The organism is Paraburkholderia sp. J41, assembly GCF_905220235.1.
GTDB lineage: Bacteria > Pseudomonadota > Gammaproteobacteria > Burkholderiales > Burkholderiaceae > Paraburkholderia.
This window is the reverse complement of record NZ_CAJMZE010000020.1, coordinates 57,672-114,411: the sequence shown is the minus strand read 5'-3', so window position 1 is coordinate 114,411 and position 56,740 is coordinate 57,672. Positions and strand designations below refer to the sequence as shown.

Annotated in this window: 54 protein-coding genes, 1 tRNA gene and 1 pseudogene (2 of these 56 only partly in view); 37 read left to right on the top strand and 19 right to left on the bottom strand. The window is 64.9% G+C overall.

Annotated features, from left to right (window positions below; genetic code table 11):
- Positions 1-264: the final stretch of a PepSY-associated TM helix domain-containing protein gene (locus tag U5805_RS20965; RefSeq protein ID WP_322105411.1), read on the top strand. The gene continues 447 nt to the left of window position 1, outside the view; the window shows 264 of its 711 coding nt (coding positions 448-711); its start codon lies off the left edge, out of view; the stop codon is at positions 262-264.
- Between the two features lie 63 nt (positions 265-327).
- Here U5805_RS20965 and cobF read toward each other — a convergent pair whose 3' ends face one another.
- Positions 328-1,101 carry a precorrin-6A synthase (deacetylating) gene (gene cobF, locus U5805_RS20960; protein ID WP_322105410.1) on the bottom strand — a complete coding sequence of 258 codons (774 nt, stop codon included), beginning with the start codon at positions 1,099-1,101 and terminating at the stop codon, positions 328-330.
- A gap of 222 nt (positions 1,102-1,323) precedes the next feature.
- Here cobF and U5805_RS20955 point away from each other — a divergent pair, with 222 nt between their 5' ends.
- The 6 genes from U5805_RS20955 (at position 1,324) to U5805_RS20930 (ending at position 7,171) form a co-directional block, all read left to right on the top strand.
- Positions 1,324-1,857: a GNAT family N-acetyltransferase gene (locus U5805_RS20955; protein WP_322105409.1), complete on the top strand. Its 534-nt coding sequence runs from the start codon at positions 1,324-1,326 to the stop codon at positions 1,855-1,857.
- A 201-nt stretch (positions 1,858-2,058) separates the two neighbouring features.
- Positions 2,059-4,419 (top strand): HAMP domain-containing protein, encoded by a 2,361-nt coding sequence (locus U5805_RS20950; RefSeq protein WP_322105408.1) that lies wholly within the window; start codon positions 2,059-2,061, stop codon positions 4,417-4,419.
- A gap of 63 nt (positions 4,420-4,482) precedes the next feature.
- Positions 4,483-5,184, top strand: coding sequence for a methyl-accepting chemotaxis protein (locus U5805_RS20945; RefSeq protein ID WP_322105407.1), 702 nt, complete (start codon positions 4,483-4,485; stop codon positions 5,182-5,184).
- Positions 5,181-5,711, top strand: a complete 531-nt coding sequence (locus U5805_RS20940) for a hypothetical protein (RefSeq protein ID WP_322105406.1) — start codon at positions 5,181-5,183, stop codon at positions 5,709-5,711. The genes U5805_RS20945 and U5805_RS20940 overlap by 4 nt, the downstream gene beginning before the upstream one ends.
- A gap of 37 nt (positions 5,712-5,748) precedes the next feature.
- Positions 5,749-6,735: a chemotaxis protein CheX gene (locus U5805_RS20935; RefSeq protein WP_322105405.1), complete on the top strand. Its 987-nt coding sequence runs from the start codon at positions 5,749-5,751 to the stop codon at positions 6,733-6,735.
- Between the two features lie 70 nt (positions 6,736-6,805).
- Entirely contained in the window at positions 6,806-7,171 is a 366-nt protein-coding gene (locus U5805_RS20930) for a response regulator (protein ID WP_322105404.1), read from the top strand.
- 69 nt (positions 7,172-7,240) lie between these two features.
- Here the strand turns inward: U5805_RS20930 and U5805_RS20925 are convergent, their stop codons facing one another.
- Positions 7,241-9,574, bottom strand: a complete 2,334-nt coding sequence (locus tag U5805_RS20925) for an FdhF/YdeP family oxidoreductase (RefSeq protein WP_322105403.1) — start codon at positions 9,572-9,574, stop codon at positions 7,241-7,243.
- 165 nt (positions 9,575-9,739) lie between these two features.
- On the opposite strand from U5805_RS20925, the gene U5805_RS20920 reads away from it, so the two are divergent.
- The 7 genes from U5805_RS20920 (at position 9,740) to U5805_RS20890 (ending at position 17,434) form a co-directional block, all read left to right on the top strand.
- On the top strand, positions 9,740-11,194 hold the full coding sequence (locus tag U5805_RS20920) for a PLP-dependent aminotransferase family protein (protein ID WP_322105402.1): 1,455 nt from the start codon (positions 9,740-9,742) through the stop codon (positions 11,192-11,194).
- An 11-nt stretch (positions 11,195-11,205) separates the two neighbouring features.
- Entirely contained in the window at positions 11,206-11,523 is a 318-nt protein-coding gene (locus U5805_RS20915) for an ArsR family transcriptional regulator (RefSeq protein WP_322105401.1), read from the top strand.
- A 66-nt stretch (positions 11,524-11,589) separates the two neighbouring features.
- Positions 11,590-12,567 (top strand): LysR family transcriptional regulator, encoded by a 978-nt coding sequence (locus tag U5805_RS20910; protein WP_322105400.1) that lies wholly within the window; start codon positions 11,590-11,592, stop codon positions 12,565-12,567.
- Positions 12,568-12,668: 101 nt separating this feature from the next.
- Positions 12,669-13,121 carry a MarR family winged helix-turn-helix transcriptional regulator gene (locus U5805_RS20905; protein ID WP_322105424.1) on the top strand — a complete coding sequence of 151 codons (453 nt, stop codon included), beginning with the start codon at positions 12,669-12,671 and terminating at the stop codon, positions 13,119-13,121.
- 96 nt (positions 13,122-13,217) lie between these two features.
- On the top strand, positions 13,218-14,309 hold the full coding sequence (locus tag U5805_RS20900; RefSeq protein WP_415914638.1) for an HlyD family secretion protein: 1,092 nt from the start codon (positions 13,218-13,220) through the stop codon (positions 14,307-14,309).
- Positions 14,310-14,321: 12 nt separating this feature from the next.
- Positions 14,322-15,941 carry a DHA2 family efflux MFS transporter permease subunit gene (locus U5805_RS20895; protein ID WP_322105399.1) on the top strand — a complete coding sequence of 540 codons (1,620 nt, stop codon included), beginning with the start codon at positions 14,322-14,324 and terminating at the stop codon, positions 15,939-15,941.
- Positions 15,942-16,003: 62 nt separating this feature from the next.
- Positions 16,004-17,434, top strand: a complete 1,431-nt coding sequence (locus U5805_RS20890; protein ID WP_322105422.1) for an efflux transporter outer membrane subunit — start codon at positions 16,004-16,006, stop codon at positions 17,432-17,434.
- Positions 17,435-17,468: 34 nt separating this feature from the next.
- On the opposite strand, the gene U5805_RS20885 is transcribed toward U5805_RS20890, so the two are convergent.
- The gene (locus U5805_RS20885) at positions 17,469-18,425 is read right to left on the bottom strand and encodes an AraC family transcriptional regulator (protein ID WP_322105398.1); all 957 of its coding nucleotides are present in this window, start codon (positions 18,423-18,425) and stop codon (positions 17,469-17,471) included.
- 131 nt (positions 18,426-18,556) lie between these two features.
- Between U5805_RS20885 and U5805_RS20880 the strand changes: the two genes are divergently transcribed.
- The 6 genes from U5805_RS20880 (at position 18,557) to U5805_RS20855 (ending at position 24,706) form a co-directional block, all read left to right on the top strand.
- On the top strand, positions 18,557-19,093 hold the full coding sequence (locus tag U5805_RS20880; protein WP_322105397.1) for a carboxymuconolactone decarboxylase family protein: 537 nt from the start codon (positions 18,557-18,559) through the stop codon (positions 19,091-19,093).
- 277 nt (positions 19,094-19,370) lie between these two features.
- Positions 19,371-19,802 (top strand): MarR family winged helix-turn-helix transcriptional regulator, encoded by a 432-nt coding sequence (locus U5805_RS20875; protein ID WP_322105396.1) that lies wholly within the window; start codon positions 19,371-19,373, stop codon positions 19,800-19,802.
- Positions 19,803-19,936: 134 nt separating this feature from the next.
- Positions 19,937-21,295, top strand: coding sequence for a TAXI family TRAP transporter solute-binding subunit (locus U5805_RS20870; protein ID WP_322105395.1), 1,359 nt, complete (start codon positions 19,937-19,939; stop codon positions 21,293-21,295).
- 237 nt (positions 21,296-21,532) lie between these two features.
- Entirely contained in the window at positions 21,533-22,948 is a 1,416-nt protein-coding gene (locus tag U5805_RS20865) for a DUF3300 domain-containing protein (RefSeq protein WP_415914637.1), read from the top strand.
- Between the two features lie 19 nt (positions 22,949-22,967).
- Positions 22,968-23,924: a DUF2950 domain-containing protein gene (locus U5805_RS20860; protein WP_322105394.1), complete on the top strand. Its 957-nt coding sequence runs from the start codon at positions 22,968-22,970 to the stop codon at positions 23,922-23,924.
- Positions 23,925-24,118: 194 nt separating this feature from the next.
- The gene (locus tag U5805_RS20855; RefSeq protein ID WP_322105393.1) at positions 24,119-24,706 is read left to right on the top strand and encodes a YSC84-related protein; all 588 of its coding nucleotides are present in this window, start codon (positions 24,119-24,121) and stop codon (positions 24,704-24,706) included.
- Positions 24,707-24,833: 127 nt separating this feature from the next.
- On the opposite strand, the gene U5805_RS20850 is transcribed toward U5805_RS20855, so the two are convergent.
- A complete protein-coding gene (locus U5805_RS20850; protein WP_322105392.1) occupies positions 24,834-26,060 on the bottom strand; it encodes a YeeE/YedE family protein in 1,227 nt (408 codons plus the stop codon).
- A gap of 215 nt (positions 26,061-26,275) precedes the next feature.
- Between U5805_RS20850 and U5805_RS20845 the strand changes: the two genes are divergently transcribed.
- The 3 genes from U5805_RS20845 to U5805_RS20835 are packed head-to-tail and all read left to right on the top strand — an operon-like array spanning position 26,276 to position 29,359.
- A complete protein-coding gene (locus U5805_RS20845; protein WP_322105391.1) occupies positions 26,276-27,901 on the top strand; it encodes a methyl-accepting chemotaxis protein in 1,626 nt (541 codons plus the stop codon).
- Positions 27,902-27,950: 49 nt separating this feature from the next.
- Complete coding sequence (locus U5805_RS20840; RefSeq protein ID WP_322105390.1) at positions 27,951-28,142, top strand: hypothetical protein; 192 nt, start codon at positions 27,951-27,953, stop codon at positions 28,140-28,142.
- Positions 28,112-29,359, top strand: a complete 1,248-nt coding sequence (locus U5805_RS20835; protein WP_322105389.1) for a D-amino acid dehydrogenase — start codon at positions 28,112-28,114, stop codon at positions 29,357-29,359. Before U5805_RS20840 ends, U5805_RS20835 begins: the two co-directional genes overlap by 31 nt.
- 65 nt (positions 29,360-29,424) lie before the next feature.
- Here the strand turns inward: U5805_RS20835 and U5805_RS20830 are convergent.
- The 3 genes and pseudogenes from U5805_RS20830 to U5805_RS20820 form a co-directional block, all read right to left on the bottom strand.
- Positions 29,425-29,701: pseudogene (locus U5805_RS20830) on the bottom strand (TauD/TfdA family dioxygenase); the annotation flags it as partial.
- 193 nt (positions 29,702-29,894) lie between these two features.
- Positions 29,895-29,971: transfer RNA gene (locus tag U5805_RS20825), tRNA-Val, on the bottom strand.
- A gap of 331 nt (positions 29,972-30,302) precedes the next feature.
- Positions 30,303-31,703, bottom strand: coding sequence for a GntP family permease (locus U5805_RS20820; RefSeq protein ID WP_322105388.1), 1,401 nt, complete (start codon positions 31,701-31,703; stop codon positions 30,303-30,305).
- 387 nt (positions 31,704-32,090) lie between these two features.
- Here U5805_RS20820 and U5805_RS20815 point away from each other — a divergent pair, with 387 nt between their 5' ends.
- Together U5805_RS20815 and U5805_RS20810 are read left to right on the top strand one after the other, a co-directional pair.
- Positions 32,091-32,510 (top strand): BON domain-containing protein, encoded by a 420-nt coding sequence (locus U5805_RS20815; RefSeq protein WP_322105387.1) that lies wholly within the window; start codon positions 32,091-32,093, stop codon positions 32,508-32,510.
- 77 nt (positions 32,511-32,587) lie between these two features.
- Complete coding sequence (locus U5805_RS20810; protein ID WP_322105386.1) at positions 32,588-32,863, top strand: hypothetical protein; 276 nt, start codon at positions 32,588-32,590, stop codon at positions 32,861-32,863.
- 4 nt (positions 32,864-32,867) lie between these two features.
- Here U5805_RS20810 and U5805_RS20805 read toward each other — a convergent pair whose 3' ends face one another.
- On the bottom strand, positions 32,868-34,085 hold the full coding sequence (locus U5805_RS20805) for a LuxR C-terminal-related transcriptional regulator (RefSeq protein WP_322105385.1): 1,218 nt from the start codon (positions 34,083-34,085) through the stop codon (positions 32,868-32,870).
- A gap of 402 nt (positions 34,086-34,487) precedes the next feature.
- On the opposite strand from U5805_RS20805, the gene U5805_RS20800 reads away from it, so the two are divergent.
- From U5805_RS20800 to U5805_RS20790, 3 genes are all read left to right on the top strand, one after another.
- Entirely contained in the window at positions 34,488-34,715 is a 228-nt protein-coding gene (locus U5805_RS20800; protein WP_322105384.1) for a hypothetical protein, read from the top strand.
- Between the two features lie 105 nt (positions 34,716-34,820).
- Positions 34,821-35,114, top strand: coding sequence for an H-NS histone family protein (locus tag U5805_RS20795; RefSeq protein ID WP_322105383.1), 294 nt, complete (start codon positions 34,821-34,823; stop codon positions 35,112-35,114).
- Between the two features lie 559 nt (positions 35,115-35,673).
- On the top strand, positions 35,674-37,275 hold the full coding sequence (locus tag U5805_RS20790; protein ID WP_322105382.1) for a peptide chain release factor 3: 1,602 nt from the start codon (positions 35,674-35,676) through the stop codon (positions 37,273-37,275).
- Positions 37,276-37,562: 287 nt separating this feature from the next.
- On the opposite strand, the gene U5805_RS20785 is transcribed toward U5805_RS20790, so the two are convergent.
- The 10 genes from U5805_RS20785 to phnG form a co-directional block, all read right to left on the bottom strand.
- The gene (locus U5805_RS20785; protein WP_322105381.1) at positions 37,563-38,711 is read right to left on the bottom strand and encodes a porin; all 1,149 of its coding nucleotides are present in this window, start codon (positions 38,709-38,711) and stop codon (positions 37,563-37,565) included.
- A gap of 522 nt (positions 38,712-39,233) precedes the next feature.
- Positions 39,234-40,352, bottom strand: a complete 1,119-nt coding sequence (locus tag U5805_RS20780; RefSeq protein ID WP_322105380.1) for a succinylglutamate desuccinylase/aspartoacylase family protein — start codon at positions 40,350-40,352, stop codon at positions 39,234-39,236.
- 185 nt (positions 40,353-40,537) lie between these two features.
- Positions 40,538-41,308, bottom strand: coding sequence for an ABC transporter substrate-binding protein (locus U5805_RS20775; protein WP_322105379.1), 771 nt, complete (start codon positions 41,306-41,308; stop codon positions 40,538-40,540).
- Between the two features lie 432 nt (positions 41,309-41,740).
- On the bottom strand, positions 41,741-42,874 hold the full coding sequence (locus tag U5805_RS20770) for an alpha-D-ribose 1-methylphosphonate 5-triphosphate diphosphatase (protein ID WP_322105378.1): 1,134 nt from the start codon (positions 42,872-42,874) through the stop codon (positions 41,741-41,743).
- Positions 42,875-42,935: 61 nt separating this feature from the next.
- Positions 42,936-43,715, bottom strand: a complete 780-nt coding sequence (gene phnL, locus U5805_RS20765) for a phosphonate C-P lyase system protein PhnL (protein WP_322105377.1) — start codon at positions 43,713-43,715, stop codon at positions 42,936-42,938.
- 10 nt (positions 43,716-43,725) lie between these two features.
- Positions 43,726-44,496 (bottom strand): phosphonate C-P lyase system protein PhnK, encoded by a 771-nt coding sequence (gene phnK / locus U5805_RS20760; RefSeq protein ID WP_322105376.1) that lies wholly within the window; start codon positions 44,494-44,496, stop codon positions 43,726-43,728.
- Positions 44,493-45,419, bottom strand: a complete 927-nt coding sequence (locus U5805_RS20755; protein WP_322105375.1) for an alpha-D-ribose 1-methylphosphonate 5-phosphate C-P-lyase PhnJ — start codon at positions 45,417-45,419, stop codon at positions 44,493-44,495. The genes phnK and U5805_RS20755 overlap by 4 nt, the downstream gene beginning before the upstream one ends.
- A complete protein-coding gene (locus tag U5805_RS20750; protein ID WP_322105374.1) occupies positions 45,416-46,540 on the bottom strand; it encodes a carbon-phosphorus lyase complex subunit PhnI in 1,125 nt (374 codons plus the stop codon). Before U5805_RS20750 ends, U5805_RS20755 begins: the two co-directional genes overlap by 4 nt.
- Entirely contained in the window at positions 46,540-47,184 is a 645-nt protein-coding gene (gene phnH / locus U5805_RS20745) for a phosphonate C-P lyase system protein PhnH (RefSeq protein WP_322105373.1), read from the bottom strand. Before phnH ends, U5805_RS20750 begins: the two co-directional genes overlap by 1 nt.
- Entirely contained in the window at positions 47,181-47,675 is a 495-nt protein-coding gene (gene phnG, locus U5805_RS20740; protein ID WP_322105372.1) for a phosphonate C-P lyase system protein PhnG, read from the bottom strand. Before phnG ends, phnH begins: the two co-directional genes overlap by 4 nt.
- A 205-nt stretch (positions 47,676-47,880) precedes the next feature.
- Between phnG and phnF the strand changes: the two genes are divergently transcribed.
- From phnF to U5805_RS20720, 4 genes are all read left to right on the top strand, one after another.
- On the top strand, positions 47,881-48,636 hold the full coding sequence (gene phnF, locus U5805_RS20735) for a phosphonate metabolism transcriptional regulator PhnF (protein ID WP_322105371.1): 756 nt from the start codon (positions 47,881-47,883) through the stop codon (positions 48,634-48,636).
- Positions 48,633-49,382, top strand: coding sequence for a DUF1045 domain-containing protein (locus U5805_RS20730; protein ID WP_322105370.1), 750 nt, complete (start codon positions 48,633-48,635; stop codon positions 49,380-49,382). Before phnF ends, U5805_RS20730 begins: the two co-directional genes overlap by 4 nt.
- A complete protein-coding gene (gene phnN / locus U5805_RS20725) occupies positions 49,379-49,930 on the top strand; it encodes a phosphonate metabolism protein/1,5-bisphosphokinase (PRPP-forming) PhnN (protein WP_322105369.1) in 552 nt (183 codons plus the stop codon). The genes U5805_RS20730 and phnN overlap by 4 nt, the downstream gene beginning before the upstream one ends.
- Before the next feature lie 114 nt (positions 49,931-50,044).
- Positions 50,045-50,956, top strand: coding sequence for a LysR family transcriptional regulator (locus U5805_RS20720; protein WP_322105368.1), 912 nt, complete (start codon positions 50,045-50,047; stop codon positions 50,954-50,956).
- A gap of 31 nt (positions 50,957-50,987) precedes the next feature.
- On the opposite strand, the gene U5805_RS20715 is transcribed toward U5805_RS20720, so the two are convergent.
- Positions 50,988-51,812, bottom strand: coding sequence for an IclR family transcriptional regulator (locus tag U5805_RS20715; protein ID WP_322105367.1), 825 nt, complete (start codon positions 51,810-51,812; stop codon positions 50,988-50,990).
- Positions 51,813-52,419: 607 nt separating this feature from the next.
- On the opposite strand from U5805_RS20715, the gene cyoA reads away from it, so the two are divergent.
- The 5 genes from cyoA to pcaF form a co-directional block, all read left to right on the top strand.
- The gene (cyoA, locus tag U5805_RS20710; RefSeq protein WP_322105366.1) at positions 52,420-53,313 is read left to right on the top strand and encodes a ubiquinol oxidase subunit II; all 894 of its coding nucleotides are present in this window, start codon (positions 52,420-52,422) and stop codon (positions 53,311-53,313) included.
- Positions 53,314-53,316: 3 nt separating this feature from the next.
- Positions 53,317-55,326 carry a cytochrome o ubiquinol oxidase subunit I gene (cyoB, locus tag U5805_RS20705; protein ID WP_322105365.1) on the top strand — a complete coding sequence of 670 codons (2,010 nt, stop codon included), beginning with the start codon at positions 53,317-53,319 and terminating at the stop codon, positions 55,324-55,326.
- Positions 55,326-55,937, top strand: coding sequence for a cytochrome o ubiquinol oxidase subunit III (gene cyoC / locus U5805_RS20700; protein WP_322105364.1), 612 nt, complete (start codon positions 55,326-55,328; stop codon positions 55,935-55,937). The genes cyoB and cyoC overlap by 1 nt, the downstream gene beginning before the upstream one ends.
- Positions 55,938-56,258, top strand: a complete 321-nt coding sequence (cyoD, locus tag U5805_RS20695) for a cytochrome o ubiquinol oxidase subunit IV (RefSeq protein ID WP_322105363.1) — start codon at positions 55,938-55,940, stop codon at positions 56,256-56,258. It begins immediately after the preceding gene.
- A gap of 345 nt (positions 56,259-56,603) precedes the next feature.
- Positions 56,604-56,740: the 5' portion of a 3-oxoadipyl-CoA thiolase gene (gene pcaF / locus U5805_RS20690; protein ID WP_322105362.1), read on the top strand. It continues 1,066 nt past the right edge of the window; the window shows 137 of its 1,203 coding nt (coding positions 1-137); it begins with the start codon at positions 56,604-56,606; its stop codon lies beyond the right edge, outside the window.

The window sequence follows — 56,740 nt, the reverse complement described above, 5'->3', positions numbered from 1 at the left end:
GTGATGGTCGAATACTGGGTAGGCGACGACAAGCTCACGCTCAAGCGCAACGACAATTCGTTCTTCGCCACGCTCACGAATCTGCACAAAGGCGTGGGCATGAGTATCGGCTGGGTGCTGTTCATCGACAGCTTCGCGGGCGCGCTCATTCTGCTTTCGCTTACGGGCGTGCTGCTGTGGACCGAACTCAACAAGCGCAAGACGATTGGCGCGGTGCTGCTGCTCGGTTCGATTGTCGTGGCGGTTTGCGTGGGCCTGACTTGAGCTTTAACGTTTAAGGAAAATACCAAAAGGCGCTCGATGAAGCGCCTTTTTCATTGGTTTCATTTACGCTTTCGAGTCGCGCTTGCGTAGTAAATACGTGTCCATGATCCAGCCGTTCGCTTCACGCGCCTGCGCTCGCACGCGCACGATATCGTCTTTCACTTCGTCCAGCGGTCCCGCGATCAAAATCTCGTCGGGCGTGCCGACATACGCGCCCCAATAGATGTCGAGGTCTTTGCCTTCGAGTTGCGCATAGGCATTTTGAGCATCGAGCATCACGACCGCGCTATCCACGTCGTGCGGAAAGCCTCCCTCCGCAAGCCGTCTTCCCGTGGTGATGCTCACGGATTTGCCGATGAAATTGAGCGGCACGCGATGCTTCGCCGCAAGCGCCTGCACGCTGCTGATTCCGGGAATCACTTCGAAGTCGAACGTCAGTTGTCCCTCTTCGAGAATGGCATCGAGAATGCGAATCGTGCTGTCGTAAAGCGAAGGATCGCCCCACACGAGAAACGCGCCGCATTGCCCTTCGCTCAATTCCTCTTCGATCAGGCGTGCGAATACGCGTTGCTTGTCGCGATTCAACTCGTCGACGGCGGCCTTGTAGCCGATGCCTTCGTCGCGGCGGCGCTCGGGACTCGTCGCCTCGACAATGCGGTAATTGCGGTCCTTGACAAAGCGCGCGCAAATCTCTTTGCGCAGCGCGACGAGCTTGTCTTTCGCGGCGCCTTTGTCCATCACGAAGAATACGTCGGCGGCGTTGAGCGCGTTGATGGCTTGCACGGTCAGATAGTCGGGATCGCCCGCGCCGATACCGATGACAAGAATGCGTTTCACGTTGGAATTCCCGTAAAGATATTGCCTCGCCGCGATGATAACGCGAGTGCGGCGGTGGGCAATTTTGTTCAATACGCGGGCAGGATGCGCGGCTACGCTCAACGGCGATGTATTTTCCATGGCGCGCATTGCGCGGGGATTGCGCGAGTCTGCGTCTTATGGCAAGGCTGAATCGCGCGATGGCATGTTAGCCTTGCGGATCATTCCAATCCCGCATTCACCATGAACGAACCGAGCCTTGCGATTCGACCGTTGACTGGGCAAGACGCGCAAGCGTTTCACGCCATGCGCCTGCAAGCCACGCAGAACTATCCGGCCGGCATCGTGCCCACTTACGAAGAAGAAGCGGCGCTGACGCCCGAGCAAAACCTCGCGCGCATGCGTGCCAGCGAAACACAAATTGTGTTCGGCGCATTCGACGGCGACACGCTCGCGGGCATCACGGGACTCATGCGAAAGGCGCGGCAAAAGGAGTCGCACAAAGCGTTCATCTGGGGCGTATTCGTCCACCCGGATTACCGGCGCTCGGGCATCGGCCGGCAACTCATCGCGCGCGCGATGGACGAAGCGCGCGAGCGCGGCGTGCTTCAGGTGCATCTCGTCGTGAGCGGACAAAATCCTCGCGCGCAAGCGCTGTATCGTTCGCTCGGCTTCGTGCGCTATGGCGTGGAGCCGCGCGGCCTGTGCATCGGCGGCGAGTATTTCGACGACGACCTCATGGTGTGCTTCCTCGACAATCCCGCTCAACCCGATTAACGCAGCCGGTGCATGCGCTAGATGAGGCGTTAGAAGATGCGTTAGAAGATGCGGTAAAAAATGGGGTCAACGTGACGGATTAAACACAGTCATCATTTCGTCATACCTAAAGGTCATTATTCACCGTGAATAAATTGGCCACCAATGCCACGAGTCGCGCAGTCATAGCGCGGCCGGCATGGGGTGGCCCGGGGATTAAACATGACCATTCGTCATCGCATCACGCTACTCATCGTCCTGATGTTCGTTGCGTTGTCCGCCATCGGCGGCTACGCGGTTTATCAGGCTCGCCGCAGCGCCACCGACGTCCGCCAGGTCACACAAGGCGTCGTGCCCAGCGCGCTGGCTTCCTCCGATCTCGTCGCGCTCGTCAAGGACGTGCAGCTCGCGACCATGACGCTCGTCTACGCACCCGACGCGAACATCGCGTCGCTCGCGCAAAACGACCTCAAGGAAAAGGAAGCCGCGTTGCGCGCAGCGCTCGAAGTGCAACGCAAGGCCGCCGCGAGCCACGCGCAGGACGGTCTGGTCGCGCAGGCGCAGGAAAGCATCAACAACTACTTCTCCGCGATCGACGACACCGCGAAGATGAAGGCGAGCGGCAAGAACGAGCTGGCTCAGGCCTATCTTTTCGCGAACGTGGCCCAGTATCGCGACGAACTGGAAGGCATCGTCACGACGATGCGCGTGGAAAAGAACCGCCAGAAAGACGAGGCGATCAATACGCTCAACGGGACGCTCGACACGACCACTAGCGCCATTGCCGGCGTGACCGGCGGCGCCATTCTGCTGCTGACCCTCATCGGCCTGCTGCTGTATCGCCAGATCACGCGCCCGCTCTCGCGCATGCAGGAAGAGATGAGCGAGATCGCGTCGAATCAGGACTTTACGCGCCGCGTGCCGGTGGTGCGCATGGACGAAATCGGTCATTCGATCGTGGCGTTCAACGGCATGATCGAGAAGATTCAGCATAGCTCCGCGCAACTCAAGCGCAAGACCGCCGACATTCAGGCGATGTTGCAGAACATGCAGCAGGGCATTCTCACGGTGGTCGAGGGCGCGACGATCCACAGCGAATATTCCGCGTATCTCGAAGCGATTTTCGAAACCGACGACATCGCGGGCCGCTCGCTCATGGACCTCGTGTTCTCGCACACGCACCTGGACGCCGACACGCTTTCGCAAATCGACGCCGCCGTGTACGCATGTCTTGGCGAGGACGACGTGAACTTCGCCTTCAATCAGCATCTGCTCGTGAACGAAATCACGCGTACGCTGCCGGACGGGCGCGCGAAGGTGCTGGATTTGAGCTGGTCCGCGATCACCGACGAAAACGACGTGGTCGTGCGCCTGATGCTCTGCGTGCGCGACGTGACGGAGCTGCGCGAACTCGCCGCCGAAGCAGGCGAGCAGAAGCGCCGCCTGGAAATGATCGGCGAAATTCTCGCGGTCAACGAAGAGAAGTTCCATCACTTCGTGGACAGCGCGACGGGCTTTATCCACGAGAACGAGCGCATCATTCGCCAGCACGATTGCGCGGACGCCAACGCGATCGCCGAGCTGTTCCGCAACATGCACACGATCAAGGGCAACGCGCGCACGTACAGCCTGCAACACGTCACGGGCGTGGCGCACGAAGTGGAGCAGCGTTACGATGCGCTGCGCCGCGACGACCCCGATCACGTATGGGACCAGCAAGCGCTGATCGACGATCTGGCGCGCGTGAAGGCGGCCGTCGAGCACTACGCGAGCATCAATTCGGTGAGCCTCGGCCGCGGCCCGCGTTCGGAAGCCGACGAAGCCAACATCGGCATTGCGCGCGATGCGATCGAAGCCACGCTGCGTATCGTCGATCACACCGACGACAACGACTTGCACGCGCTGCGCACCATGCGCGCCGAATTGCGCCGCACGTTGCGCGGCATCGGCACCGAACGCGTCGAAGACGCGCTGGCGGGCGTGGCCAATTCGCTGCCTTCGCTGGCGCGCGAACTCGGCAAGGCGGCGCCCGTCGTGCGCGTGGAGGACAACGGTTATCGCTTGCGCGGCGAAGCGTCGGGCACCGTGCGCGACGTGTTCATGCATCTGCTGCGCAACTCGCTCGACCACGGCATCGAAATGCCGGAACAGCGCCGCGCGCTGGGCAAGAACGAAGCGGGCGCGATCGGCATCGACGTGAACGTGCGCGACGGCGCGCTGCAAATGACGCTCGCCGACGACGGCCGTGGTCTCGCGCTCGGGCGCATTCGCAGCATTGCGGCGGAACGCGGCTGGATTGGCGCCGACGAAGCCTTGAGCGACGAAGCCGTGGCCGCATTCATCTTCCGCCCGGGCTTTTCGACGGCCGCGCAAGTTACCGAAGTGTCGGGCCGCGGCGTGGGCATGGATGCGGTGCGCGCGTTCCTCGAACGCGAAGGCGGCACCATCGAGCTGCGCTTCACCGACGACCGCCACGGCGCCGAATTCCGTCATTTCCAGACCATCGTGCGACTGCCGCAGCAATGGGCGGTGCAGGTTGCCGATGCGGCTGACGACAAGCAAGAAGAAGCGCTGGCAAGCTGAGCGCAGCCGGGGGGCGCAGTGGTGTTACCGTATTTGATGAGTGGCGCGGCTTGTGTCGTGCTGATGGCGATCGTAGCGTTTGCAACGAGCCGCCGCGCGAAAAACGCCTTGCGCGCGGCGCTCGATGCGCAGCAAGCGCTGCACGCCGACGCATTCGCGAATCTCGAAGCACAGCGCGCCGGGCAGCAGGAAGAGGCCGCGCGGCAACAGGCTGCGCTCGACGCGCAGATCGAGACGTTGCGCGCGGAACTCGCGCAGCGCCGCTCGATAGCGGACGCGCTAGAGGCCGCGCTTGCCAGCGAGCGCCAGCGCGGCGACGAAGCGATGAGCCGCGCGGCTCATATTGCGGGCGAGGCGGCGCGCCTCAAGCTGATGTCGTCGACGTTCGAGCGCTGGCACGAACAGATGATCTCGCTGATGGCGCAGAACCAGGACATGCACCGCAAGAATCAGGAGCTTTCGTCGATCGTGAGCCATGTGCTGATCGTCTCGCTCAACGCGTCGATCGAAGCGGCGCGTGCGGGCGCGGCGGGCCGCGGCTTCTCGATCGTGGCGGGAGAAGTGCGCACGCTGGCCACGCGCTCGCAGGAATTGTCGAAAAGCTATCGCGACAGCCTCAACCGCAACGACCTGATTACCGCATCGACGTTCCAGGACATTCAGGCGGGCGGCAAGATGATTTCGGCATCGCTCGCGAGCGTCGAGGCCGCGTCGACGCAACTGCACGCGCAACTCGAAGCGACGCGCGCCGAGGCGAACGCATGATCGGCGAGCACGCGAAAGACAGCTTCGAGCGGATCTTTACGTCCGCGGCGCGCATGCGCCTGGTGGTGCAGGAAGGCCAGTCGTGCGAAGCGGTGCGCCGCGCCGACGACGAGGCGCAAGGCGAACACCTGGTTATCCTGACCATTGCGTCGATGCAATTTCGCCTGCTGCTGGTGCTGCATTTCGACGACGACGAACGCACGCGCCGCTACTACGTCGGCGATGCGGCGCGCACGTTGACGGAATGCTTCATGGAATACGGCAATCTCTGTTGCGGCGCGATGAATCAGCAATTGGTCGAGCATTTTCCGGACCTCGGCATGTCCACGCCGTATGCGCTCGAAAGCGGCTGCCTGCCGTACCTGCGCGAATTGCAGCCCGATTACGTGCAATCGTTTGCGCTTACGCTCAACGACGATGTGCGGCTGGGCGCGACGCTATGCGTATGCACGCAAACGCCGCTCGATTTCGTTGCGGCAGCAACGACAGACGCGCACGACAGCGCCGGCGAACTCGAATTTTTCTGATCGCCATCCAGCTTGCAACAACCAGCGGAAAGGAACCATGAACGCGAACAAGCCGATCAGCAAGCTGTTGCTGCTCGAAAGCGACACGGCGCGCGCGCAAGCCATCGCGCGGTTGTGCGAGGAACATCACGGCATATGCGTGCCCGTGCGGCGCGAGGCGCTTTCCGCCGCGCTCAAAATGCACTACGACCTGGGCGGCGTGCTGCTCGGCGACGATTTCGGCGGCTCGCACGAAGCGGCCGCGGCGGTTGCCCTCGCGCTTCAGGCGGAGCGGCCGGAACTGCCCATCGTGTTGCGCCGCGCAGCCGCCACGAACGGCGACGATCTGCCCGAGGCATTGCGCGACGCCTCGCGCTCGACATGGTGCGACGACGACGACGCGACGCTGCTCGCGGCGCTCGACGCGCAGGTGTTTTCGCACGATTACCCCGACCCGCTCGTGGACGGCATCACCGACATGACGTTCGGCCGTCTGCGCGGACTCTTTCCCGATCTCGACGTGCATTGGGACGCGCCGAGCGTGGTGCGCGATCGCATCATCTTCGGCGAAGTGCTCACGCTGATTCCAATCGAAACGGCATGGTGCCGCGGCTGGCTGCTCATGCAGACCGAGGAAGCGCCGCTCATCGAACTCTTGCCGGCGCGCGCGGGCCGCGACGAAAGCAGCGATTTCCGCGACGTCAACGGCGTGCTCGGCGAACTCACGAATCTCGTTTGGGGCGCGTTCCGCAACCGTTATCTGGGCAATGCGCGCGCGAGCGACGAAGCGGGCGCGAACCGCACGCAGGTGCAGGTGCCGCTGCTCATCAATCATCGCCGTCACTATCTGTCGTTCGGCTCGGACAATCCGCAGCTTTGCATCAAGTACCGGCTTACGGACTCGAAAACAGGCCGCGAGGTCGTCATCGATCAACGCTTCGTGTTCAGCCTCGGCTGGTCGCGCGAAGGCTTCGACGAAACGGCGGCGCTTGCGGCGGCGGCCGCCGTGGAAGAACAGGCGAGCGGCGAACTCGAACTATTTTGACCCCAAGGTTCCGACCTGAAGGTTTGACCCAACGTGCGCCGCATCCGGCGTGAAGAAGGAGATGCACAACATGGCAAAGATTCTGGTGGTGGACGACTCGAGCACGGTGCGCGACGAAGTGGCCGGCTTTCTGCGCAAGAACGGCCTGGAAGTCGATACGGCCGTGGACGGCAAGGACGGTCTCGCGAAACTGCGCTCGAATCCCGGCGTGAAGCTCGTGGTGAGCGACGTGAACATGCCGAACATGGACGGCCTCACGATGGTCGAGAAGATTCGCAGCGAACTCGCGAATACGGCCGTGAACGTGGTGATGCTCACCACGGAGAGCAGCCCGGCCATGAAGGAGCGCGGCAAGGCCGCCGGCGTGCGCGGCTGGATCGTGAAGCCGTTCAAGGGCGAAGCGGTGCTGGAAACGTTCCGCAAGCTCGCGAGCTGATCGGCCTGAACGCCGCGGCAAAAAAAACCTCGGCGCGAACGCCGAGGCCAAAGGACAAGCGGAGCCGCATTACGCGGCGATGGCGGTTTCGTCCGCACTCGCCGTGATTTTTGCGGGGCTGAGCAGCACCGGAATCGATTTCGACGTGGGCGTGCCCGCACCGTCGGCGACGGACGAAAGCGGCACGAGCGGATTCGTCTCGGGATAGTAAGCGCCGAGGCAGCCGCGCGGAATGTCGTACTCCACGAGCATGAAGTCTTCGACGTGCCGCTCCACGCCGTCGTCCCATACGCTCGTGATGTCGACGTGCTGGCCCGGCTCGAAGCCGAGCATCGTCATATCCTCGCGGTTCGCGAACAGCACGCGGCGCAGGCCGTACACGCCGCGATAGCGGTCGTCGAGCCCGTAGATCGTGGTGTTGTACTGATCGTGCGAACGCGTGGTCATGAGCGTCATGAGCTTCTGGCCGTGCTCGGCGCGCGCGCGGTGGATGGGCGTGTCGAGCGCGATGCCGTGTACGACGAATTGCGCCTTGCCGCTAGGCGTTTTCCACACGCGGTCGCGCGAAGCCACGCCCAGATGGAAGCCGCCCGGCGTCTTCAGGCGCTCGTTGTAATTCTCGAAGCCGTCGAACACCTGCTCGATGCCGTCGCGGATTCGTGCGTAGTCCGAAGCGAGTCCGAGCCAGTCCACTTTGCCGCTGCCGAGCGTGGCGTGCGCCATGCGTGCGACGATGGCGATTTCCGAAAGCAGATTCGCCGATGCCGGGCGATTCATGCCATACGAAATATGGACCATGCTCATCGAGTCTTCCACCGTCACGCCTTGCGGCACGCCGTTCTGCAAGTCGATTTCGGTGCGGCCGAGCGTGGGCAGGATCAGCGCGTCCCGACCGTGGATCAGATGGCTGCGGTTGAGCTTGGTGGTCACGTGTACGGTGAGCGCGCACGAGCGCATCGCGTCGAATGTGCGCGGCGTGTCCGGCGTGGCGATGGCGAAGTTGCCGCCCAGGCCGATGAACACCTTGACGTGGCCTTCGAGCATGGCGTGGATCGTTTCCACCACGTCGTAGCCGTGTTCGCGCGGCGGCTCGAAGTCGTAGGCTTTCGCGAGACGATCGAGAAATGCCTCCGTGGGCTTTTCCTCGATGCCCACCGTGCGGTCGCCTTGCACGTTCGAGTGGCCGCGCACCGGGCACAGCCCCGCGCCGAGACGGCCGATATTGCCGCGCATCATCATCAGGTTCGAGAGCAACTGAATGGTCGCCACCGAATTCTTGTGCTGCGTGATGCCCATGCCCCACGTCGAAATGACGGCTTTGCCCTTCACGTAGATGTCGGCGAGCTTGAGCACTTCCTCGATCGGCACGCCGGCTTCGGCCACGATCGTCGCCCACGATTCGGCGCGCAGGTCGGCGGCGAAGGCGTCGAAATTCACCGTGTGTTCGGCGATGAAGTCCACGTCGAGAACGCGCTGCGTGCCTTGCGCGAGCGCTTCGTCGTCGAGTTCGATCACGCGCTTGGCCACGCCCTTGATGAGCGCGAAGTCGCCGCCCACACGCGGACGGATGAACACCGAGCTGATCTGCACGCCCTTGGGCGAGAGCATGTCGAGCGTGTGTTGCGGGCTCGCGAAGCGTTCGAGGCCGCGCTCCTTGAGCGGATTGATCGAGACGATGGTCGCGCCGCGCTTCGCGCATTCGCGCAACTCGCCGAGCATGCGCGGGTGGTTCGTCGCGGGATTCTGGCCGAAGATCAGCAGCGTGTCCGCGTGTTCGAAGTCGTCGAGCGTGACCGTGCCCTTGCCGATGCCGACCGTGCCCGGCAAGCCGCGGCTGGTGGCTTCGTGGCACATGTTCGAGCAGTCGGGGAAATTGTTGGTGCCGTACATGCGCACGAACAGTTGATAGAGGAACGCGGCTTCGTTGCTCGCGCGGCCCGAGGTGTAGAACGCGGCGCGGTTCGGATCACCGAGCGCCTTCAGGTGCTTCGCGATGAGCTTGAACGCGTCGTCCCATTCGATCGGCACGTAACGGTCCTGCGCGGCGTCGTAGATCATCGGGTCGGTGAGGCGGCCGTGCTGCTCCAGCTCGTAGTCCGACTGCGCCATCAGTTCGCTGACCGTGTGCTGCGCGAAGAACGCGGGCGTCACGCGCTTGCTCGTGGCTTCCGCCGCCACGGCCTTCACGCCGTTTTCGCAGAATTCGAAGGTCGAGGCATGCTCGCGGTCGGGCCACGCGCAGCCGGGGCAGTCGAAGCCGTCGGGCTGATTCTGCTTGAGCAGCGTGCGGTAGTTGCCGCCCGTCACCTTTTCCTTGATGAGGTTGATGGCAACCTGCTTGAGCGCACCCCAGCCGGCGGCGGGATGATGATACGGCTCGATGCGACCTTGCTCTTTCTTCATGATGCGGCTGGCTTTCGTTGGGCGTGGGCGGTGTGCCCGATGACTCAAGGCTACTGTGTTCCTGCCGCGCCGGAGGTCACAGAAAAACCAAAAAGCAAGGGGTACAGTTGCGGCGTTTTGTCTTAGACTGCCGGTTTCCCCTGCCGCTTTTTGCCGCTCCGACCCGTGACCCGCTACGAACAACTCGCCGACGATATCGAAGCCGCCGTGCAGCGCGGCGTGTTCGGCCCCGGCGAACGCATTCTTTCGGTGCGGCGCGCGAGCCAGCAGCACGGTGTGAGCATCAAGACCGTGCTGCACGCGTACGCGTTGCTGGAAAGCCGCGGCGTGATCGAATCGCGGCCGCAATCGGGTTATTTCGTGAAGGCGCGCGGCGCGGCGGCCGGCCGCAATCCGGGCGCCGGCGCGAGCGCGGCGGGCGCGCCCCGGCCGCGCCGCCCGAGCGTGCCGAAGCCGCCCGCGCCGGCTTCCGTCGACGTGAGCCGCCTCGTGCTCTCCACGCTGCGCAGCATCGGCGCGCAGGACGCCGTGCCGCTCGGCTCGCCGTATCCCGATCCGGCGCTGTTTCCCTGGCAGCGCATCAATCAGTATGCGAACGCCATCGCGCGGCGCCACGCGAGCTGGAATCTCATCGACGACTTGCCGCCCGGCAACCCCGAGCTGATTCGCCAGATCGCGCGGCGTTACGCCGAAAACGGCGCGGGCGTCGATCCCGACGAAATCGTCGTGACCGTGGGCGCGACCGAGGCGATCAACCTTAGCCTGCAAGCCGTGGCGAAGCCGGGCGACACGGTGGCCGTGGAATCGCCCACCTACTATGCGATGCTGCACGCCATTGAGCGCCTTGGCATGCGCGCGATCGAAGTGCCCACGCACCCGCACACCGGCATCGACCTCGACGCGCTCGAACGCGTGCTCGCGCGGCAGAGCGTGGCTGCGTGCATGGTGATGCCGAACTTCCAGAACCCGCTCGGCTTTCGCATGCCCGACCCGCACAAGGCGCGGCTCGTTTCGATCGCCGAGGCGCACGATTTGCCCGTGATCGAAAACGACGTGTATCAGGAACTGTATTTCGGCGAGACGCGGCCTTCCACGCTCAAGCAATTCGACACGCGCGGGCTCGTGCTGCATTGCGCGTCGTTTTCCAAGAGTCTGTCGGCGTCGTATCGCATCGGTTGGGCGCTGCCTGGGCGTTATCGCGCGCAAGTCGAGAAGCTCAAGTTCCTCAACACGCTCACCACGCCTTCGGTGCCGCAAGTGGCGCTCGCCGATTATCTGCGCCACGACGGTTATGATCGGCATTTGCGGCGCGTGCGGCGCTTTTACCGGCAGCAAGCGCGGCTCATGCGCGCGATGGTCGAGCGCTTCTTTCCGGCGGGCACGCGCGCTTCGGAGCCGCAGGGCGGCTATGTGCTGTGGGTCGAGCTGCCGCCGCGCGTGGATTCCATGCGGCTTTATCAGGCGGCGCTCGCGCAGGGCATCACCATCGGGCCGGGTTATATGTTCTCGATGCGCAACGAGTATCACCATCACATTCGCCTGAACTACAGCTACCCGTGGACCGCGCAGACCGAAGCGGCGCTCAGGACGCTCGGCGAGCTGGTCGCGAAGATGGCGTGAGGAGACGGACAATGCACGACGATGAAGCCAATCCCGCAGACGACGACGGCGTCGATCCCGTACTCGTCGCCATACTCGAACAGCTTTGGCGGGCCGAATGCGAAGCGCGCGAGGGCGGCGAGCGCGCGCGCCGCGCATGGTCGCTCGCGAAACTCTCGAAGCAGTCGGGCGTGCCGATGAGCGGATTGCGCAGACAATTGACGGCGCTCGTGGACAGCGGCCTCGCGGTGACGACTTTCGCCGAGGACGGCAGCGGCTCCGCGAGTTTGTCCGAGGACGGCCGGGCGTTTTGCGCGGAAGTGTTCGGCCAGGGCGCAGGCGAAGCCTAGGCGCGCCGAGCGCGCCGGCGCACAAACCCGTAAGCTACGCGGGCGAATCCACTTCCCGCCACGATCATGGACTATATCGACAGCCTGCGAATCTTCCGGTCCGTCGTCGAGGCGCGCAGCTTCACCCGCGCCGCCGACATGCACAGCCTCACCACGCCCGTTGTCTCGCGCGCGATCGCGCGGCTCGAAAAACGCCTGGGCAGCCGGCTATTTCATCGCAGCACGCGCGCCGTGTCGCTTACCGAAGCGGCCGAGCGCTTCTATGAAGGCTGCTGCCGCGTGCTGGACGACCTCGAGGCGCTGGAAGCCGACGCCACCGAGCAGACGCGCGAGGCGAACGGCGTGCTGCGCCTCGTCGCGCACACCACGGCCACCGTGAACCGGCTCGTGCCGCTCATCGCGAGTTTCAAGCGCGCGCATCCCAAGGTGAGTCTGGACGTGATGCTGACCGAGCGCCCCGTCGACCTCATCGCCGACGGCTACGACCTTGGCCTCGTGCTGCCGTTCATGCTCAACAACGACTCCACCGTGACGCGCCTGCTCGAACGCATTCCGCTCACGCTCGTGACCACGCCCGTGTACCTCGCCGCGCATTCCACGCCACAGCATCCCGCCGATCTCGCGGATCACGTGTTCGTGCCGATGCCGCCTTCCATACGCAAGCCGAATCTCGCGTTTCGCGTGGGCGACGAGGAACTGATCGTGCCCATGCACCACGAAATCGCCTCGAACAACCCCGAGTTCAACCGCGCGATGGTGCTCGAAGGCTTCGGCATCGGTATTTTGCCGACGGCGCTCGTGCAGGACGACTTGAAGACGGGCGCGCTCGTCACGCTGCTCGACGACTTTCCCATCGTCGACATGTACATCGAAATTCGCCTCGCCTACACCACGCGCACGTTGTTGCCCGCGAAAGTGCGCGCGTTCATCGACCACGCCACCTCGTTTTTCGACGACGTGACGCATGACGCGGCCAATGACGCCGTCAACGACGCCGCGACGATCGCGGCTCGCGATCCGCGCGCGTTGGCGAAGGTGAAATGAAAGTTTCGCGGCGGTGCGAGTGCGATTGTTGTCGGCGCGTCCATAAACTGATGTCGGGTCTGATCGTTGTCAGCGACGTTTTTGCGCTCTAATCTGTGCATATGCACAATGACGCGCCCAATAGCGATTCTCCGGTCGATCCATCGCTCGAGCGCGACGACTGTTTTGCCGTGCGACAGGCGGCCCGCCATCTGTCGCAGCTTTATGAGCGGCACTTGAGCGCGGCCGGTCTCACGCCCACGCAGTTCAGCATTCTCGCCGAGCTTGGCCGTGGCTCGCGCCTCACGATGGTCGAACTGGCGCGGTCGATGGTGATGGAGCGCACGACGCTGGTGCGCGCATTGGGGCCGCTGCTGCGCGCCGCGCTCGTCACGGATGCGCCGCGCGATCGGGAGCGCCGCCGCCGTCTTGCGCTCACGCCCGAAGGCCGCGCGCGGCTCGATGCGGCGCACGCGTATTGGCGCGCCGCGCAAGACGAGTTCGAGCGCCAGTTTGGCGCGCAGCGCGCGGCGTGGCTGCGGCGCGAGTTGTTTCGCATCACGCGCGCGGTGTAGCACTTAACCGGCGCGCGCGGTTGGGCTCAGGTTGCGTCGTGGCGTCTTTCGCGGCGTTTTTTCATCCGTATCAGTGTATATGCACAGGTAAATTTCATGTCGAGTCCTTCCACTCCCGTTGCAGGCGAGCCGGCCAAGGCGCCGGAGCGTTCGCGCGCGTCGCGCATGCGTCTCGCGCTTGGCGCGGTCGTCGTCGTGCTGGCCGCCGCCGCCGGCTACTGGTTCCTGGTGCTGCGCTTCGTCGAAAGCACCGACGACGCCTACGTGGGCGGCAACGTGACCGTGCTCGCGCCGCGCGTGAGCGGCTTCGTCTCCGGCATTCTGGTGCAGGACAACCAGCGCGTGCGCGCGGGTCAGGTGCTGCTGCGGCTCGATGCGCGCGACTACGATGCGAAGCTCGCGCAGGCAAACGCCGAAGTCGCGAGCGCGCGCGCCGCCGTGCAGGAACTTGAAGCGCGTGAGTCGCTGCAACAAGCCGTCATCAACCAGAGCCAGGCCGAAGTGCGCGCGTCGAACGCCGAACTCACGCGCAGCGGCGAGGACCAGACGCGTTATCGCGCGCTCGTGAAGGACGATGCGGTGTCGAATCAGCTCGTCGAACGCGCCGACGCCGATTACGCGAAAGCGCAGGCGTCGGTGGCGAAAAGCGGCGCTTCGGTGCTGGCGGCGCAGCGTCAGCTTGCGGTGCTGGCCGCGCAAATCGGCGACGCGCAGGCGCGCGTGCAAACGGCGCTGGCGAACCAGCGGCTCGCGCAACTCAACGTCGAATACACCACCTTGACCGCGCCTGTCGACGGCTATATCGGCAATCGCACGGCGCGCGTGGGCATGCTTGCGAACGTGGGCGTGCCGCTGCTCACAGTGGTGCCCGCCGCGGGCCTTTGGGTAGACGCGAATTTCAAGGAAGACCAGTTGAAGAAGATGCATGCGGGCGATCGCGCGGACGTGGAACTCGACGCTGCGAGCGGCACGCTGCAAGGCGTGGTGGACAGCCTCGCGCCGGCAACGGGCGCGACCTTCAGCGTGCTGCCGCCCGAAAACGCCACCGGCAACTTCACGAAGATCGTGCAGCGCGTGCCCGTGCGAATTCGGCTGGACGTGCCCCGGGGCATGGAATACGCGCTGCGTCCCGGCCTTTCCGCCACGGTGAAAGTACACCTCGCCGGCGCGCAAGACAGCGCGCATTGAAGGAGCGTTGCGATGAATGCCACGACTACCGCAGTCGCACCGGACGCGCCTTCCGAAGCGCACGATCCCACGCTCGCGCCGCACGAGCAGCCGCTCGCGCAACGCGCTTTCGCGTTCGCGCTGATGTGCATCGGCTTCTTCATGGCCACGCTCGACATTCAGATCGTGGCTTCGTCGCTGCGCGACATCGGCGGCGGCCTTTCCGCGAGCCAGGACGAACTCTCGTGGGTGCAAACCGCGTATCTGATCGCCGAAATCATGGTGATTCCGATGTCGGGCTGGCTCTCGAAAGTGTTCTCCACGCGCTGGCTGTTCGTCGGCTCGGCCATCGGCTTCACGGTCACGAGCATGCTGTGCGGTCTCGCGTGGGACATCAACTCGATGATCGCGTTTCGCGCGCTGCAAGGCGCGCTGGGCGCCGCGATGATTCCCACGGTGTTCACCACCGCGTTCGTGTTGTTTCCCGGCAAGCAGCGCCTGATTGCCGCCACGACGATCGGCGCGCTCGCCTCGCTCGCGCCCACGCTCGGCCCCGTGATTGGCGGCTGGATCACGGACCAATGGTCGTGGCACTGGCTGTTCTATCTGAACCTCGCGCCCGGCATTGCGGTGGCCGTGCTGGTGCCGAAGTACGTGCACATCGACAAGCCCGATCTTTCGCTGCTCAAGCGCGGCGATTATCCGGGCATCGCGCTCATGTGCCTGTTTCTCGGCTGCCTTGAATACGTGCTCGAAGAAGGGCCGCGCAAAAACTGGTTCGGAGACCCAATTATCGTCGCCTGCACGTGGATTTCCGCGATCGGCGGCTTTCTCTTCGTCGTGCATGCGCTCACCGCCGAAGAAGCCATCGTCGATCTGCGTGCGCTGAGCGTGCGCAATTTCGGCATCGGTAGCCTGTTGTCGTTCGTCACCGGCATCGGCATTTTCGTGGCCGTCTACCTCACGCCGCTATTTCTCGCGGAAGTGCGCGGCTATAGCTCGCTGCAAATCGGTTTGTCGCTGCTTTCGGTCGGCGCGTTTCAATTGCTTTCGATCGGCGCCTACGCGTATTGCACGCGTCATTTCAGCATGCGCTCGCTGATGGCGTTCGGCCTCGTGTGCTTCGGGCTCGGTTGTTATCTCTACGTGCCGCTCACGCACGATTGGGGCTGGCAGCAATTTCTCGTGCCGCAGGCGCTGCGCGGTATCGGCCAGCAATTCGCGGTGCCGCCCATCGTGACGATGTCGCTCGGCTCGCTGCCGCCTTCGCGGCTCAAGTCGGCGAGCGGGCTGTTCAACCTGATGCGTAATCTGGGCGGCGCGATCGGCATTGCCGTGAGCGCGACGATGCTCAACGACCGGCTCAATTTTCATTATCTGCGATTGAACGAACATGTTTCGGCGGGCGTGCCGCAAGTGCAGGGTTTGCTCGCGGGCGGCACGGCGCACTGGACGTCCGTGGCCGGCGACGCGCTGGACGCGACGCAAGCCGGACTCGCGCAACTGCACGCGCTCGTGATGCGCGAGGCGCTCGTCATGACGTTCTCCGACACGTTCTTCGTGCTCTCGCTCTGTTTCGTGGTCGCCATTATTTGCGTGGCGTTTTCGCGGCCGATAACGATGGGCGGCAGCCCTTCGCCCGACGCACATTGAGGTTTCCCATGCAATCCGCTCAACGCTCGCTTGCCGCGCAACCGAGTCATTTCCCGAAGCCGCTGCGCGCAGTGCTCTCGGTGCTGGCGTGCGCCGTGCTGGCCGCGTGCGCGCTGGGACCCGAGCAACACGCCGATCTGCCCGCCACGGTCCAACATACGGCGCCCGAGGCATGGCGCGTCGACGCGCCGCAAAACGCCATCGACGCGCGCGCCTGGTGGGCGCAATTCGACGATTCCACGCTCGACGCTTTGCTCGCTTCCGTGTTCGACGGCAACCTCGATTTGCGTGCCGCCGCCGAACGTGTGTCGCAGGCGCAATCCATCACGACGCAAAAGCACGCGGTGCTGCTGCCGCAACTCGACTTCACGGCGCAGGGCGCGTACACGCGGCAGAACGTGCCGCCGCCGCTCGGTTACGTGAAGGAAGCGGGCGCGGGCGTGGCGCTCAGTTGGTCGCCCGACGTGTTCGGCGGCGAGCGGCTCGACCTGCTCGCGGCGCAGGCGAATCTCGTGGGGCAGCAGCATGCGCTCGACGCGGTGCGCCTCGCGCTGGCGGCGAATACGGCATCGGCATATGTCGATTTGCGTTGGGCGCAGGCCGAACTGAAAATTCTTCAGGACAACCTGGAAATTCGCCGGCGCACGCTGCTGCTCACGCAAGACCGCCTGAAATACGGGCTTTCCACGCAACTCGACGTGTCGCGGGCGCGGACGCAATTGAGCGAATTGCAGGCGCGCTTGCCGCGTGCGCAGGCCAGCATCGACCATCAGTTGAATCTGATTGCGGTGTACACGGGGCGCACGCCGGAGTCGGTGGCGCAACTCGCCATCGCACAGGCGGCGCCCATTCCCGCCGCGCCCGCGAGCGTGCCGCGCATGCTGCCTTCCGAAGCGCTGCTGCGCCGCCCCGACGTGCAAGCCGCGTATGCCACCGTGCAGCAGCGCGCAGCCGAAGTGGGCGTTGCGCGCGCGCAGCGCTATCCGAAGTTTTCGCTCAATTTGAGCGACGGCGTGCTGGCTTCGTCGTATCTCGGCTTGCCGACGCTCACCGACAATCTGTTCAGCGCGGCGCTCGGCGCGACGAGCCCGATCTTCAACGCGGGCCGCATTACCGCTGGCATCGCGCAGAGCGAAAGCCGCATGCGCGAATCGCAACTCAACTTGCAGCAAACGATGTTGCAGGCGCTGCGCGAAGTGGAAGACAGCCGCAGCGACCTCGTGAGTTCGGCCGGGCAAACGGCGCAGTTGAGCGACGCGGTGACGTCGTCGGCGCAATCGCTCAAGCTTGCGAATCAGCTCTACAAAGGCGGCGCGGCGGACTTTCTCGACGTGCTGAGCGCGCAGCAAACCTGGCTCGCCGACGAAGACCTGCTCAACGACGCGCGCCGCGAACACGCGCTCGCGGCGGTCGCGCTTTATCGTTCGCTGGGCGGCGGCTGGAGCCAAAGCGGCGACGTGATTGCGGCGCGCGAGAATGCCCCGGCGATGTGATGCGTCGCCGGACGTTGAAGGTTAGTCGTCCGTATCAATTGGTAGCTGAATTGCCGAATTCGGCCGTGTCCGTTTCGCGCGCGAGCGTGCGCCATTGCGCGGGCGTCATGCCGACGTGGCGCTTGAAGCCGCGTTGGAACGCGGCGTCCGATTGATAGCCGACGAATTCGCCCACTTCGGCCACCGGCTGGTTGCCTTGCGCGAGCATGCGGCCCGCGAGCGTCATGCGAATGTCGGTGAGCACGTCGGCGGCGGAACGGCCGATGGCTTCGTCGAAATGGCGCGCGAAGGTCGCGCGCGACATGTGGCACAAACCGGCGAGTTCGGGCAGCGTCCATGCCTTGCCCGGCGTTTCGAACATGGCGTCGATGGCGGGTTGCAGGCGCGGGCGCTGCGCGAGCGCGAGCAGGCCGCGCGGCGGCGAGTCGGTGTTGCTTGCATAGCGCAGCGTGAGCGCGAACAGCGCGCCCGAAAGATGATTCACGAGCGACACGCTGCCGGGCGCGGCTTCGTTGGCTTCGTCGCGCAGCAGTGCGATCAGGCGCACGAGCCGCTCGGGCGCATCGTGGTTTTCGCGCGCGCTATGCACGACGAGCCGCGCGGGAAGGTTCTCGCGCAACAGGCGCTGCGGCACGGCGGGCAGCAGGAAGCGGCCGCAGAGCACGTCGGCGGGCGCGCCTTCGCCCGCGTTCGTTTGCACGGCGAGGCCGTGCTCGATGCGTGCCGCGCTGGGCGCGGGCGCGGCGCCGCTGCCGTCGTGCAGGACGTGCGGGCTGCCGGAGGGGAACAGCACGATGTCGCCCGCATGCAGCGCGACGGGCGCGCCGTGCGCGTCCTCGACGATCGCGTGACCCGCGAGCAGCACGTGATAGCGGATCTCGCGCGCATTGGCGGCCGCTTCGTCGATGCGCCAGGGCGCGCCGAAGTGGCAGCGAACATCGAGTTTGCCCGTAACGGGCATCAGCGCGAGCAGGCGGCTCAGCAAATCCATGATGGGCGATGAGACGATCGGGCATGAAGTCGCGCTATTCTGGCATTAATAGGCCAGCAGCGACTGATTAGACTGCATCCATGCCGTCGACGATGGCACGCAAGATCCGATCAACGTTCAAGGAGTCCGTCATGTCCCGCTTGTCCACCATCCAACCCGAAGCCGCCACCGGCGCCGCCGCCGACCTGTTCGCCAAAATTCGCAAGGCCATCGGCAAGGTGCCCAACGCTTACGCCACCATCGGCGCGCAAAGCCCCGAAGCGCTCGGCGCAATGCTCGCCACCGACGCCGTGGTTAGCGCGGGCACGCTCTCGAGAGCCGAAATCGAAACGGTCAAGCTTGCCGTGAGCGAAGTCGCGGGTTGCGATTACTGCGTGGCCGCGCACACGCTGGCGGGCAAATATGCGGGCCTCTCGCCCGAGACGATGAAGGCCGTGCGCGCCGGCCAGCCCAGCGGCGACGCGAAACGCGACGCGCTCGTGCAGTTCGTGCGCGTGCTCGTGACCACGCGCGGCACGGTGCCCGAAGCGGCGGTCGGCGCGATTCGCGCGGCGGGTTACACCGAACGGCAACTCGTGGAAATCGCGCTTGCGGTTTCGTCGATCACGTTCACGAATCTGGTGAATCGCATCAACGATACGACGGTGGATTTCCCGGCCGTTGCGTAACGGCGTGGTCGCGTTGCGCGCGCGGTGTATCAGGATGACGCCCGCGCGGGCAACGGTGTTTTTCGGCGAAAGCGTTTGAATCTGTGCATATGCATATCTAGAATGACTCGATGAAGCCGCGGTTCGAACGAATGCTTGAAGCCGGAGCGAAATCACGATGCAAGCCGCGCGGCATCATGACGCTGCGCCCGGCGGCGCGAAGGGTTTCGCGCTTGCAGTCGGGAACGTAAGATGGCCGGTCGCCTGGGTGCGCCGGGCTTGCAAGAGGATGACGACGATGACGAAGCGGGTAGTTCGCGAGGAATGCAATTGTTTTGCGCTGCGCCAGGCGGCGCGCTTCGTCACGCAGCTTTACGAGCGGCATCTCTCGCAAGCGGACCTCACGGCCGCCCAGTTCACCATTCTTTCGCGGCTCGCGGGCCACCCGGACGCAACGGCCGCCGAGCTTGCCGATCATCTCGTGATGGAGCGCACCACGCTGCTGCGCGCGCTCAAGCCGCTTCAACGCGACGGCCTCGTGCTGAGCGCGGCGGCCGAACACGACACGCGCACGCTCGTGTACCGGCTTTCGGCGGCCGGGCTGCGCCGCTACGACAAGGCGCACGCGCTGTGGCTCGCCGCGCAGGCCGAATTCGAGCAGCACGTGAAACGCGACCGCGCGAAGGCGCTGCGCGCGGAGCTGTTCGCGCTGACCAATTCGGCAAGCTGACGCGCCGCTTTCGCTCGCGGCGCCCGAGCGTCCAGCACGCCGGAGCAAGTCCAGGGGAAACCCAGCAGTCGGCGCTATTGTGAAAATGGCATGATGAGGTCTCGACGCTGAATCTGACGCTTTGCCGGGTTCTCATGAGACGACATCGACCGCCGCCGCCGAACTTCCTGCGCGACCCCTCGCATCCCGCCTGGCGCGATCTCGCGCTTTCGGCGCTGCCCGTGGCGGTCTTTTGCCTCGTGGTGATCGCGCTGGTCGTGTGGCTCGTGAACCCCGCGCCGCCGCGCGCCCTCACCATCAGCGCCGGTCCCGCCGACAGTTCCTTCATGCAGATGGCGCAAGCCTATCGCGCGATCCTCGCGCGCAACGGCGTGAAGCTCAAGGTGATGGAGTCGGACGGCTCGGTGCAGAACCTCGACCGTTTGCTCGACCCGAAGCAGCATGTCGATCTCGCGTTCGTGCAGGGCGGCGTGGCCGACGGCAAGGACGTGCGCTCGCTCATGTCGCTCGGCAGCGTGGCGAATCTGCCTATCGTGGTGTTCTATCGCGGCTCGGGGCTCACGCAGCTTTCGCAACTCGACGGCAAACGCATCGCCATCGGGCGCCTCGGCAGCGGCACGCGCGAACTCGCGCTGCGCTTGCTCGCCGCGAACGGCATGGAGCCCGGTGGCGACTCCACCTTCCTGCCGCTCGACGGCATGCAGGCGGCCACGGCGCTCGTCTCGGGCAAGGCGGAAGCCGCCATGCTGAGCGGCGACTCCACCACGCGCGTGCTCATGCTGCGGCTGCTCGGCATACCCGGCATTTCGGTGATGAGCTTCGACGAAGCCAGCGCTTATACGCGGCTTTTTCCCTACCTCGAAGACATGGACCTGCCGCCCGGCGTGCTGGACCTGCGCCGCCGCATTCCGCCGGAAACCGTGCATTTGATCGGCCCGACGGTCGAACTCGTTGCGCGCGACAGTCTGCATCCCGCGCTCTCGGATCTGCTGATCGAAGCCGCGAGCGAGGTGAACGGCGCGCCGGGTTTATTGCAACACGCGGGCGAATTCCCGAGCGCCGCGGTCCACGACTTTCGCATCAGCGAAGACGCCACGCGTTACTACAAGTCGGGCAAGAGTTTCTGGTATCGCGCGCTGCCGTTCTGGCTCGCGAGCGTGACGGATCGGCTCATCGTGTTGCTGCTGCCGCTCGCGGTGCTCGTGATTCCGGCGTTGCGCGCGATTCCCGCGCTGTACCGGTGGCGCGTGCGTTCGCGCATTTACCGCTATTACGGCGCGCTCATCGCCATCGAACGCGACGCGCTCAAGCATACGAACGAAGACGAACGCCGCGCGTTGCTCGGCGAACTCGACGAGATCGAGCGCTCGCTCAACACCTTGCGCATGCCGCTCGCCTATGCCGATGCGTTCTACGTGCTGCGCGAGCACGTGGGTTTCGTGAGGATGCATTTGACGGCGCACGAGTCGCCGCTGCACGCTCAGCCACATTGAACAATGCGCGAGAATATTTCGCTTTTCGCGCAAATGCTGATATTGATGCACGTCGCTTAACCATGCATTGAAACATATCTTCGATTGACACCGCGGGTCTTGCCGACCTATTTTTGTGTAGCAGACCCAAGCGTTGTCGAATCCGGTTCCTGGTGCATCGTTCGTAAAGATTCGGACGCGTCCGGTTTGCAAACAAAAGATTTGCAAATGATCGATTAGCAACCAGAGGACCTTAACGTGAAATCGTCCGGTGTCAGCCAGCGCTTTGCCTGGCTCGTGTGCGCCACGCTGGCGGGCGCGCCGCTTTTCCTGGGGCCGACGGGACCATCGTCAGCATTGGCGCAAAACGCACAAGGCGCGGCGCATCTCTCGAATCAGCAGCTCGATGCGTTGACCGCGCCCGTCGCGCTTTACCCCGACGCGCTGCTCGCGCAGGTGTTGATGGCGGCCACGTTTCCGCAAGACGTGCAGGCGGCCGCCGAATGGTCGAAAGCGAATGCGAACGTGAAGGGCGACGCGGCCGTGAAAGCCGTGGCCTCGCAACCTTGGGACCCGAGCGTGCAATCGCTCGTGGCGTTTCCGCAAGTGCTGGCCACGATGGAGTCCAAGCCCGATTGGGTGGCGCAGATCGGCAATGCGTTTCTCGCGCAGCCGAACGACGTGATGGACTCCGTGCAGCGCTTGCGCGCGCAGGCTCAGAAGGCGGGCAACCTCAAGACGAACGAGCAGCAAAAGGTGGTGGTGCAACCGGCCGCGAGCACGTCCACCACGCAGACGATCGTGATCGAACCGGCGAATCCGCAGGTGGTGTACGTGCCGACCTATAACCCGACCGTGGTGTACGGCGCGTGGCCCTATCCTGCTTATCCGCCCGTGTACATGCCGCCGCCTCCGGGATACGCCATCGCGAGCGGCTTCGTGAGCGGCCTTGCGTTCGGCGCGGGCGTGGCGGTGGCCAATTCGTTGTGGGGCGGCTTCAGTTGGGGCGCGCACGACGTCAACATCAACGTGAATCGCTACAACAACATCAACGTCAATAACCGCATCAACACGGCGAATGCCACGTCGTCGTGGAATCGCAATGCCAATGTCGAGCGTCGCGGGCAAAGCTTCAACAACGCGAATGCGCAACGCAACTCGTACCGCGGTTACGACCAGTCGCGTTCGCAGGCAATGCAGACCTTGCAGAACCGCACCGGGCAAAACCTGAGCGGCAATGCGAGCGAGCGGCTGCAAGGCATCCACCAGGGCGGCAATCGGCCCAATGCGAACGGTCAGGCCGGCAACCGCGCGAACGAGTTCAACAACCGTTCGCAGAGCGGCGGCGCGCAGAACGCGAACCGGCAGAACAATTTCAACGATCGCGCGCAGAACGCCAATCGGCAGAACGATCTGAGCAACCGCGCGCAAAACGCGAATCGCGACAACGCCTTGCGCGGCGCGGGCGACGGCGGCGCGGCGCGCGTCGATCAGCAGCGCGGCCAGCAAAGCCGCGCGTCGTTCCAGAATCGGGGCGGCGCGGGCGGTGGCTTCGGCGCGGGCGGCGCGGGGCAGCAGCGCAATTTCGGGGGCGGCCAGGGCGGAGGCCTTGGCGGCGGCGGGCGACTCGGCGGCGGCGGTGGCGGCGAACGTCACTTCGGCCGGGGACGTTGACATTGACGAGGAACTAACGATGATCCGCATTCACACACGCCGTCTGCCGCACGACTTCGCGCTCGCGTTCGGCGCGGCCCTCGGAGCCGTTGCGCTGTTCGCCGCGCCCGCGCTGTTGCCCGCGCACTGGCATCTCGCCGGCGCCGCGCGCGCCCAGGCCGTCTACGACACGCCCGAAGCGGCCGCGAACGCGTTCACCAACGCGCTCGCGACCAACGACGCCGGCGCAATGAAGCACGTGCTCGGCAGCAATTTCACGCAGTTCATCCCAACGCAGAACGTCGGGCGGGACGATATCGACGATTATCTGGGCGCCTGGTCGAAAGGCCATCGCATCGTGCCCGACGCCACGCCGGTCGCGGGCAAGGCGAGCGCGCATCTCGAAGTGGGCGACAGCGGCTGGACCTTGCCGATTCCGCTCGTGCGGGCGGGCGAGGGCTGGCGTTTCGATCCGCGCGAGGGCGCGAGCGAAATTCTCACGCGGCGCATCGGCCGCAACGAGCGCGCGGCCATGCTCACGTCGCTCGCCTACGTGAGTGCGCAGAACGACTATCGCCAGCTCATGCAGCATTACGCGCTGCGCTTCGTGAGCACGCCGGGCACGCACGACGGCTTGTACTGGCCCGTCGCGCCGGGCGAAGCCGAAAGCCCGCTCGGCCCGCTCGCGGCCGCCATGCCGCACGACGCGAAAATCACGCCGAAGGAGGGGTATCACGGCTATCACTTCCGTATTCTCACGGCGCAGGGTGCGCACGCAAAAGGCGGCGCGCGCGGCTACCTCCACAACGGCACTCTCGCGAACGGCTTCGCGCTGGTGGCGTGGCCGGCCGAGTACGGAAAGACGGGCGTGATGAGTTTTATCGTCGATCAGGACGGGCAGCTCTATCAGAAGAACCTCGGGCCGAACGGCGCGCGCACGGCGGCGGCGCTCAAGTCGTTCGATCCCGATCCGTCCTGGCAGCCCACCCAACCGTGATGTGGCAATGCGGCGCGTTCCGGCGAAACGCGCTGACGGACGTTCTCCATCTAATTCGGGCACAATCAATGCAAGGCGATGCAGCGCATCGCCCGAAAAGCGGCTGATGCCAACCGATGACAACGAACGCGCGAGGGTCGGGCACGCCGATTGCTGTGTCCTCCCCGCACTCTCATTCGTGTGGAGAAAATCAAATGCAACGACGCAACTTCATGCTTACGGCGGCTGTAACCCTGGCTTCGGGCGGCTTGACGCTCGCGGGCTGTACCACCACGCCTCCTGGCCAGAGCAACGCTTCGACGAACATGTCGAAGCGGCAATCGATCGATTCGAGCATCGACGCCACGATGCAAAAGCTGTATTCGACGGTCTCGGGTTCGCGCGAACTCGTCGCGAAGTCGCGCGGCGTGCTCGTGTTCCCGTCGGTGCTGCAAGCGGGCTTCATCGTCGGCGCGCAGTACGGCGAAGGCGCGCTGCGCGTGGGCGGCTCGTCGGTCGGCTACTACAGCACGGTGTCGGGCTCGTTCGGCCTGCAAGCCGGCGCGCAGTCGAAGGCGCTCATCTTCTGCTTCATGAACCAGCAGGCGCTCGACCAGTTCCGCAACACGGACGGCTGGTCGGCGGGCGCCGACGCTTCGGTCGCGCTGGTCACGATCGGCGCGAACGGCGCCATCGACACGAACACGGCCACCAAGCCGGTCGAAGTGTTCGTGCTGACGAATGCGGGCCTGATGGGCGACGTGTCGCTCGCGGGCACCAAGGTTTCGCGCCTTAAGATCTAAGCGGATCTGAGGTACGCACGACCGGGTCAAAAGTGCCGGAACGTGTAAAAAAGGGCAAGGCCGCGCGCCTTGCCCTTCTTTTTTGCGGCTCGCGTTCAATGCGCGCCGCGCCGGTTCGATAGCGAAATCAGCAGCCGGTGTTCTGCACGCGCTCCACGGCGAGCCCGAACAGCGGGCGCAGCTTCGTGCCCAGCACGTTGCCCGCGAAAGCGCACACGAGCCAGAGCCAGCCGTGGACGCTGCCCGAAACGATGCCGCTGAAATACGCACCGATGTTGCAGCCATACGCGAGGCGCGCGCCGTAACCGAGCAGCAGCCCGCCGATGACCGCCGCCACGAGCGAGCGCATCGGCACGCGCCACACGGGTGCGTACCGGCCGGCGAGCGAGGCCGCGGCCATGGCGCCCAGCACGATGCCGATGTCCATCACCGTGGTGACGTCGTGGCTCGCGGGCGCGGAAAGCGCGGCGGCGTTCGGGCCGGCCATCCAGTATTTCCAGTTCGCCACGTCGATGCCGAGCGACGCGAAGCCCTTCGCGCCCCACAGCGCAAACGCCGAAGTCACGCCCCATGGGCGGCCGGAAAGCGCGAGCGTCGCGAAGTTGAGCACGGCGAGCGCGACCGCGCCCGCCACCATCGGCCACGGTCCGTGCAGCCACGGCGAGGCGTGCGGCGCGCGCTCCGGCGTGTTGACGAGACGGCCGTGACGGCGTTTTTCGACGACGACGGTGAACGCCGCGATCAGCGCGAACACGGCGAGATTGAGCGCGACGGCGGGCACCACGCCGAGCGCGTTGACGAGCGAAATCGGCTTGAGTTGCGGCATCGACGTCCAGAACGGCATGTGCGCCGTGGCGACGACCGAGCCCACGATGAAGGCGGCCAGCGTGACGATCATGCGCGTGCTGCCGCCGCCCACGGTGTAAAGCGTGCCCGAGGCGCAACCGCCGCCCAACTGCATGCCCACGCCGAACAGGAAGGCGCCGACGATCACGGACGTGCCCGCGGGCGAAACGAGGCCTGTGACCGGATGGCCGAACAACGAGCCGGCCGCGAGCGCGGGAAAGAAAAGCAACACGCCGATGGCGAGCATGACCATTTGCGCGCGCAGGCCCGCGCCGCGACCGTCGGCGATAAACACGCGCCATGCCGAAGTGAAGCCGAACGCCGCGTGATAGAGCGTGAGCCCGAGCAGCGCGCCGACGATATAGAGCGCGGCCTGGCGCGCGCTCACGGTCTGTGCGAGATACGCGGCGCCCAGCACGACGAGCGCGAGCGCGACGCCGAGCGATTTCGGGTTGATGGAGTCGAAGCGGCGCGGCGCGCGCGCCAGCGGCGTGGAGAGATCGGACATGACGAAACGGGGAGGGATCGGCGGAAACCCGATTGCAGAAAAAAGCAATCGGCGAAACGAAAACGATAGCACAAGCCGGATCGCCACATAGGCGTCATGGATTTCCCCTATTCAGCACGCCCGTGCGCGCGCCGTAAGCCGAAACGAGATGCGAGAGTGTGTCGGGCCGCGCAGGACCGCATCGGCGGGAAGGGAAAAAACGCATCGGAGACCTCATGCTCAAAAACATCACCATTCGCGGCGGACTGACGCTCGTTATCGGTATCTTCGTCGCGTTTCTGCTGACGGTGATCGGCGTGTCTTATGGCGCGCTCAAGCTCACCAACGACAGTTTGCGCGACGCGCAACGCGGCGCGCAGTCGGTCAGCGCGCTCAAGACCAGTTCGGAGCGCCTGCTGCAAGTGCGCCTTGCGCTGGGCGGCTACGAAACGCTGTTCAGCGTCGGCAAGTCGACTGAAGGGATGCTCGAACAGGCGCATCAGGTGCTTCTCAATTCGAACAAGGAATTCGCGCAATACAGTGCCGGTCCGTTTCACGACGCCGACGAAGCGCGCCTCGCGCAGGACGTGGGCAACGCGCGCAAGGCGCTCGTCGACCAGGCGCTCGAACCCGAGTACAAGGCGCTCGTCGACAACGACTTCAACACCTTTCGCACGATCCAGGGCGAAACCGCCGACAAGTTTTACGGCACTTACGCGAAGGCGATCGAGGCGCTCGAATCGTGGCAGAGCGCGCGCCAGCAGCACGACGCCGAAACCGCCGCGCTGCGCTTCCGGCTTTCGCTGTTCGTGTTCGGCGCCGTGGCCGTGGTGGGCGTGGCGATCGGGCTGATCGCGCGTGCCGGGCTCGCGGCGGCCGTCGTCAAGCCGGTCAATCAGGCGATCCAGCATTTCGAGCGCATTGCGGCCGGCGATCTGACCGTCGACGTGACCGTGAAGTCGAAGAACGAAATGGGCCAGTTGCTGCGCGCGTTGCAGACCATGCGCGACGGGCTCGTGGGCACTGTCGCGCGCGTGCGCGGCAGCACGCAGGAAATCACGCACGGGGCGAAGCAGATCGCGTCGGGCAACGCCGATCTTTCGGATCGCACGTCGCAGCAGGCGGCCGCGCTGGAGGAAACGGCGGCGAGCTTGGAGGAGCTTTCGGCGGCCGTGCGCCAGAATACTGACGGCGCGAAGGAGGCGAGCGGGCTTGCGCAAGGCGCGCTGAACACCGTCACGCGCGGCGCCGAAGTGGTCGCCCAGGTGAACGCCACGATGAACGACATTTCGGCTTCGTCGCACAAGGTGGAGGAGATCACCGGCATTATCGAAGGCATCGCGTTCCAGACCAACATTCTCGCGCTCAACGCCGCCGTGGAAGCGGCGCGCGCCGGCGAGCAGGGCCGCGGCTTCGCCGTGGTCGCAAGCGAGGTGCGTTCGCTCGCGCAGCGCTCGGGCACGGCGGCCAAGGAGATCAAGGAGCTGATCGCCGCTTCGGTGGCAACGGTGGGCGCGGGCGCGCGGCTCGTGGAGGACGCGCGCCGCACGATGGACGAGGCGCGCAACGCGGTCGCGCGCGTGAGCCGCATCATGGCCGACATCGAAGCGGCCACGCACGAGCAGAGCGACGGCATCGAGCAGGTGAACCGCGCGGTCGCGCAGATCGACGAAGTCACGCAGCGCAACGCGGCGCTCGTGGAAGAAGCGGCGGCCGCGGCGCAAGCGCTCGAAGCGCAGGCCGACTCGCTGCGCGAAGCGGTGTCGGTGTTCACGCTCGGCGGCGCGGGGCACGCTTCGGCGCAAACCGCCGCGCGCGCGTCGCGCGTGGCGCCCGTCATCGGCGCGCCAGCGCTGGCCTGAGGAGCCGTGGCCGCATGCGCGGCCGTTGCACGCGCAACGGTCGCGCGCGATGGTCGCGATCGTCGCGATCGTTGTGATCGTCGCGATCGTCATGATCGTCGTAATGTGTTGTCGCACCACGCAATTCGCAATTGAGTTCCGCCGCGTTCCCGGCGAGACTGGCAATCTGGGCCGTCCGGTTCGGCCGCAAGCCAGCGAGAACGACGAACGATGCGAGTGTGCGTATTGGGCGGTGGGGTGATCGGCGTAACGACGGCTTACGCGCTTGCCCGCGAGGGACACGAAGTGACGCTCGTCGAGCGTCATGCCGACGTGGCGCGCGAAACGAGCCACGCGAACGGCGGCCAGTTGAGCTACCGCTACGTCGCGCCGCTTGCCGATCCGTCGGTGCTGGCGAGACTTCCGCATATGCTGATGGCGCGCGAAAGCGCGCTGCGCGTCGTGCCGCGGCTCGATGTGCATCAATGGCGCTGGTGTGCCGCGTTTTTGCGCGCCTGCACGCGCGCGCGCAGCCGGCGGACCACGGCCGAACTGCTTGCACTCGGCTTTCTGAGCCAGCGCCTCATGCATGAGATCGTCGCGCGCGAATCGTTCGATTTCGATTACGTGCGCAACGGCAAGCTGGTCGTGTATCGCGATTCGGCAAGCTTCGAGAGCGCGCGCCGCCAGGCGGACTATCAAGCGACGCTCGGTTGCGAGCAGCATGCGCTGGACGGCGCCGCGTGCGTGGCGCTCGAACCGGCGCTCGCGCATATCGGCAAGGAAATTGTCGGCGGCATTCATACGCCGGGCGAAGAAGCCGCCGATTGCGACCGCTTCGCGCGCGGCCTCGCGCTGGCCGCGAAGCGTGACGGCGCGCATCTCGAACTCGGCACCGAATTCACCGGATTACGCACGAAAGGACTGCGCGTGCTGGCCGCGCAAACCTCGGCGGGCGATCTCGAAGCGGATGCCTTCGTGGTGTGTCTCGGCTTTCGAAGCCAGCCGATGCTGGCGGCGCTCGGCGTGAGCGTGCCGGTTTATCCGCTCAAGGGCTACAGCCTGACGTTGCCGCGGGCGAACGCGCACGGCGCGCCCCGCGTTTCGGTGACGGACGCGCATCACAAGATCGTGTACGCGCCGCTCGGCGAGCGCCTGCGCATTGCGGGCATGGTCGATCTCACCGGCATGAGCACTCACGCCGACGACGACCGCATCGCGCTGCTTACACGCGAAGCGCGCGAAACCTTTCCCGAGGCGGGCGATTTCAGCGCGCTGCAAGCGTGGACCGGCATGCGCCCGGCCACGCCCGACGGCAAGCCGCTGATCGGCGCCACGCATTTCCGCAATCTTTGGCTCAACACCGGGCACGGCGCGCTTGGCTTTTCGCTCGCGCTGGGCAGCGCGCAATTGCTGGCGGATTTGCTCGCGCAGCGCGAACTCGCTATCGACGGCGACGCTTTCGCGCCTTCGCGATGAAAGCGCGCGTGGATTGCCTGATTGCCTTGTTGCCGGAGCGCCCGATTGCTTTGTCGACGCAACCGTCACGCGCTAATGCGCTGCTGCAACGTGGCGCCGCGCGCGACCACGCTCTCGCGTCCGTCGACATTTACCGGCACTTCGCCGCGCACCGTCATGCACCGTCTTGCGATGCGCCACGCGGCGCGCATCGCCGTCATCGTTGATGGCGTAGTGCTGTGTCGCGCGGTTGTCCCAGATCGCGACGTCGCCTTCCTGCCCGTTCCAGCGCACCGTGTTTTCGAGCCGCGCGACGTACACGTGGAAAACTTGCAGCAGTTGCGCGGATTCGTTCGCCGGAAGTCGTGGAACGTCCTTCAAGCAGCGTTGCGCCGCGAGAAGAACCGACGATTTTTGCGAAGCTATCGGCGCGCTTGCGCGCTATGAATGGCTGCGTGCGCGACGGAGCGCGAGGAATCGAAGCCGCAAAAGAAAATGACGCAGACCCGTGAGGGAATGCGTCATTCGCGATGGTGCTGCTTTACTGCTTGTTCGTTGGTAGGCTCGATTGGATTCGAACCAACGACCCCCACCATGTCAAGGTGGTGCTCTAACCAACTGAGCTACGAGCCTGTCGAGGCGCGAATTATAGAGACTCGCCGACGCGCTTGCAAGGGGTTTTGTTTGACGATGCGGCGGGGCGGCTGGCGGCGAGGTTACGTGTTGTGGCAGACGAGGCGCCGGGCGGGCGTGATCTGAACCGTTGTGACAAGGGCCGCATACGCGGCCCCTCGTTCGTCTACTCGGCGGTAATGGCAACCGGTTGGGAAAGCCAGTGGAGAACGCCTGCATCGAAAGCGTCAACGGACGCTTTTGAGATGAATGCCCGAACCAGTGACCTGCCGCCGGCATTTATACGCTGACGATGCAGAGTCCGTTCCAACACAACGCCAAAACACACCCCTCAAACCAAACCGGTTGCGTAATAAACCGCGATCACAAAAAACACGGCCAGCGTCTTGATCACCGTGACCGCAAAAATGTCGCGATACGACTCGCGGTGCGTCAGACCCGTGACCGCGAGCAGCGTGATGACCGCGCCGTTGTGCGGCAGCGTGTCCATGCCGCCGCTCGCCATCGCCACCACGCGATGCAGTACGTCGAGCGGAATGTTCGCGGCCTGCGCGCCCTTGATGAACACGTCGGACATGGCCGCGAGCGCGATGCTCATGCCGCCCGACGCCGACCCCGTGATGCCCGCGAGCGCGCTCACCGAAACGGCCGCGTTGACGAGCGGATTCGGAATGCTCTTGAGCGCATCGCTCACCACGATAAAGCCCGGCAACGCCGCGATCACGCCGCCGAATCCATATTCCGAAGCGGTGTTCATCGAGGCGAGCAGCGCGCCCGCCACGGCCGCTTTCGTGCCGGTGGCGAAGCGGTCCTTCACGCGGCCGAACGCGGTGACGACCACGAGCACGATGCCGAGCAGCAGCGCGCCCTCCACCGACCAGATCGCCACGACTTGCTTGATGGTGGCCGAAACCGGCGCGTGAATGCCGGGCAGCACTTCGGCCGGAACCGTCACGGTGTCGCCGTACCACACGGGAATCCAGCGCGTGAGCACGAAGTTCGCCACGCCCACGAGCACGAGCGGCGCGATGGCGAGCAGCGGATTCGGCAGATGTTCGGTTTGCACGTGCTCGGGTTCGTTCACGAGCGAGGTGCCGTAGCCTTCGCCCTTCGCCAGCGCGCTGCGGCGGCGCCATTCGAGGTAGGCAAGCCCCACGACGATGATGAAGATCGAGCCGATCACGCCGAGCGCGGGCGCGGCCCACGCCGTCGTTTTAAAGAAAGTGGTCGGGATGATGTTCTGGATTTGCGGCGTGCCCGGCAGCGAATCCATCGTGAACGAGAACGCGCCGAGCGCGATTGCGCCCGGCATGAGCCGCTTCGGAATATCGCTTTGCCGATAGAGTTCCGCCGCGAACGGATACACGGCGAACACGACCACGAACAGCGAGACGCCGCCGTAAGTAAGCAGCGCGCACACGGCCACGATCACGGCGTTGGCGCGCGAGCGGCCGATATAGCGAATCGCGGCGGCCACGATGGCCTCGGAGAAGCCCGAAAGCTCGATCACTTTGCCGAACACCGCGCCTAGCAGGAACACGGGGAAATACAGCTTGACGAAGCCGACCATCTTTTCCATGAAGATCCCGGAAAAAACGGGTGCGACGGCGGCGGGGTCGGTGAGCAGCACCGCGGCGAGCGCGGCGACGGGCGCGAACAGAATCACGCTGTAGCCGCGATATGCGGCCAACATGAGAAACGCAAGTGCGGCGAGAACGATGACAAACGACATGAAGTCTCCTGCTGATCGGGCGAAAAGCGAACGCGGGTGCGCGGCGTCGCGGGATCGATTTGCTTATGGTTTCGGCACTCGTGGCGCTGCATGCGATGCGCGCTAAGCGCGGGTGCATGCGGCCATGGTGCGTCGCAGCGATTGTAGCGAAACCCGGTGTCTCGATATTGCGAGCGCGGCCGCGCGGCTCTATCGTGTCGAAACGAGCCAACGCGGCGGGAGACGGCGATGCGCGCGATTGATCGCGAGTCGAGTTCGTATCGACGGAACAGGCGGCGTGCGCATGCATTCGCTGTGGCCGTCGTCGCGCCGATCGTGGCCGGCGCCGCGGCCCTCGCTGCGGGAACCGCCATGGCGCAAGGCGCGTCCGCCGCGGACGCTACCGCAGTGAGGAATTGGTACAACGATCCGTTCTTCGCGCTGTCGAGCGACGCGCCCGCGTGCCCCACGCCGCTCGGGCCGCTGATGACCCAGGCCGAAGCCGACGACGACGCCCACTATCGCGTCGAGCGCGGCACGACCTGTTGGCTCGCGCACAAGTGTTCGAAGCCGAATTCCTATCTTTACGATGCCGGTATCGCGTCGGCGATTCGTCAGCGGATGCAAGGCGATGCGCGATTCAAGGGCGCGAGCGTGTGGATCACCGTGCAGCGCCGCTTCGTCTACGCGGAAGGCTGCGTGCCGTCCGGTTTCGACAGCGCCGCGCTCGAACGCGCGCTCCAGGCAATTCCCGACGTCGAGCAGGTGTTCGTGCGCCTCATGTCGAATCCGCGCGGCACGCCGCCGTACAGGACGCTTGCGCGCTGAACGCGCGGCGCGCAGGCGGCTCGCGGCATGGCACAATCGCAACGTCGAAAAACTAGAAAGCCCATCGGGGTGCTCCAATGACTCGTTTCGGTTCGTCGTGGTTTACATCGTTGCGTCTGCCGGTGGCCGGCGCGTTGCTCGCCGCGCTGGCGGCATGCAGCAGCGGCCCGCCGCTGTTTCTCTCCGACGGCCGGCCGACGGTCCAGGTGCAATGCCCGGCTTCGGGCGACCGCGATTCGTGCGTGCAGCAGGCGCGTTCGCGCTGCGCGGGCGCCGGTTACGACACCGTCGCGCAGACCACCGAAGGCGACAACTACACGCTCGTGTTCGCCTGCCGCGCGGCGGCGAAATAAGCGTTCAGCCCGCGTCCGGGGCGGCGCCCGCGCTGCCGCCCGGCAGGTTCAGCAGCAGGCGCAGCAGTTCGGGCTGGCGGCGCGTCGCGGTTTTCTGAAAGATGGATTGCAGTTGCTTGCGCACGGTGTCGTGCTGAACGCCCACCTGCGCGGCGATCTCCTTGAGCGCGAGCCCTTCGGCGAGCAGCAGCGCGATGCGGCATTCGGCCGGCGAAAGGTCGAAGGCCGCCGCGAGAACCTTCTCGTCCACGGGCGGCGCCGATCTCGGGTGATAGAACGTCAGCGCCGCGTAAGCGCGCAGTTCGGCGGCCGACGCGTCGTCGGGCGTCACCACCACGTTGTAGAACGCGTAGAGCACCTCGTGCTGGCCGCTCGCGCTGCTCGCGCCGTCCGGGCTTGCGTCGCGCGCGGCCTCCCCTTTTTCGCCGACGATCCGCAGCGCCCGGAAGCGCGCCGCGGCTGCCTGGGCGCCGTTCGCACGGCTTCGCAAACGCGCTTCGCTCACGGCGATGTCCTCCAGCAACCGCGCGTGATGCGGCGCGGTGAGCGCGAGCCGGCGGTTGCGCACGCGCACGAGCGACGTCGCGCGCAGAAGCTGCTGCGCGGGCTCGTTGCTGTGCAGAACTTCGCCTTGCGCGCTGACCAGCATGGCGGGCGCGCGCTTGCGCGCCGCGAGCGCGTCCGCGTTCAGCGCGAAGCGGCGTGCGTAAAGACGCACCGCCCGCGAGAGATGCGGCGTGAGGCGTTCGAGCAGCGCGCGCGCGGCGGGCGCGAGCGGGGCGTCGTCGGCCTGGGCGCTGCATGCGAGGATGACGGTGAGCCGTTGATGGTCCACGAGCTTGCAGAGCGCCACGCAGCGATGCCCGTCCGCGACCGGGTATAGCGCGAAACCCGTCGTGCCGCCGGCGTCGTCGTCGTCGGCACAATCGAGTTCAACGCCGCAATGCAGCCACTTGCCGGCCGGGAAGGCGCGCAGCCACGAGAGCCGCACATCGTCGCGATAAAGCGGGCGGATGCGTTCGAGCGGTTCCGCGTTCGCGAGCCCGAACCCGTCGCTCCATGAAAAAAGATCGCGCTGCCGGTCGAAACCGAATAGATGTACCGAAGCCGCGCCGACCGATTCGCGTAAATGCGAACAAAAATCTTTCCAGGCGCAAGGATTATCAATGGTTTCGTAAATATCGTGCAGCAGGCGATCGTATTCCGATTCGTTGGTTTTCACGCCGTTCTCATTGTTAGCGTATCTGGCGGCCTCTCAGCGCCGATTAATGCTACCTGCATAGCCTTCCACAATTGTGGAATATACAGCCGCAATAGCCCCCGTTACTCTGCGTTCTCGTGTGGATTCGAATTCAGGCCTCAGAGTGGACCTGTGGCCATCGACATTCCGTGCGGTAACCAACGGATGGTTGTCCGCGCTGGTTTTATTCTGGGTCTGACGCGCCGATGAAAACGTCTAAATATGTCGCGGTTTGCACAAAGTGCTCAATTAGCGCAGCGAATCGGCGTCCTGCCAAATCCACGCGATTATCCGCTTTATGCGGCGCGCTGGCGAGGCGGCGAAAGTGAGCGCGCGCTTTTTCGGGTGCGTTCTCGATAAGATTGGCCATTAACGGGGGCAGCGATGAATCATCACCAACTAGAAAAGGACATCGAACATCTCGAAAATGTGATCGGCCGGCTTTCCGGCAGCGACCGCATTCCGCTTTCCTATTGGCGCGGCCGGCTCGACTCGGTTTCCACCGCGCAGCTCGTGCCTTCGCAAATCCAGCGCGTGCGCCGTCTCAACGACGCCTTGCGCGCGCTCGAAGGGCGCGTCGTAATGGAAGCGCTTCAGCAACGCGAGCGATAACGCAAAAAATTGCGCCAGTTTTGTAAAAAAGCGCGCCTTCGGATACGTTCAAACTCCAAACCGGTCACAATGGCAAGATCGTGACGAACCTGGAGATGACGTTTCATGCCGAGCTACAAGCAATTGACCGCCCAGCTTGAAAAGCTGCATAAGGAAGTGGCTGCGGCGCGTGAAAAAGAAGTTGCCCAGGCGATCGCCGAGATCAAGGAAAAAATCGCCGAGTTCGAAATCACTGCGGAAGAACTCGGGTTCTCGGGGCGCGCGGCGCCTGCGGCGCGCAAGAAAGCATTGCCTCCGCGTTATCGCAATCCCAAAACGGGCGAAACCTGGAGCGGCCGCGGCCGCGCGCCGGGCTGGCTCGACGGCAAGAACCGCGAGCGCTTTCTCATCGGCGAATAAGACACGGCGCGCATCGGCCGATATTGGCCGCTGTCGCTTGCGCCGTCTCCCGCGCTGTCTTCCGCGCCGTCTCCCGCAAAATCTCACCTTTTGATCATGCGTGCGTCCTGTTGCGTCGATCAGCGCCGGCCCGCGCATGGCGGCGCTTCGGCGCGGCGCGAGCAAGTGCTTGACGCATAACGAAGTTGGGTTCGACGCGGGCGCGTTTGCACGCTGCGAAGCACGCTGAAGCACGCCGAACCGCGAGCGCCTCGCCGTCTCCCGTAAATTCTCACCTTCACGCCGCGCGCTCGCGCGCCGCTTCGCGGAATCGGGCCCGCATCGAACATTCAACCGGCGGCCGTAATGACGTGTATCATTCGGTCCCGGCGCCGTTTTGCGCGAGCCTCCCCGAATGGTTCCGACCGCTCGTGCTATTTGTCGCGTGGAGCCGTTTTTCCGGTTGCCCGCAAGGCCGCGAATGCCTGCAAAAACGCTGCCCCCAAGCGCCGCCGCGCTCGCCGCAACCATCGCCGCGCGACCCGGTTGCCCGAATTCATCCGTGATACCCGCCTTATCCATGTCAGTAGCCGAACTCAGACGCCGCCGCACGTTCGCGGTCATCTCTCACCCGGACGCGGGCAAAACCACGCTCACCGAAAAGCTGCTGCTGTTTTCGGGCGCGATCCAGATCGCCGGTACGGTGAAGGGCAAGAAGAGCGGCCGCTTCGCGACCTCCGACTGGATGGAGATCGAAAAGCAGCGCGGCATTTCGGTCGCCAGCTCGGTCATGCAGTTCGAGTACGGCGACGCCGTCATCAACCTGCTCGACACGCCGGGCCACGAGGACTTCTCGGAAGACACCTACCGCGTGCTGACGGCCGTGGACGCGGCCGTGATGGTGATCGACGGCGCGAACGGCGTGGAAGCGCAAACGCTCAAGCTGCTCGAAGTTTGCCGCAGCCGCAAAACGCCCATTCTCACGTTCATCAACAAGCTCGACCGCGAAGTGCGCGAGCCGCTCGATCTGCTCGACGAGATCGAGCAGCATCTGGGCGTGGCGGCGGTGCCGTTCACCTGGCCCATCGGCATGGGCAAGGAATTCCAGGGCGTCTACGACATTCAGCGCGATCAGGTGCGCGTGTTCCGCGCGGGTCAGGAAACGCTCGGCGGCGCCGTGGAAACGCTGCAAGGCATCACCGACGCGCAAGGCGAAGCGCGCTTCGGCTATCACTGGAAGCGCACGAAGGAAGAAGTCGAACTGATCACGGGCGCGACGCCCACGTTCGACCGCGACAAGTTCCTTGCCGGCGAGCAGTCGCCCGTGCTGTTCGGCTCGGCGATCAACAACTTCGGCGTGAAGGAAATTCTCGACGCGCTCGTCGACCTCGCGCCGCCGCCTTCGCCGCGCATTGCCGTGCAGCGCGCCGTGTCGCCCGAAGAAGCCAAATTCACCGGCGTGGTGTTCAAGGTGCAGGCGAACATGGATCTCGCGCACCGCGACCGCGTGGCATTCATTCGGGTGTGTTCGGGCCATTTCGAGCGCGGCATGCAGCTCAAGGTCACGCGCAACAACAAGACCTTTCGTGCCAACAACGTGGTGAGCTTCCTTTCGCAGCGCCGCGAGACTGTGGCCGAAGCGTATCCCGGCGATATCATCGGCATTCCTAACCATGGCACGCTGAGTCTCGGCGACACGCTCACCGAAGGCGAAGACCTGCAATTCACGGGGCTGCCGTTCTTCGCGCCGGAAATTTTCCAGACCATCGAAGTCGTCGATCCGATGCGCGCCAAGCAGCTTGGCGAAGCGCTCAAGCAACTGGGCGAAGAGGGCGCGATCCAGGTGTTTCGTCCGCTGCACGGCGGCTCGACCATTCTGGGCGCGGTCGGCCAGCTTCAGTTCGAGGTGGTCTCGCATCGTCTTTCGGCGGAATACAAAGTGGACGTGCGCATCATGCCCGCGCGCTATCGCCTTTCGCGCTGGGTCACGTGCGACGACGCCGCCGAGCTGCGCCGTTTCACCGACTCCTACGCCGCGCGCATGGCCTACGACGCGTCGAACGCGCCCACGTATCTCGCCTCGCACGTTTCGGAAATCGAGGTCGCGCAAAAGGCTTGGCCGAAGATCGTGTTCAACGAGTTGCGCGAGCATTCGGGCGCGCCGTTCAAGAAGGCGATGTAACGGTTTTTCCCCGATCGTTCGCGTCGTTCCGCTTCGATCCGTTTCGATCCGCTTCTCTTCGGTCCGCTTCGCTTCGATCCGATAAAGCGGCCAACCGTGGCGCAAGCCATGCCGCACGCGCATGGCTTGCGCATCGACCTCGCACGCAGCCCGCTTTCCACGCACAAAAAAAGAGCGGGGCATCCCCTGGATGCCCCGCCCGGTAAGGCGCGGCGCGAAGAAAGAATTCCACGCACCGGGCTGGACCGGCGACTTGCGCCGCCGGCCGCTGTTGCTTTGCTTGCTGCTTAGAACTTGTGGCGGATACCGACGCGAATTGCGAGCTGATTGTCCGAACCCGAACCCGACGGCTGGAAAATACTCGAATTCGAATCGCCGATCTGCGCTTGCACGTCGGCGTTGCCCACGCGGCCGGATGCCTGCTGATACACGCCAAGCAGGTACACGTCGGTGCGTTTGCTGAGCGCGTAGTCGGCGGCGGCGTCGATCTGGTTCCAGTGAGCCGAAGCGAGCCCCGAAGCGCGCGAGTACGTGTAGCCGAGCGCGCCCGAGAGAGCCGGCGTGAAGGCGTACTTGCCGCCCACTTCGTAGGCGTTGTACAGCAGCGAGGAACCCGTGATCGGCGAAAGCAGCGTGTTCGTCCACAGTGCCCAGACCGTTGCCGGGCCGAACACGTAGCGGCCGCCGACGCCGAACGAGCGCAGGTCGCGCAGCGTTGCGGGCGCGATGTTGGCGAGCGTCGTCGTGAAGGCCGGCGTGGCCGATGCCGGGAACGAGATGTTCGTGTACGCCGCGCCGATGCCGAACGGGCCGAAGCCGTAGTTCGCGCCGAAGCTGTAGGCACGCGACGAAGCCGTCGAGCCCGTCGATGCGCCGGCGAACGAAGTCGTGTTCGAGAAGCCGTACAGGCCGCCGAACGTCAGGCCCGAGAAGTTGGCGCTCTGGAACTTGACGGCGTTGTTGATACGGCTCGACGTGAGCTGGTCGATGTCGTTGAAGTGGTAAGCGTAGTTGCCCGCCACCGTGTTGCCGCCCGTCGAGTAGTTCGAGCCGAGCACGTCGGTCGTGAACGCGTATTGACGGCCGAAGGTCAGCGAACCGATGCCGTCCTTCGTCAGACCGACGAAGGCTTGACGGCCGAACATGGCGCCGCCTTGACCGGCCGTGCCGTTACCGCTGTTGAAACCGTTTTCGAGCACGAAGATCGCCTTCAGGCCGCCGCCCAGGTCTTCCGTGCCGCGCAGGCCCCAACGGCTGCCTTGCGCCACGCCGTCGCCGTACGCCCACTGGCTGCTGCTGCCGCCGGTCGCGTTCTTCACGTGGCTGTTGTAGCTGATACCTGCGTCGATCAAACCGTACAGCGTGACGCTGCTTTGTGCGTGTGCCGCGCCTGCAATCGTAGCCAGAATAGCGGTGGTCAGGATTTTCTTTTTCAACTGTTTCTCCGGGTGAAGGAAAGTGACGACTCCGGTCTCGAACGGACCGGTTGATAAGCGACGGGCTGAAATTTAAGGGGCGACAACGAAACGAATGTGACAGTAAGGGTCTGTATCGAAAATGTCGCCCGCGTGTTGTGCAGATACGACACCGTGCTTGCGCGCCTGCCGATTCCGGTGAAACGGCCGTCGTTATTGGCTTTGCGACCGATTTACACGCGGCTTTCTACGATTTTGAGGCACACATCGGCCTTATAAAAATTCGTTCTATGCTTACGCGTATTGATCTCGTTAATCGGTCTTTTGAATCGCTTTTCACGATTCGCCGGATTGAGATCAATCGTGAATTAAAGGCCGATCCATGTATTTTTCTGATGAATTTTTATCGTCGATTCCAAATAAAGAAAATTGGCATGACTAACTATCGGGAATAAAAAAACGGGCTCGCGCCACGCCGGCGCAAGCCTGTTTTCCGTTTCGGCACAACGATATCGCGCGCTCTAAAACCGCCTGGAAAGCCGCCTAGAGCGAAAGCAGCGACCCGCCGCGAATCGGCGTGTCGCCCGCAATGCGTGCCACTTCCATGCCGGCGGTCGCGAAACGCGCGCTGTGCCGGGCGTACATCACGCCGCTCACGCTTGCGTGCAGCGTGGTGAGCGTGTCGGCGAGCGGATCGACGATATCGGCAATGGCGGCGCCGCGCTCGACCCAGGTGCCGCACTCGACGCGAAACACGAGCACGCCGCTTTGCGGCGCGACGATGGGTTCGGTGCCCGCGAGCGGCGTGGCCGGATGCGCGAGCGGCGGCAGCGGCGCGGCCGTGCCCTCGATCACGCCGCGCGTGATGAGATAGTCGACGATGGCCTGCGCGTCGTGCTCGGCGAATTCGTGCGAGACGTCGCGCTGGCTGCGCAGTTCGACCGTGACCGAGATGGAGCCGTACGGAATGGGATAACGCGCGCCGAAGCGCTCGCGCAATTCCGACCAGCAGAAACTGTGGATTTCGTCGAACGGATTGCCGATCGAGTTAAGCGCGAGCAGCGAAGCCTTGGCGTCAAGGTAGCGCGCGAGCGGTTCGACGTCGGGCCACAGCTCCGGGTTCGTGTAGATGTGCATGGCGGCTTCCCAGTCGCAATGCAGGTCGAGCACGATGTCGGCGTCGTAGGAGAGCGTCTGGAGCGCGAGGCGCAGGGAATCGAGTTCGGTCGCGGGGCGCTGCGCGGCGAGCGCCTCGCCCATGGCCGCGCGAATGGCGGCGCGGTTCGCGGCTTCGTCGGCGCCCAGGCGCGCTTCGATGCCCGGCAGCACGAGCGCGGTCAGTTCGTGGAAATTGCGGTTGAAATTTTGCGCCGTGTTCGACTCGAAACGGCCGATCAGATGCCCGAGCCAATGCTGGTTCAGGCCGATGGGATTGGGCACGGGCACGATGACCACTTCGCCGCGAAGGCGGCCCGCTGCTTCCAGTGCCGCGAGTTTGCGGCGCAGAACCCACGAGGTCAGCATGCCAGGCAGTTCGTCGGCGTGCAGCGACGACTGGATATAAACCTTGGCGGCGCCGCCGGGGTTGCCGTAATGGAAGCTGGTGACTTGTCGCGCGGTGCCGAGGGCGGGCGCGATCAGCGAATGGTTTCGGGTTTGCATGATGAATGCGCGGGGCGCGAGATTTGCCCGCGAACGGGCCAGATCACGATCTTAGCGGATTCGGTGCGGGGCCGGAACCGGCGTGCGCATGGCGGGCGCGCTCCGTCATTAATAAGGAAACCGAAGCAATTGCGCGCGTAAAAAAGCCCGGACCGGAGTCCGGGCTTTTTTCGGCTGGCCGGAGATTACTTGGCGCCGTACACGTCGAAGTCGAAGTACTTCTTCTCGATCGTCTTGTAGGTGCCGTCCTTGAGCATGTCGGCGATAGCCTTGTCGATCTTGGCCTTGAGGTCCGTGTCTTCCTTGCGCAGGCCGATGGCGGCCGCGCCCGTCGGGATTTCCTTGCCCGCGAACTGGAAGCCGGCGCCGCGCGGCGTCTTGAGGAAGCCCAGGTCGGCTTGCACTTCGTCTTGCAGCGCTGCGTCGAGGCGGCCCGAGATCAGGTCGGCATAGACCTGGTCCTGGTTCTGGTAAGGAACGACGTTCACGCCCTTCGGCGCCCAGTTTTCCTTCGCGTAGGTTTCCTGGATCGTGCCTTGTTCGACGCCGACCGACTTGCCCTTGAGCGAGTCAGCCGTCGGCTGGAAGTTCGAGCCCTTCTTGGCGACGAGGCGCGTCGGCGTGTCGAACAGCTTGGCCGAGAACGCGATCTGTTCCTGGCGCTGCGGCGTGATGGTCATCGACGACAGCACGCCGTCGAACTTCTTGGCCTTCAGGCCGGGGATCATGCCGTCGAAGTCCTGCTCGACCCACACGCACTTGGCGTTCAAGCGCTTGCAGATTTCGTTGCCGAGGTCGATGTCGAAGCCGACCAGCTTGCCGTCGGGTGCTTTGGATTCGAACGGCGCGTAGCTGGCGTCGACGCCGAAGCGCACGGTGGTCCAGTCCTTCGCGTGGGCGGCACCGGCCGAGACGGCCAGCAGGGCAACCGACAGGGCGGCAAGCAGTTTCTTCACTATGGGTACTCCTCGAGATGGTTCAGGACGCGCCGCTTGCGGTCGTGCCGCCGCGGCGCATGCTCCGGCGCGGCTTGCGCAGGAATTTTCGTTTGACCCGCCGGCCTGCGGCCAGCGAAGCGCGCCAAGCTTACCCGGTCAAAATTGCGGCGTCGCTAGTGTAATACCGGATGGCGAAAGATGGTGCGTGTGAGCGTACGTTCGTGCGATTGTGGGAAATCGCGCAATGCCTTGTCCGATAAGGCTTCGCGCCGAACGGCGGCGGTGCTTCGAGCGCCGTGCGCGACACGCCGGAGCGATGTTAGGCCGCAACAGTCTGAAGATTGCCGGGCCGCGCGGGCGCGGCATCGACAGGGACTGAAGGCGAATTGAAACCGGTTGGACGGCACGCCGTCAGCCGGCGTGCCGGATCGGGTCGAACGGCGGCAGGCGCTAGACCACGCGCACGCCGGCGCGATACGTGGCGCGCGGCACCGGTAGCGTGTCGAGCATCGTCACGCGCACGAAGTCGGCGCGCAAGCCGGGTTCGATCGCGCCGCGGTCCGTCAAACCCGCCTTGTGCGCCGGCTCCCATGAGATCGTGGCGAGCGCGCGCGGCAGCGTCCAGTCGGCCTTGGTCACGAGGTCGAAGGCGGCGGTGAGCAGGCTGGACGGCACGTAGTCGGACGAGAGGATGTCGAGCAAACCGGCCTGTGCGAGTTCCAGCGCAGAAACGTTGCCCGAGTGCGAGCCGCCGCGCACCACGTTCGGCGCGCCCATGATCGTGGCGATGCCGCGCTTTTTCGCCTCCTCGGCGGCGGCGCGCGTGGTCGGGAATTCGGCGAGCACGATGCCTTCCTCGGCGGCTTGCTCGACGTGCTCGACGAGCGTGTCGTCGTGGCTCGCGAGCGGAATGCCGCGCGTGCGGCAGCGCTCGACGATCTGCTGGCGGTGCGCGTCGGCGTAACGCTGCTGTTCGGTGGCCATTTCGGCGAGCATGGTTTCGGCCTGCTCGTCGGTCCATTTGCCGTGGCGCTCCTGGAAGCGGCGCCACTGCGCGCGGTCGTGCCACTGGCGCTGGCCGGGCGTGTGGTCCATCACCGAGGCGAGGCGCAGGAGCGGGTGCTCGCTCAGCGTGTCGAAGAGTTCGATCACGTCTTCGGTGGCGATTTCGCAGCGCAAGTGCAGGAAGTGGTCGGCGCGCAGCAGCTTGCGCTCCGAGAAGCGCGAGAGCGCGGCGGCGCTCGCGAGCTGCACGTCGCGGCCGCGCACGCCCACGGCCAGGCGCGTGCCGATGGCGAGCGCGTCGAACACCGTGGTGATGCCGGCGGCGGCGATCTGCGCGTCGTGGATCACGAACGCGGCGTCGGTGTTCCAGTGTACGCCGGGGCGCGGCGCGAGATGCTTTTCCAGGTTGTCGGTGTGCAGTTCGACGAGTCCGGGCAGCAGGAAGTCGCCTTCCCAGTCCTCGGCTTCGGGCGCGCTGGTCGCGCCGTGCGACAGCTCGCGGATCACGCCGTCCTCCACGCGCAGCGTGCCGGTGAAAACTTCGTCTCGCGTCACGATGCGAGCGTTCTTGATCAACATCGTCGGGCTCCGTATCAGGTATCGACGTTCAAATGTTCGGGCCGGATGCCGGCCGCGGGGTTCAGGCAGCTTCGTTCAGCGGGCCCGGCGATGCGGCGGGCCTGGGCGCGGCGAGCGTGAGCACGCGCGTGGCCACGCGCTCGCGCGTATCTTCGTCATGAAACACGCCGACGATGGCCGCGCCGCGCTCGCGCGCCTGCGCAATGAGGCTCGCGACCACTTCGCGGTTTTCGGTGTCGAGCGAGGCCGTGGGCTCGTCGAGCAGCAACACGCGATGCTGCGCGATCAAGCCGCGCGCGATGTTCACGCGCTGCTGCTCGCCGCCCGAAAACGTGGCGGGCGCGAGCGGCCACAAACGGCGCGGCACGTTCAGGCGCGCGAGCAGCGTTTGCGCGCGCTCGCGCGCTTCGTCCTCGTCGACATGGCGCGCGACGAGCGGCGCCGCCACGATATCGAGCGCGGAAACACGCGGAATCACGCGCAGGAACTGGCTCACGTAGCCCACCACGTTGCGGCGCAAGCGCAGAATGTCGTGCGGCGCGGCGCCCGTGATCTCCAGATGCTGAAGCGGCGCGCCTTCGTCGCGAATGGCGATCGAGCCGCCGCTCGCGAGATAGTTGCCATAGAGGCAGCGCAGCAGCGTGCTTTTGCCCGCGCCCGAGGGTCCGACCAGCACGACGCTTTCGCCGCGCTCCACGTCGAGCGAAACGCCCGTCAAAGCTTCGATGCCGATGCCGCCCTGGCCGTGCAGCGTGAAGGTCTTGCGCACGTTTTCGGCGCGCAGCATGAGCGCGGGGCGTTCGACGAAGGCGCGCGCGGCCGTTTGGGAAGTGAGAGTCATGTCGATCATCCTAGACGGGCAGCACCGAAGCCACCAGGGTCTGCGTATAAGGATGCTGCGGATCGTCGAGCACCTGGTCGGTCAGACCCGATTCGACGACCGTGCCGCCTTGCATCACCATGAGCCGGTGCGCGAGCAGACGCGCCACGCCGATGTCGTGCGTGACGATCAGCACGGAAAGATGCAGCGTACCCGTGAGCGTGCGCAGCAGGTCGAGCAGACGCGCCTGCACGGACACGTCGAGGCCCGCCGTGGGCTCGTCCATGAACACGAGGCGCGGCGCCGTGACGAGATTGCGCGCAATTTGCAAACGTTGCTGCATGCCGCCCGAAAACGCGGAAGGCAATTCGTCGATGCGCATGGCGTCGAGTTCCACGCGCTGCATCCATTGTTGCGCAACGTCGCGAATCTGTCCGTAGTGGCGCGCGCCCACGGCCATCAGCGGCTCGCCGATATTCGCGCCCGCGGAAACGCTCGCGCGCAGGCCGTCGCGCGGATTCTGCTGCACGAGGCCCCATTCCGTGCGCGCGAGCAGGCGGCGGCGCGGCTCGGAAAGCGTGCGCAAATCGAGCGCCTCGCCGTTTGCATTGGTGTAGCGAAGTTCGCCCGAATCCGCTTCGGTGCGAAGCGCGAGCGTGTTGAGCAGCGTGGTCTTGCCCGAACCCGACTCGCCGACGATGCACAGCACTTCGCCGGGATAGAGGTCGAAGCTCACGTCGCGGCAACCGTTGCGGCCGCCGAATTGTTTCGTGAGCGAGCGTGCGCTGAGAAGCGGCGTCATGCGTGGTCTCCCGGTTGCGTCGCGCCGGCGGAATTGGCTTCGTTGTCCGAACGACGGTCGTGGCAGTAGTCGCTGTCCGAGCAGACGAACATGCGCTTGCCCTCGTTGTCGACGATCATTTCGTCGAGGAAGCTTTCGCGCGAGCCGCACAGCGCGCACGCGTGTTCCCATCGTTGCACTTCGAACGGATGATCGTCGAAATCGAGGCTTTTTACCGGCGTATAAGGCGGAATCGCGTAGATGCGCCGCTCGCGGCCCGCGCCGAACAGTTGCAGCGCGGCGTTCATATGCAGCTTCGGATTGTCGAACTTCGGGATCGGCGACGGCGACATCAGATAGCGCCCGTTCGCCGTGACCGGATAATCGTAGGTCGTGGCGATGCTGCCGTGCTGCACGATGTCCTCGTAAAGCTTCACGCTGATGAGGCCGTAGTCCGCCAGCGCGTGCAATTTCTTGCACTCGGCCACGCGCGGTTCGAGCCGGAACAGCGGCTCGGGCATCGGCACCTGAAACACGAGAATCTGTTTGTCTGTGAGCGGCGTTTCGGGAATGCGGTGGCGCGTTTGCACGATCGTCGCTTCGCTCGTGCGCCGCGTGGTCGCGACGCCGGTGGTGCGCGCGAAGAAGCGGCGAATGTTCACGGCGTTGGTGGTGTCGTCGGAACCCTGGTCGATCACCTTGAGCGTGTCGTTCGCGCCGATGATGGCCGCCGTCACCTGAATGCCGCCCGTGCCCCAGCCGTACGGCAGCGGCATTTCGCGCGAGCCGAACGGCACTTGATAGCCGGGCACGGCCACGGCCTTGAGCAGCGCGCGGCGCAGCATGCGCTTGGTTTGCTCGTCGAGGTACGCGAAGTTGTAGCCTTGCGCGGCCTGCGTTTCGTGCGAGGTCACGGCGTGTTGCAGCGGGTCGGGCGCGTTCATGCCGCTTCTCCTTGCGAGTCTTCGAAATGCCGCGCGCGCAGTTTGCGAACGAGTTCGAGTTCGGCCTGAAAGTCGACGTAATGCGGCAATTTCAGGTGCGCCACGAAACCCGACGCTTCCACGTTGTCGCTATGCGAGAGCATGAATTCGATATCCTGCGTGGGCGCTTCGACCGTTTCGCCGAGTTCTTCCGCACGCAGCGAACGATCGACGAGCGCCATCGACATGGCCTTGCGCTCCGCATGACCGAACGCGAGACCGTAGCCTTGCGTGAACGTGGGCGGCACGTCTTTCGCGCCCGCGAACTGGTTGATCATCTGGCACTCGGTCAAGTCGATTTCGCCGATTTCGACCGCTTCGCCCAATTCGTCGAGCACCATTTCCACGGCCACGGTGCCGAAGCGGATCTCGCCCGCGAACGGGTGCGAGTTCGCATAGCCGCGCTGCGTGGCGTAGCCCATCGCCAGCAAGAAGCCTTCGTCGGCGCGCGCGAGATTTTGCAGGCGCACGCTGCGGTCGGCGGGAAACGAAAGCGGCTCGCGCGAGAGATCGCCCGGCTCCTTCGCGTCCGGCGCGGGCTGTTCCTGCTCGATCAAGCCTTCCTTGTCGAGCAGCGAAAGCACGCGCGGCATCGCTTCCTCGGGCGGAACGGCGCGCGCGGGCTGCGCCATGCCGTTCGCGCCCTGGCCGCTTTCTTCGCGGTTTTCGCCGCCTTCCGCAAGCAGCGCGAAATCGAGCAGACGCTGCGTGTAATCGTAAGTCGCGCCCAGCACCTGGCCGCCGGGCACGTCCTTGAACGTGGCCGAAATGCGCCGCGCGACCGTCATGTCCTCCGTTTTCACCGGCTCCGTATAGCCGAAGCGCGGCAGCGTCGTGCGATATGCGCGCAGCAGGAAGATCGCTTCGACGAGATCGCCGGCGGCTTGCTTGATCGCCAGCGCCGCGAGTTCTTCGTCGTACACCGAGCCTTCGGCCATCACGCGCGCGACGGCAAGGCGCATTTGCCCGCGGATCTGCGCAACGCTCAGCTCGGGCACGCGCGTGTCGCCACGGCGCGCCTCGTCGAGCAGGCGCCACGACGCTTCGATCGCGCGTTCTCCACCTTTGACGGCGACGTACATCAGTGCATCTCCACGAAGGTCGTGCGCGGCAGGCCCATCAGGCGTTCGCCGCACACGAGATAGAAGTCGATGCCGCACGGAAACAGCGGCGCCAGGGCGGCGCGTTCGCGCCAGAAACGTTCGGGCACGCCCGCGGGCGCAACGCTGCGCGTGGTTTCGATGCCGGGGCCGCGCAGCGTGAGCGGTGCGCCGCCCGTGAGCGATTCCACGCGCACGAACACCGTCGCCGAATGTTCCGGCGATTCGGGCGTGCCGCTCATGAACGCGTCGAGCGCGGGCAGCGCGTGCGCGTCATGCACATAGCCGAACGCGGCGGCGTGCGGTTCGGCCACGAGCGGCGCGTCCGCGTGAAAGCGCAGTGCGGCGGCAAGCGCGGCGTCGGGCTGCGCGAGCCACACGGGCGTGGCGTAGTCGGCCAGCGCGAGCAGCGCGGCGAAGGCGGCGAGGCCCGCGCGTTTTTCGGCGGCGGGCGCGTCCGCGCACGGCAGCGGCGTTTCGATCACGCCGATCGTGCCGGGCCGCGCGAGCGCGTCGAGCAGCGTGCGGAACACGGCCTGCGTGTCGTGAACCGGGTCGCCGAACCCCGGCGCGAGCGACGCGAGCAATTCCTGCGTCGCGGCTTTGGCGGAACGTTCGTCGTTCATGCGTCACCTCGAACCATCGTGAAGAACTCGACGCGCGTGCTGGCGGCATCGGCACGCTGCGCGTCGCGTCGGGCGTCCAGATGCGCCGCGAGCGGCGCGATCAATTGCGCATGCAAGCGTGCGTGGCGCGCGGGAATTTGCAGCAGCGCGTCGGCGAGCGCGGCCAGTTCGGCGCGGCGCTTGTCGCGGCCCAAATGACATGCGACGCCGACCGTGGCGGGGTCGTCGCCGTGCGTTTGGCGCAGGCGCAGCGTGGCGCGCGTGACAGTGGCTTCGCCTAGATTGAAAGCGTTGCCGGTGCCGCCGACACGGCCGCGCACCATCGCCAGACCGGTTTGCGGCGCGCGCAGCCAGTCGAAGGCGGGCGCGGGCGCGCCTTCGAGCGCCTCGCCGAGCGCGGCTTCGAGTTCGGCGCGCGGCGTGCGCGCGAGCACGGCCATCCAGACGCGGCGCTCGTCGCAAGACGGGGACGTGCGGGGAGAAGCGTTCATCGGAATTCCTGTTTCGTGGACAGTTTCGGGCCGCGCCTGCCAGGCCCGGCGAACAGCGTCATTGAAGCATCTATTCATCTAAACGTCTAGACGTTTAGTGGTACAGTTGTCTCGATGAGGCGCGAACGACGTTTTCATATTTCCATCACGGCCTGCGCACTACAATGCACGAAACGCTATTGAAACCGAGAGGAATGACAGCACCATGACATCGAACGACGAGGCGCCGGCCAGCACGCTGGAGCGCGGCGCGGGCGTGGCGGTGTGGCGCCAGATCGAGCAGATTCTCGCGGCCGAGATTGCCGCGAAGGGCTTTGGCGAAGACGGCCGCTTGCCGAGCGAAGGCGAACTCGCGCGCCGCTTCGACGTGAATCGCCATACCGTGCGGCGCGCGATGCTCGGTCTCGCGGCGCTCGGTCTCGTGAGCGTGGAGCAGGGGCGCGGCACGTTCGTGCAGCCCGGTGCGATCGACTATTCGATCGGCAAGCGCACGCGTTTCACGGAAAATCTCAAGCGTCATCAGCATTCGGCGGTCGGGAAGCTGCTTGCTTCGTCGCGCGTGAAGGCCGATCCCACGGTGGCCAAGGCGCTCGGCTTGCGCGCGGGCGCGCTGGTGTATCGGCTCGAAACGCTGCACGAATCCGAAGGCGTGCCGCTCACGTATGCGCGCAGTTACTATCCGGCCGCGCGTTTCGCCGACTTTCCCGCGGTGATGGAGCGCGTGGACAGCACCTCGAAGGCGCTGGCCGAATTCGGCGTGAGCGATTATCTGCGCAAGTGGAGCCGCATCGGCAGCGTGTTGCCCGAGGCGGAAGTGGCGCGGCGGCTCAACATCAATCGCCAGCAGCCGGTGCTGTGGGTCGAGAACGTCGACGTCGATCTCGAAGGCGTGCCGATCAAATACGGCATTACGTATTTCGCCGCCGACCGCGTGCAGTTGATGGTGGAGCACGACGTATGAGCGCGCCGCACGACTTCGGTCCCGCCGCGCGCTTCGCGCTTTACTACGCGCCGCCGCGCGAATCGGCGTGGTGGCGCGCGGGCAGCGCGTGGCTGGGCCGCGACGCCGAAAGCGGCGAAACGCTGTTGCAGCCCGCGATCGACGAGATCGACACCATCGACACTATCGGCGATGCCGGCGGTTCGCTGCACGCGCTCACGCGGTCGCCGCGCCGCTACGGCTGGCACGCGACGCTCGTGCCGCCGTTTCGCCTTGCCGCCGACGTCACGCCCGAGGCGCTGTTCGCCGCCGCGCAAGCGTGGGCGCAAGACCGCGCCGCGTTCGAGGCGAACGTGGAGGCGGCCATGCTCGGCCGTTTCGTTGCGCTGCGTCCCGCCGACCCGGCCAGCGAAACCGCGTTGCGCGATCTCGCCGCCGCCGCATTGCGGGCGCTCGGCTCGCTGCGTGCCGTGCAAACGGCGGCCGAAATCGCAAAGCGCCTCGAAGCGCCGCTCACGCCGCGTCAGCGCGCATATGTCGCCGAATGGGGCTATCCGTATGTGTTCGACGAATTCCGCTTCCACATGACACTTTCCGATTCGCTGGACTATCCCGCGCTCGGCGCGCATCTCGTGAACGCCTGGAACGCGAAGATGCGCGCTGCGGGTGCGCTGCCCGTTTGCGGCGCGGCGATCTTCGTCGAGCCCGAACCCGGCGCGCCGTTCGTGCTGTGGCAGCGCGTGCCGTTCGCGAAGGCGGCCGCATGAAGGGCGGTTTGATCTACGTGATGGGGCCGTCGGGCGCGGGCAAGGACACGCTGCTTCATTACGCGCGCGCGCGGCTCGCGGGCGAAGGCGTGGTGTTCGCGCATCGCTACATCACGCGCGAGGACGGTGGCGGCGAAAACCACATCTCGCTCTCCGACACCGAATTCGAGGCGCGCTCGCGACGCGGCCTGTTCGCGCTGCAATGGGGCAGCCACGCGCTGCGTTACGGCGTGGGCGTGGAGATCGACCAGTGGCTCGCGCTCGGTTGCACGGTGGTGGTGAACGGTTCGCGCGCGTATGCGGGCGAGGCGTGCGGGCGCTATCCGCAAACGACGCTCGTTCACGTGGAGGCCGCGCAGCATGTGCTGGCCGCGCGGCTCGCGTCGCGTGCGCGCGAAACGCCCGAGCAGGTCGCGGCGCGGCTCGCGCGGCGCGCGCCGTTCGAGGTGCCGCCGGGCGCGGCGATCGCGCGCATCGACAATTCGGGGCGGCTGGAAGTGGCGGGCGAGGCGTTCGTCGAGGTGGTGAGGCGCGTAGCGGCGGGCTGAAGCCGGCAATGCGCGGTGCGGGGGACCGGGCTCGAACCGGCAGGATGTTGCTTTTTTGACGCATGCCGCGCCGCGATAAGATGCCACTCACCCGCGATTCCCACCGAGATTGCCTTGGACCGCTTCCAGGAGATGCAGATTTTCACGCGCATCGTCGACCGGCGCAGCTTCACGCAAGCCGCCGAAGACCTGAACCTGCCGCGCGCGACGGTCACCAATTCCATCAAACGCCTCGAGGCTCGCCTGGGCGTGCGGCTGCTCGAACGCACGACGCGCCAGGTCAAGCCCACGCAGGACGGCGATCTCTACTACCAGCGCTGCACGCGCCTGCTCGCGGATCTCGAGGAAACCGAAGAAGCGTTCCGCGACCCCGATCCGCAAGGGCGCTTGCGCGTGAACATGCAAGGCACGCTCGCGCAGTATTTCGTGATGCCGCGGCTGCCCGAGTTCGCGGCGCGTTATCCGCGCATGGAGTTTTTCATCGGCTCGGGCGACCAGTTGGTCGATCTCGTGCGCGAAGGCGTGGATTGCGTGCTGCGCGCGGGCGAACTCGCCGATTCGTCGATGATCGCGCGGCGCGTCGCGCTGATCGAACAAGTCACTTGCGCGAGCCCCGCCTACCTCGAACGTCACGGCGATCCGGCGTCCATCGAGGCGCTCACGCAAACGCACGCGGGGAAGTTGGCGCACCAGGCCGTGAACTATCTCTCGCCTTCCACGGGCCGCGCGCATCCGCTCGAATTCGCGACGCCCGAGGGCGTGACGCGCGTCACGCTGCCCGGCACGGTGGCGGTGAACGGCGCGGATCTCTATACGGCGGGCGCCCTCGCGGGGCTCGGCATCGTGCAGGTGCCTCGCTACCGCGTGCGCGAGCAGCTTGCCAGCGGCGAGCTATGCGTCGTGCTGGGCGCGCATGCGCCGCCGCCGATGCCGGTTTCCGTGCTGTATCCGCAGAATCGCCAGCTTTCGCTGCGCGTGCGCACGTTCGCCGACTGGCTCGTGCAGGTGTTCGCCGACGTCAACTGAAGCGGACCGAAGCGCGCGGCGGCGGCGCGCTTCAGGTGCGGCGCGCGACCATGCTGGAAACGCGCTCCGCCGCTTGCTGAAGCGGTTCGAGGAAGGTTTTGACCATCTGTTTGGCCGAGGTGCGCTGGGCGTTGCCGCTGATGTTCATCGCGGCGATCACGCGGCCGTGGCGGTTGCGAATGGGCGCCGAAAGCGAAATGAGGCCGCCCTCCAGCTCCTGGTCGACGATGGCCCAGCCTTGCGCGCGCACCTGCGCAACAATCTTCTTCAACTCGCCGATGTCGGTGACGGTGCGCGGCGTGTGCGCGTAAAGCGGCGAGGAGCCGAGGGTTTCGTCGAGCGCGCCCTCGTCGAGCGAAGCCAGCAGCACGCGCCCCATGGAAGTGCAATAAGCGGGCAGGCGGCTGCCGATCGAAAGGTTGATCGTCATGATCTTGTGCGTGGGCACGCGCAGCACGTAGACGATCTCCGTGCGGTCGAGCACGGCCGCCGAGCAGCTTTCGTGCACTTGCTGCGACAGTTCCTCCATGACCGGCTCGGCGAGATTCCAGAACGGCATGGACGTGAGGTAGGCGAAGCCCAGGTCGAGAATGCGCGGCGTGAGGCGGAACAGGCGCCCGTCGGCCTCCACGTAGCCGAGCGTTTGCAGCGTGAGCAGAATGCGGCGCGCGCCCGCGCGCGTGAGACCGGTGGCGGCCGCCACGTCGGTGAGCGTCTGCTCGGGATGCTCGGCGTTGAATGCGCGGATCACCGAAAGCCCGCGCGCGAACGACTGCACGTAGGAGTCGCCCGGCTTTTCGGGGTTCTCCGGCGGTTCGGCGGAACGGTCGGTCGAGGCTCGGGAAGCAGAGGTCATGGGCTGGCTAGGTTTGCTGCGGCGCGGGAACAACCTGTCAAGATAACGCAAGCGCAAGCTTTCGCCAACACACGGCGCATGACGCGCGCGCATTTCCGGCCCCCGAAATCCGTCCCAACGCTGCCTGCGGCGAAAGCGCGCGGTTTATCGTTTGCTTCGTAATTTGTATGATAAAAATCAAAATTGCCTTTCGAAAAGCAATTGACATCTATTTAAGCGATAGGCAGTTCACTCGATTTTTAATCGACCGGATTTACGAGATAAAATCGAAGCCGCCGGGAAAAATTATCCTGGGCGCCGACGCATTTTTCATCCCGATGGCATGAACGCCGCGTTGCCCGGCTCGCCTCGCGCATCGGCAGCTGGCCGTCGCGCGCCGCCCAAAAAGGCTTTGGTGGGTCTGTAATAATTATGAAAGATAAACGCGGCGAACCGTCGCGTTCGCCTGAGCGAGTTCTTCGCGCGCGCTAAAACTTAGCAAAGATCAAATTTTAAGATTAATCCATTACGTAGAATCCGCTCTGAATACGATACGGGTGCATTTTGCGTGGCGATTTTGCGATGCAAATGTGGTGGTGTTTTGGTGGTCAACAGAAATCAGGCAAACATGGACAGAAAAGCCTTTAAAAGGTGGTTAATCCCCCTCGGCAGCGGGCTGCTCGTTTCTCTTGCGGGGTGCAGCGGCAACTTGGCCGTGCTCGACCCGAAGGGCAGCGTCGGCTTGGCCGAAAAATCGCTCATCGCCACGGCAACATGGGCCATGTTGCTGGTGGTGGTGCCCGTCATCATCCTCACGCTGGTGTTCGCGTATCGCTATCGCGCGTCCAACCGCAATGCCGTCTACGCGCCGAAGTGGGCGCACTCCACGGCGATCGAAGTGGTGGTGTGGGCCATTCCCGCCGTCATCATTCTCTTCCTCGCCATTCTCACGTACCGCACGAGCCACGAACTCGACCCGTACAAGCCGCTGGAATCGAGCGCGAAGCCCATCAACGTCGAAGTCGTCGCGCTCGACTGGAAGTGGCTGTTCATCTACCCGGACCTCGGCATTGCTTCGGTCAACCAGCTCGCGGTGCCGGTGGGCACGCCGGTGAACTTCCGCATCACGTCGGATTCGGTGATGAACTCGTTCTTCATTCCGCAACTGGGCACCCAGGTCTACGCGATGGCGGGCATGCAAACGCGCCTGCACCTGATCGCCGACGAAGCGGGTGACTACGCCGGCATTTCGTCGAACTTCAGCGGCCGCGGCTTCACCGACATGAAGTTCCGCACGCTCGCCACGAGCCAGCAGGATTTCGACGCGTGGGTGCAGAAGGTCAAGGCGTCGTCCACGCAACTGTCGATGGACCAGTACGCCTCGGTCGCCAAGCCGCAGGAGAAGGCGCCGGTGGAGTACTTCTCGGCGGTCGATCCGAAGCTCTTCAACAACATCATTGCGAAGTACAACAATGGCCACGTTACGGATTTCCGGGACGCTGCCTGCGGTACGAAGGGGTAACGCATGTTCGGCAAACTTACTTTAGAGGCGATCCCGTTCGATCAGCCGATCATCATGGGCGCGGCTGCGTTCATGGCGCTGATCGTTCTCGGCGTGCTCGGTCTCGTGACCGTGATGGGCAAGTGGAAATACCTGTGGTCCGAATGGATCACGAGCGTGGACCACAAGCGCATTGGCGTGATGTACATGATCGTGGCGGTGCTCATGCTCGTGCGCGGTTTCGCCGACGCCGTCATGATGCGCATCCAGCAGGCCATTGCGTTCGACGCGCCCGGCTATCTGCCGCCGCATCACTATGACCAGATCTTCACGGCGCACGGCGTCATCATGATCTTCTTCATGGCGATGGCGATCATGGTCGGCCTGTTCAACCTCGTCGTGCCCTTGCAGATCGGCGCGCGCGACGTGGCGTTCCCGTTCCTGAACTCGCTTTCGTTCTGGATGACGGCCATCAGCATGATCCTCATGAACCTGTCGCTCGTGATCGGCGAGTTCGCGCAGGTCGGCTGGCTCGCGTATCCGCCGCTCTCCGAATTGCAGTTCAGTCCGGGCGTGGGTGTCGATTACTACATCTGGGCGATCCAGCTTTCGGGTGTGGGCACCTTGATCACGGGCGTGAACTTCTTCGTCACGATCCTCAAGATGCGCGCGCCGGGCATGTCGCTCATGAAGATGCCGGTGTTCACGTGGACGGCGCTGTGCTCGAACGTGCTGATCATGGCCACGTTCCCGATCCTGACGGTGGCCGTGGCGCTGCTCGGCCTCGACCGCTATCTCGGCATGCACTTCTTCACGAACGAGCTGGGCGGCAACGCCATGCTGTATCTGAACCTGATCTGGGCGTGGGGCCACCCCGAGGTGTACATCCTCGTGCTGCCTGCGTTCGGCATCTATTCGGAAGTGATGGCCACGTTCTGCAAGAAGCCGCTGTTCGGTTACAAGACGATGGTCTACGCCTCGTGCGTGATCATGGTGCTCGCGTTCCTCGTGTGGGCGCACCACTTCTTCACGATGGGTTCGGGCGCCGACGTCAACGCGTTCTTCGGCATCGCCACGATGATCATCGCCATTCCTACCGGCGTGAAGATCTTCAACTGGCTGTTCACCATGTACCGCGGCCGCGTGCATTTCACGGCGCCGGTGCTCTGGACCATCGGTTTCATGGTCACGTTCTCGATCGGCGGCATGACCGGCGTGATGATGGCCATTCCGGGCGCCGACTTCGTGCTGCACAACTCGCTGTTCCTGGTCGCCCACTTCCACAACGCGATTATCGGCGGCGTGGTGTTCGGCTATCTCGCGGGCCTGCATTACTGGTTCCCGAAGGTGTTCGGCATCAAGCCCAGCGAAAAGCTCGGCAAGGCTTCGTTCTGGTGCTGGTTCGTCGGCTTCTACGTGGCGTTCGTGCCGCTCTACGTGCTGGGCTTCATGGGCGCAACCCGCCGCATGAACCACTACGACGTGGCCGAATGGCAGCCGTACTTCGTCGTCGCAGCGATCGGCGCGGCCATCATCGCGCTCGGCATCGTGTTCCAGGTCGTGCTGTGGGTCATGGCGTTCGTGAACCGCAACAAGGCGGAATGCCAGGACGTGACGGGCGACCCGTGGGACGGCCGCACGCTCGAATGGGCCACTTCGTCGCCGCCCGCCATCTATAACTTCGCGGTCATCCCGCAGGTGGAAGAGATCGACGCCTTCGCGCACATGAAGGAAACGGGCCGCGCGCCCGGCCTCGCGGCGAAATACACCGACATCCACATGCCGTCGAACACGGCGGCGGGCTTCCTCGTCGGCATGTTCAGCCTTGTGCTCGGCTTCGCAGGCATCTGGCACATCACATGGCTGGCCGTGCTCGGCTTCGTGGGCGCGGTGCTGACGATCATCATCCGCAGCTTCGGCAACAACGACGGCTATTACATTCCTGCCGCGAAGGTCCGCGAGATCGAGGAACAACGCTTCGGCGCCGCGGCTATCGTGGAACGGCGCGACGAAGTCGCCCTGGAGGCAAACTGATGTTACAGAAAACCCACGCGGCTACGCTTGCCGCACACGATCACGACGATCACCCGCCGTCGAACTCCGTGTTCGGCTTCTGGATCTACCTGATGACGGACTGCGTGCTGTTCGCGGCGCTGTTCGCCACGTTCGGCGTGCTGAGCCATCAGTTCGCGGGCGGCCCTTCGGGCAAGGATCTGTTCGACATTCCGGGCGTCGCGCTCGAAACGGCCATCCTGCTGCTCTCGAGCATCACGTATGGTTTCGCGATGCTCGGCGCGCATCAGCGCAAGAACGGCGTCGTGCTCGGCTGGCTGGCCGTCACGTTCGTGCTGGGCGCGCTGTTTCTCGTGTTCGAACTGCGCGAGTTCTCGCACCTGATCGCCGAAGGCGCGGGCCCGCAGCGCAGCGCGTTCCTCTCGTCGTTCTTCACGCTGGTCAGCACGCACGGTATCCACGTGTTCTTCGGCCTGCTGTGGATGCTCGTGCTGATGATTCAAGTCGTGCGCAAGCCGCAACTCGGCGAGCAGGAAATCCGCCGTCTCACGTGCCTGAGCCTCTTCTGGCACTTCCTGGACGTCGTGTGGATCTGCGTGTTTACTTTTGTCTATCTCGGGAGCGTGATCTAAATGGCGCATTCTCATTCGGAGGCTCACGGCAGTCTCGGCAGCTACATGGCGGGCTTCGTTCTTTCCGTGCTGCTCACGGCGGGTGCGTTCGGCGTGGTGCTTCACGGCTCGCTCGGCGAATCCACGGGCATGATCGTGCTGGCCGTTCTGGCGTTCGTGCAGGTGGTCGTCCACCTCGTGTTCTTCCTGCACCTCAATACGTCGAAGGGGCAGGGTTGGAACGTCGTGTCGCTCTCCTATACGGTGCTGGCGGCTGCGTTCCTGATTTTCGGTACGATCTGGGTCATGCACAATGTCAGCATGAACATGATGTCGCGCTGAGTATTTGAGGCGTAAGCGGGCGGATTGACCGCCCAGCGCCGAAGGCCGCACGGGCTCACGTCTGTGCGGCCTTTTTCTTTGTGCGCGGCCATGTTTTAGGGAACGGACGGCCGAGGTTCGGCGCGGGTTTGCGCGCCTCCCTCAAACTTGACACCCTTCCCGCACGACGCCTATCATGGGCGCAATCTGTTCGATTAACGATCATTAGTTCTTTAGGCGAACAAAAACCCATTCAAGGACACGCGCGAGCGAGGCTCTTTTCGGCGCGCTGTCCGTCATCTCAACCCATTCGCTGGGATCGCGAGGAGCGCCGGTGCTTCGGTCGCGGTCGAAAAGGAGACTTATATGACGGAAGCATTCATCTGCGACGCGATTCGCACGCCGATCGGCCGCTACGCGGGCTCGCTCGCGCAGGTTCGCGCGGATGACCTTGGCGCCGTGCCGCTCAAGGCGCTCATGGAGCGCAACAAGGAAGTGGACTG

Coding starts and splice junctions, on each gene's coding strand:
- U5805_RS20885 (WP_322105398.1), bottom strand. CDS start 18,425: ATGGATTTGCTGAGCCGCCTGCTCGCGCTGATGCCCGTTACGGGCAAA.
- U5805_RS20790 (WP_322105382.1), top strand. CDS start 35,674: ATGTCAGTAGCCGAACTCAGACGCCGCCGCACGTTCGCGGTCATCTCT.
- U5805_RS20730 (WP_322105370.1), top strand. CDS start 48,633: ATGAGCGCGCCGCACGACTTCGGTCCCGCCGCGCGCTTCGCGCTTTAC.
- U5805_RS20925 (WP_322105403.1), bottom strand. CDS start 9,574: ATGAAGAAAGAGCAAGGTCGCATCGAGCCGTATCATCATCCCGCCGCC.
- phnL (WP_322105377.1), bottom strand. CDS start 43,715: ATGACTCTCACTTCCCAAACGGCCGCGCGCGCCTTCGTCGAACGCCCC.
- U5805_RS20870 (WP_322105395.1), top strand. CDS start 19,937: ATGAGACGACATCGACCGCCGCCGCCGAACTTCCTGCGCGACCCCTCG.
- U5805_RS20940 (WP_322105406.1), top strand. CDS start 5,181: ATGATCGGCGAGCACGCGAAAGACAGCTTCGAGCGGATCTTTACGTCC.
- U5805_RS20900 (WP_415914638.1), top strand. CDS start 13,218: ATGTCGAGTCCTTCCACTCCCGTTGCAGGCGAGCCGGCCAAGGCGCCG.
- U5805_RS20935 (WP_322105405.1), top strand. CDS start 5,749: ATGAACGCGAACAAGCCGATCAGCAAGCTGTTGCTGCTCGAAAGCGAC.
- U5805_RS20930 (WP_322105404.1), top strand. CDS start 6,806: ATGGCAAAGATTCTGGTGGTGGACGACTCGAGCACGGTGCGCGACGAA.
- U5805_RS20915 (WP_322105401.1), top strand. CDS start 11,206: ATGCACGACGATGAAGCCAATCCCGCAGACGACGACGGCGTCGATCCC.
- U5805_RS20950 (WP_322105408.1), top strand. CDS start 2,059: ATGACCATTCGTCATCGCATCACGCTACTCATCGTCCTGATGTTCGTT.
- U5805_RS20810 (WP_322105386.1), top strand. CDS start 32,588: ATGACTCGTTTCGGTTCGTCGTGGTTTACATCGTTGCGTCTGCCGGTG.
- U5805_RS20855 (WP_322105393.1), top strand. CDS start 24,119: ATGCAACGACGCAACTTCATGCTTACGGCGGCTGTAACCCTGGCTTCG.
- U5805_RS20795 (WP_322105383.1), top strand. CDS start 34,821: ATGCCGAGCTACAAGCAATTGACCGCCCAGCTTGAAAAGCTGCATAAG.
- U5805_RS20860 (WP_322105394.1), top strand. CDS start 22,968: ATGATCCGCATTCACACACGCCGTCTGCCGCACGACTTCGCGCTCGCG.
- phnH (WP_322105373.1), bottom strand. CDS start 47,184: ATGAACGACGAACGTTCCGCCAAAGCCGCGACGCAGGAATTGCTCGCG.
- cyoB (WP_322105365.1), top strand. CDS start 53,317: ATGTTCGGCAAACTTACTTTAGAGGCGATCCCGTTCGATCAGCCGATC.
- U5805_RS20780 (WP_322105380.1), bottom strand. CDS start 40,352: ATGCAAACCCGAAACCATTCGCTGATCGCGCCCGCCCTCGGCACCGCG.
- U5805_RS20945 (WP_322105407.1), top strand. CDS start 4,483: ATGGCGATCGTAGCGTTTGCAACGAGCCGCCGCGCGAAAAACGCCTTG.
- phnK (WP_322105376.1), bottom strand. CDS start 44,496: ATGACGCCGCTTCTCAGCGCACGCTCGCTCACGAAACAATTCGGCGGC.
- U5805_RS20755 (WP_322105375.1), bottom strand. CDS start 45,419: ATGAACGCGCCCGACCCGCTGCAACACGCCGTGACCTCGCACGAAACG.
- U5805_RS20820 (WP_322105388.1), bottom strand. CDS start 31,703: ATGTCGTTTGTCATCGTTCTCGCCGCACTTGCGTTTCTCATGTTGGCC.
- U5805_RS20750 (WP_322105374.1), bottom strand. CDS start 46,540: ATGTACGTCGCCGTCAAAGGTGGAGAACGCGCGATCGAAGCGTCGTGG.
- U5805_RS20895 (WP_322105399.1), top strand. CDS start 14,322: ATGAATGCCACGACTACCGCAGTCGCACCGGACGCGCCTTCCGAAGCG.
- U5805_RS20845 (WP_322105391.1), top strand. CDS start 26,276: ATGCTCAAAAACATCACCATTCGCGGCGGACTGACGCTCGTTATCGGT.
- U5805_RS20875 (WP_322105396.1), top strand. CDS start 19,371: ATGACGAAGCGGGTAGTTCGCGAGGAATGCAATTGTTTTGCGCTGCGC.
- U5805_RS20905 (WP_322105424.1), top strand. CDS start 12,669: ATGCACAATGACGCGCCCAATAGCGATTCTCCGGTCGATCCATCGCTC.
- U5805_RS20770 (WP_322105378.1), bottom strand. CDS start 42,874: ATGTTGATCAAGAACGCTCGCATCGTGACGCGAGACGAAGTTTTCACC.
- U5805_RS20850 (WP_322105392.1), bottom strand. CDS start 26,060: ATGTCCGATCTCTCCACGCCGCTGGCGCGCGCGCCGCGCCGCTTCGAC.
- U5805_RS20800 (WP_322105384.1), top strand. CDS start 34,488: ATGAATCATCACCAACTAGAAAAGGACATCGAACATCTCGAAAATGTG.
- U5805_RS20840 (WP_322105390.1), top strand. CDS start 27,951: ATGGTCGCGATCGTCGCGATCGTTGTGATCGTCGCGATCGTCATGATC.
- U5805_RS20835 (WP_322105389.1), top strand. CDS start 28,112: ATGCGAGTGTGCGTATTGGGCGGTGGGGTGATCGGCGTAACGACGGCT.
- phnG (WP_322105372.1), bottom strand. CDS start 47,675: ATGAACGCTTCTCCCCGCACGTCCCCGTCTTGCGACGAGCGCCGCGTC.
- U5805_RS20880 (WP_322105397.1), top strand. CDS start 18,557: ATGTCCCGCTTGTCCACCATCCAACCCGAAGCCGCCACCGGCGCCGCC.
- cyoC (WP_322105364.1), top strand. CDS start 55,326: ATGTTACAGAAAACCCACGCGGCTACGCTTGCCGCACACGATCACGAC.
- U5805_RS20955 (WP_322105409.1), top strand. CDS start 1,324: ATGAACGAACCGAGCCTTGCGATTCGACCGTTGACTGGGCAAGACGCG.
- phnF (WP_322105371.1), top strand. CDS start 47,881: ATGACATCGAACGACGAGGCGCCGGCCAGCACGCTGGAGCGCGGCGCG.
- cyoA (WP_322105366.1), top strand. CDS start 52,420: ATGGACAGAAAAGCCTTTAAAAGGTGGTTAATCCCCCTCGGCAGCGGG.
- U5805_RS20910 (WP_322105400.1), top strand. CDS start 11,590: ATGGACTATATCGACAGCCTGCGAATCTTCCGGTCCGTCGTCGAGGCG.
- phnN (WP_322105369.1), top strand. CDS start 49,379: ATGAAGGGCGGTTTGATCTACGTGATGGGGCCGTCGGGCGCGGGCAAG.
- cyoD (WP_322105363.1), top strand. CDS start 55,938: ATGGCGCATTCTCATTCGGAGGCTCACGGCAGTCTCGGCAGCTACATG.
- U5805_RS20715 (WP_322105367.1), bottom strand. CDS start 51,812: ATGACCTCTGCTTCCCGAGCCTCGACCGACCGTTCCGCCGAACCGCCG.